Here is a 57671-nt window from a genome sequence, read left to right on the forward strand (position 1 = left end):
AAAAGCCCCGACTGTAATCACTACAGCCGAGGCCTAACCTTATTTATATTATAATCACAACGATTGATTCTATTTAAGCGTACTTGAGATTTTTCATACATTACATAAAAAAATCGAAAGCAGAGCAACTTAAGCCAAGATACCATCAAAAGTTATCTTGATTTGTTGCAAGATGCATTTCTGATAGAGAAATCTGTAAGATATGACATCAAAGGCAAAAAGTATATTAGCACACCCTCCAAATATTATTTCTCAGACTTAGGACTGCGAAATGCACGGCTCAATTTTCGACAAACAGAATTTACGCACCTATTGGAGAACGCCATCTACAATGAGTTAAGACTCAGAGGTCTATCTGTAGATGTTGGTCAAGTTCCAATCAGCAAGACAGATGCAGATGGCAAACGCAAGCAATCTATGCTCGAAGTAGATTTCGTATGCAACCAAGGATTCAAGAGGTACTATATTCAAGTTGCATATGCTTTGCCCACCCAAGACAAAATAGACCAAGAAATGAACTCTCTTCTGAAAATTAAAGATGGATTTACTAAATATGTCATTGTTGGAACTCCAACACCAACATATCAAAATGACGACGGAATCATTATTATGAACGTCTATGATTTCTTGATGAATTCAAATAGTCTCAATATATTATAATTGCTGTGACAGAGCAAAGAAAAAGCCCCGACTGTAGAACGACAGCCGAGGCTTTACCTTATAGTTGTTCACCAAGTCTGGATAATAATACTCATCATCTATTACTATTCGCTTTTGACGAGACTCAAAACAGAAGCCTTTACCTAGCTCCAAGATAAATTCTTGCAAATGAGTAATCAAAGCATCCTCTATATCCTGTTCTGTAACGACCTCTTGAGCCCTCAATCCCAAGAATTCAAACGTAAAAGGCTCTCGAATCTGCAATTCATTAGAATCATGCCCTTTCATACCAGGAAGAGACAACATCTTTTCGGGATTAGTACTAATACCAGCTCGAACATAGAGATTGGTACTTATCTGTCGACGCAACTCACGAACAGACCAAGTACACTTGATGCACTCCTGTTCGTAGAAGTAACGAGCAAGGGGATCGTCTATCGCCATAATCTCACGTATATGACTATAGGATAGCCTTGAAATCAAAATAGCTCCCGGGGTCATAAAATTATGAGACGCTGTCGCACTTTTTCTAGCTATAAACTTGATTCCCTCAGATTTATGCGACGCTGTCGCACAAATTCCTTTATCCTTAATAAAATTCATAGGAGCTAGATTATCTGCCATCTGAGGATAAAGATTATAAAACTTTCGTGCCCATTGGAACAAAGTCACATTTAGACCTTTACGTTCCACCTTTTCCTCCAACTTCTTAAGAAGACGCGAACCATACTCAGCACGGTCTTTACCATGCTGTTCAAACTCCACGATATAATAGCCAATGAGCCAATTGCGCATCGTTTGCATACGATTGATAGCTTTGACGGCACAAGTTTGTGCTGCATCATGAGTACTTTGAATCACATGCGTCAACTCCACGAAAGAGTGTTCTCCATGCTTCCAATCATCAACAGGAAGTTCCATCCCATCATGATTATAAATAATAGAATCTTTTGCCATAGCAGCCAACATTTAAACCATTCCGCAAATGTACGACAAATAATTGAATATACCAAACATTTCGGATAAAATTTCAGCATAGGGCAAAAAGAAAAGCCCCGACTGTAATCACTACAGCCGAGGCCTAACCTTATTTATATTATAATCACAACGATTATTTCACATACCTATTTTGCCTTTTTCTTGAAGACATAGTACCATCCGGTACTACCATCAGATTGACAAGCTGCTAAAACAAGCTCGTCATTAGATGCTACCAAGACATAATACTTTTGGAAAGCAGCATCACCTTCATTCACATTTACACCCATAGGAATAACAAACTTATCATTTGTTACTGTTGGGAATGAGATAGTACCCTTATCCCAAGAAGCATCCTTGTGCTCAAGCACATTCACCTTGATAGGAAGTGTTGTACCATCACCATTAGTTGCTGTCTTGGAATTGGTATCAATGGTAAAGTAAGCATGAGTACCGCTACGCTTTACACCGCCAGCTTTGCTACTGCCTTGACCCTCGATGTCTGTGTATGATACAGTCCACCACTGAGGACCGGTACCGCTTCCGAATTGACCATTGCCCCAAACACCAGAAGCCTTTTCGTTCCACTCCCATGTGGTTGTACCATCACCATCTTTACCACCTGCGAGATACTCAAGAAGCTCTGGCTTGGTAGTCAAAGACTCAACATCGAAAGAACCAGCATTGTAAGTCTCCTGAGTGCCATCTGCCTTGGTATAAGTCAAGGTTATATCATATTTACCTTCCTCAACAACCATCAGCTGATCGCCATTCAGAGTAGCCGTACCAGCAGCCTCATCAGTGCCTTCCTTGGTAATAGCCCAATCAGAAAGCACGCCGTTACCATTCTCAACTTTGAAGACATTACCCTTCTTGCCTTCCTTGATTTCCTGAATCACCTTTACCTTGCCTGCATCAAAAGCAGTACCGAACTGTACAGACTGACCAGCGAACTCGCCTACAGTAGAAGTATAATTACCCTCAGAACCAGTTACGCAGAGACGCTTCTGAAGTTCTGCAGAGAGATAAGTAATCTCATCCACGTTCACCGTGAAGTCCTTGGTAAAGTCAACAGCCACGTTCTTGCAGTGCATAGTAACGGTATTGGCACCTACCTTGGTAACATAGATGGTATCGTATGCCTTGGAAGAAGTTACCGTACCTTCAGCCAACTGGTCAGCAGTCCACTGGCTTGTGATAGGAGAATGATTCTCAATGATGATACGGTTGCTATTCTTACCATTCACCTGAACAGGTGTTACCTTCGCCTCTACGCTCTCAGCTGTTACATTCTCAGAGAATCCTGTGCTGCCTGAATCGGTAGAAGGATCACAAGAAGTATAAAGCAATGTCAGCATAGACAATGCAAAAAATATCTTTTTCATATACTTATTCATTTAAAAGATTAAAGAATTGATTACTTCCAGCCCTGATATTCAGAATCAGCACCAGTCCAACCTTCATTCTGCTTTACGGTACCCAAAGCTACCTGAGTCTCAGGCATCTTCTGGAAACCGGCTGTAGCATTGTAACGGGCAGTATAACCTCCATTGTGTGGAGTATTCTTATCAGGCTGTCCGCAATAATAAACAGCAACACCATTCTGCTTCTCAAGAGCAGCTGCGGCAATATGCCAACGACGGAGGTCGTTCCAGCGGGTACCCTCGCAAGCCAACTCCCAACGGCGCTCGTTTCTCAAAGCTTCCTCAGAATAAGCTGCAATAGGGTTCAAACCTGCACGCTTACGCACCTCATTGATACCAGCCACATCCTTCTTCAACTCACTCTGCATCAACAATACGTCAGCGAAACGGATGAGTACCAGATCGTGGATGTTATTCAACTGCATATTCTCCTTTCCAGCTACATCCCAGTTGCCAGGATACATCACATTCTCGAATGTACAAGAATAGCCATCCTTCAACTGATCATTCTTACAAGAGATAGGAGCCCACTTCTTGGCATAGTAATCAGTTTCCTGAACGAAGTCTGCCCAACCACCTTTCTTATATGTCTCAACCTTAGACCAGTCCTGGACAGAAGCATCACGACGTGCATCATTAGGCTCGGCAGCAGCCCAATCCTTTACCAGGTTTGGAGCTACAGGACCAGCACCCCAACCCTGTCCGAATGGGAAGGTGTTGCCATAATTCTGACCACCACGAACACCAAAGTGAAGAGCGTAACCATTGGCATAACCGATAGTTGTATCCCAGGAAGCGAACTTATTGAACTTGATAGAGAACAAAGTCTCAGGATTCTGAGAAGCATCATCCTCAACCCACTTGAAGCCCTGACCCTTGGTATAATCATAATCTTCTACAGTGCATCTGTTGGTATAAGCCCAGAGATTCTGATACTTATCCACCAACTTGCGACCAGAGTTAGCCACACAGTCATCGATGGCTGTAATGACATTCTCCTTAGACAGAGTAGTTCCATCAGGAAGCTCAACAGAAGTCAGAGGATTGTAAGTAGTGCTGGTCAGATCAGCCAATGTAGAACCATTGCCAAAGAAGCCTGAGTAGAACAACCAGGCACGACCCAGCAGAGCTTCAGCAGCATACTTATCCACGTGGCCATCAGTGCTCTTAGTAGCAGGCAAGAGATCGACAGCATCACGAAGATCCATCAGAATCTGCTTCCAAGGGTCTTCAATATTACCTTGGGTGATAGCCTCAGAACCTGGCTTCAAACGCATAGGTACATTTCCGTACATAGAAGCCAACTCATAATAGTAGAAGGCACGCAGGAATTTAGTCTGACCCATCAATGACTTCTTGGTATCCTCATCCATAGAGGTGTTAGGAAGAGCCTCAATCAGGGTGTTGGCACGGTTGATACCCTTGTAACGAGCCTCATAGAACACATTGGTCATATCGGCATTGTAGTTACAGAGCAGATCATCTGCCTGCATCAACTTATCATTGACACCACCACCACCGAGCATATCATCACTAGCCAACTGGGCATAGTAAAGGAAGCTCATCTGAGGGTCTGCACAAACCTGGTTCAAATTCTGGTAAACACCAGCCAATACAGCCTCACCATCCTCCTTGGAAACAGGGAAGGTACTGGAAGATAACTCGCCAACATTCTGCACATCATTGATGTCGCAGGATGCCAAGCTAAGTACCGCCATGGCTGAAGCCAAAAATATATTTAACTTTTTCATTGTGAATTCAATTTTAGATTAGAACTTTACATTTACACCAACCATATAGGTACGAGGCTGAGGGTAGTTACCTACATCAACACCTGTTACCCATGAGTCTGAGCCGATAGCAGTACCATTCTCTGGATCCATACCCTTATAACCGGTAATGGTAAAGAGGTTCTGGGCAGCGAAATAGAGACGGAGCTGCTGGAATGGGCTGTTCTTCCAAATCTTGGTGAAATCGTAACCCACGGTCAGATTCTGAAGGCGGAAGTAGCTGGCATCCTCAATGTAAATATCAGAAATGGTCTGCCAGTTTGGACCTGCATTCATGTGGGCGAGCAAAGGATACTTGTTGGAAGTTCCCTCACCATGCCAGTAGTCATACACCTCTGTAGTGAAGTTCTCGTACTCACCATCGGTGAACTTGCGGAATGAACGAGCCACCTGCTGACCGAATGCTCCAAAGCCTGTTACAGAAAGGTCGAAGCCCTTGTAAGATGCACCGAGAGTAATACCCATGGTTACATCTGGATGTGGGTCACCAAGCTCTGTCTTATCATCATCATTGATAACGCCATCGCCAGTTACATCCACAAACTTCAAGTCGCCTGGCTTGATACCGGTACCCTGCTTAGAGTTAGCGGCATTACCCTTACAGTTCTTATCAAGATAAGCCTGAACATCTGCATCATTCTGCATCACACCTTCTGTCTTGTAGCCCCAGAAGTAACCGATAGGATGACCTTCCTCGAAACGAGCCATATAACCGGTATTCTGAGCCAAGAGGTCCTTACCACCATTGTTGTACTTCTGGTTAGACTTCACCTCTGTTACCTCATTGTGATTGTAAGCCATGTTCCAACCTACGTTGTACTGGAAGTCCTTGCCAATCTTATCGTTCCAAGAGAGAGAAAGCTCAATACCCTTGTTCTCAACAGTACCAGCATTCTTCATCTGGGTAGAGAAACCAGTTGTTGGATCTACAGGAACTGCAACCAGCAAGTCCTTGGTCTTCTTGTTATACCAATCCAAGGTGAAGCCCAGGCGTCCACTCAGGAAACGGGCATCCAAACCGATGTTCAACTGCTCTGAAGTCTCCCAAGTCAAATCCTCGTTAGACAGACGGGAAGGAGCTGCACCGGCAACATACTGATCAGGATTACCATTGAAGGTATAAAAGCTACTGGTATCGAATGCAAAAGCACTCTGCCACTGGAAGTTGTTAATGGTCTGTGCATTACCATTCTGACCCCAACCTGCACGAAGCTTCAAGAAATCAAGCCAGGAAGCTGTTTTAGCCATGAACTTCTCGTTAGAGATAACCCAACCTGCGGATACTGATGGGAAATAGCCCCAACGCTTACTACCTGGAGCAAACTTAGAATTACCATCGGCACGCATGATGGCTGAAAGCATATACTTCTCATTGAAGTTGTAGTTGACACGACCGAAGTAAGACATACTGCGAGAATCATCACAAGGAGTACCAGTAACGGCAGCAACATTATTATTCTTCATATAGGTCATGTAAGCATGAGTCATATCGCCAAACACCGAATTAGAAGATGTAGCATTCAAGGAGAAACCGAAGTCAGGACGGCTCTCACCATACTCTGTACCTACCAGGATGTCGAAGTTGTGCTTCTTCTGCAAGTCAAACTTATAACTCAAGGTATTTGTTGTACTCCATCCCCAACTTGTTCCAATCTGGTTTGTTGCCTTATCCTCTGTTCGGAAATAATCCGCATTGGTTCTGTTGGCATCGAATATAGGGAGGAATGTACGCCATGTCCAAGTATTCTGATTGTAATTCAACTGTCCACGGTAAACCAGATTCTTGATTGGCTGGATCTCCAAATAACCTGTAGCATGCAGATTCTGGTTGATACTCTTATTGTGACCAGACTGCTGGTTCAACATCTTATAGACTGGGTTTACTGAATATGAGTTGTAATTATCAATCCAGTTCTTCAAGTCCTCAGCCTTGGTATAGCTTCCATCTGCATTATACATAGGGATAGTAGGATTGGAACGAAGCATATTGGAAAGCTCATTGCTATACTGGTTACCAATCTGGATACCCTGGTTCTGCTTGTGCTGATAGTAGATATTCTCACCAATCTTCACTACATCCATACCCTTGTCATTGCGATAGATGACATGCTCTGAATTGATGCGGAAGGTGAAACGGCGGTAGTCAGACTTAACAACATTGCCAAACACACCATCCTGATACTGATAACCGGCACCCATAGAGAAGGTAGAACGGTCGGAACCACCAGTAACGTTCAGAGAATGACTCGTTGTAACGGCATTCTTGTTGCGGATTGCCTCTACCCAGTTGGTTCCTTCGTTAGAACCATCCATATAAGAGTTGTAGAGGTCTTCGCCCATAATGCTCTTCCAATCGTAGCCACTTTCACCACTATTGAAACGCACCTGATCCATTACCTCCATATACTGCTTGGCATTCAGCATCTTTGGCATGCGATATACGTTAGCCCAACCTACGTTGGCATCGTAAGATACCTGGATCTTACCCTGTTTACCCTGCTTGGTTGTTACCAAGATAACACCATTGGCAGCGGCAGAACCATAGATGGCACAAGATGCGGCATCCTTCAATACGTCGATACGCTCGATGTCGGCAGGGTTCAAGTTGTTGATATCACCTGCTACACCATCAATAATATAAAGAGGAGCTGTGTTGCCGTTGGTACCGGCACCACGGATAGAAATCTTAAAGCCATCACCAGGCTGACCGGAAGCCGCCTGAATGTTAACACCAGGAGTCTGGCTCTGCAAAGCACCAAGCACCTGTGTGGTATTCATCTTCTGAATATCATCACCCTTTACCTCGATGGTAGCACCGGTAACGAGCTTCTTCTTCTGAACACCATAACCTACGACAACAACTTCATCGAGAGTCTTGTCGTCTGTCTTCATTGTGATTTTAAGACTAGACTGGTTACCTACAGCAATTTCCTGTTTCTGGTAACCGATATAGGTAATTACAATAGTAGCGCCCGGCTTTACGTTCAAGGTAAAGTTACCATCAAGATCTGTAACGGTACCATTACCAGGGTTGCCCTTTTCTACTACACTTGCACCGATAATAGGACCTTCTGCATCGCTCACATTACCGGTTACTTTCTTTGCCTGCTGTACAGCATTTACGCTCTGACTAGGAGATGCCGCCCATGCTTCAGTTGTATAACTCAAGCCTAACGATGCTAACGCTCCCACAAGCAGCATTGATTTTTTTAAGTTCAAATTCATACTTTAGTACTTTCTAGGTTGAATAGAATTAAACGTTTGTTGACTCTGACTATCAAAAATAGTCATTCTTTTAGTTCCCGACATATCTATCAGATACGAAGGAAACAAACAGGTTAAGTTGAATTCAATTTCATAATGGTTATTGTTTATGTTGTTTATTATTGTTTCATTTCATCACCAATCTGAAGTCATTTTTTATGGAAGTATAAGTGGCAAACAGATTTTCGATTGCAAAGTTACATTTCTTTTACGAAAAAAGCTGATACTATTTTGCTGATTTTAAGTATTATTTTGATTTTAGTTATTTTTTTTAATAAATCCCGACAAACACTAAAGATTTATTAAAATTCTGTGTTTTCCTTACACTTATTATATATGTATGTTTTGTTAACTCGGAGCAAAAAAGTATTACCTTGCCGCTATTGAGCAGCAAGGTAATTACGTACTGGATTGGCATACATCTCGAGAATTCTCTCTCTCAAGTAAGCTTCATCCTTATTTGGAAGGTCTATTTTCGCAAGTTGACCAGCCATATATTTTTCAAACTTTGCCTTATCTTCGGCAGTATATTCTGCCTGATGAGCAGTTGAGTTTTCAAGCAAATCAAGAGCCACATAGTTGCCAGGATAGAGACGATAGTTCTTGAATATCTGCTCATCCATGTAGGCGGCTACCTTATTATATATATCCTGCTTAGGCATATCAGGATCCAGACTGTCCAGATAATCATCAAGACATGGGGCTGCATGATAATGAACATGCCCCTTATAACCGAAGATACCGGTCTGCATGCTTACCAGATCATCCATTGGGCCCTTCTTCCAATCGGCATTATCGCGCTTCTGCTGAAACTCCTTTGCCTTCAGGAAATCGCATGGATCATATTCGTAACTGATAGAGAGCGGTACGAGATGAAGCTGTTTCAGGCGGTCGATAATGCTACCCTCGCCTCCCATCGACATCATTTGGAGGATACTCTTTTGGGTGCGGTCATTACTGTCCTTGGCTCTACCCTCGCGCTGGGCTATCCAGATATTCTCGTTCTTCTCCTTGATGGCAAAATGCATATAGTCGGAAAGACGCTTGCTCGACATCAGCATCTGGCGCATGCTCAGGGCACGCTCTACGATAAACGCCTTGTTGACACGTACCAGGTCCTTGACCCAAGGAAGAGAAAGGAGATTATCACCGATGGCTATCTCGCAAGTGGTCTTAAACCCATTATCGATAAGAAAGACATCGAGAATGGCTGAATCGAGCACGATATCACGATGATTACTGACGAAAGTATAATTACGGGTATTATCGAGCGATGTGCAATCCATCTCGCAGCCTGTTGCTGCCTTCTTCAGAATGCCATGAACAAAATCGTAAGCAAAAGCCAGCTGGAAATCCAGATTGGTCTTACATGCCTTCAACTTCTGGGCAATCATCTCGAAAGGTACTTGTGGATAGAGATAGGCAAGCACTTGTTTAAACTGATCGTTTGAAAGCAAACGGTCGAATACCTCTGGGAGATCTTCAGGCTCCCAAGGACGGATGGTATCAAATTCTTGAGGGATATTCATAATATATACCTATTAATATATATGGCTCTGCGAAAAAATCGCAGAACCATATATGAGTTTGTTATTCTAGAACTGATTCTCTACGATTTCGCTGAGCACATCCTTGATATCAAGACCTGCTGCACGAACCTGCTGAGGAATGAAACTGGTAACGGTCATACCTGGAGTGGTATTGATCTCCAGCATGTTCACCTTGTCTTTACCATCCTTATCCTTAGAGATGATATAGTCGATACGGATGATACCGTTGGCATGAAGAATGTCGTAGATGCGTGATGTGGTCTTGGCAACCTCTTCTGCGGTCTCAGGAGAGAGACGGGCTGGAGTGATTTCCTGTACCTGACCATTATACTTGGCATCGTAATCGAAGAACTCGTTGGTGGTAACCACCTCTGTAGCTGGCAGTACAACAGTCTTCTCGGCTGTCTTGTAGATACCCTGTGAAATCTCTGTTCCATCAAGGAATCCCTCAATCATTACCTCATTGCTCTCCATGAAAGCCACACGGAGGGCTGGAGCCAGCTGGTCAGCATTCTTCACCTTGCTCACACCAAAGCTACTGCCGTCAGCAGCAGGCTTTACGAAACAAGGCATACCGATACGCTTGGCAATCTCTTCTTCATCATAAGCTTCACCGCGACGGAGCAAGATACTGTCTGCTACGTTTATACCGAAACCGCGCAGATAATTATTGAGCACATACTTATCAAAAGTCATTGCCTCTACCAGAACACCGCTTGTAGAGTATGGCAGATGGATGAGGTCGAAGTAGCCCTGCATCACACCATTCTCACCAGGCTGTCCGTGGATGGTGATATAAGCATAATCGAAATAGACATGCTTGCCGTTCATAACGAAAGAAAAATCGTTCTTGTCAATCTCGATAGTCTCACCATTATCCAAAGCAACATGCCAGTCGGTGCCCTTCACATCGACGAGATAAATATTGTAGCGCTCTTTATCAAAGAAAGAGTACAAACCCTGTCCTGAGCGCAATGATACGTCGTGCTCAGAAGAATCACCACCACATACGATGGCTATCGTTCTCTTGCTATTTTCCATAATTACTAAATATTTTTGAATGTATCTTGTGTGGTGCCAGCGATGAAGCCGCGCCACTTTTCTATTAATTGTCTAAAATCTTCCGGCCACTCACTGTCAAAATCCATCTGCTGCTTGGTTGTAGGATGCACGAAGCCAAGTGTCTTGGCATGGAGAGCCTGACGCGGACAGAGTTTGAAGCAGTTCTGGATAAATGCCTTGTAGCTGCTACTGCGCTGACCTCTCAGAATCTCTGTTCCGCCATACGTTTCGTCCATAAAGAGCGGATGACCGATATGCTTCATGTGGGCACGAATCTGATGGGTACGGCCCGTTTCCAGCACACACTGCACCAAGGTGGTATAACCGAAACGTTCCAACACCTTGTAATGAGTAACCGCCGTCTTGCCTATTCCGCTGTCCGGATCGAAGACCTTCATACGGAGGCGGTTCTTCGGATCACGGCCAATATTGCCTTCTATGCGACCTTCATCTTCTACCATGTTGCCCCAAACGAGCGCATTGTAACTGCGATGGGTAGTCTTGTTGAAGAACTGCTTACCCAGTGCGGTCTTTGCCGTAGGAGTTTTTGCCACAACGAGCAGTCCGCTGGTATCTTTATCGATGCGATGCACCAAGCCCACTTCCGGATCATTGGCATCAAACTCAGGCATATCCCTTAAATGCCAGGCTACTGCCTGAATCAAGGTTCCATGAAAGTTGCTCGCACCCGGATGCACCACCATACCTGCTTCCTTGTTGACCACCATCAGCTGGTCGTCTTCATAAACCACATTGATAGCGATTTCTTCAGGTTTGATACTCGTTTCATGACGAGGACGGTCGAGCATCAGAGTAACCAGATCATTAGGGCGCACCTTATAGTTGCTCTTTACCGGTTTACCATTGACATGGATGAATCCGGCATCAGCAGCCTGCTGAATACGGTTACGGCTCTGATAGGCCATCTTATCAGCCAGGTACTTATCGATGCGGACCGGATCCTGGTTGGCATCCACCTGCACCTTCCAGTGCTCATAGAGTTCGTCTCCTCCTTCACCAGAAGCAGCGTTTCCTTCCTCCATCTGGAGTTCATCATCCAGTTCGTCCATATCTCCTGCATCATCAAACCCGAAGTCATCCTCTACAGGAGCATATACCTTATTATATATATAATCTAAAAATATCATTCGTATTACTATTGAATTCTTCACTCTTCACTTTTCATTTCTCCTACTCCACCACTTCCTTCTGGTGGTGCTCATGCGAAGGAGCAGGCTCTGTGATTTCCGTTCCAGGAACCACCTCGAAGTTGTCTTCATGAGTTTCTCCGCTCATGTCACCTTCGCCTTCCATCACATCTTCTTCGCCGTGATAAACCGGATCTACCACATCGATGGAATCATCAACACTCCGTTTACCATTGCCAACCTGTATGACAAGCACATCATCGATAGAAACTTTATCACCAGCCACAACATGCTTACCCTTTACGAGGATACCATAAACCCAATCCTCTTCGCCAGGAATATATTCAGGTGTACCCAGTTTGAATCCCATAGCAGTAAGTTTAGCCATTGCCTCTCGCAACGAACTGTTGTCAATGACATCAGGAATGGTGATACGTGGAGAATGATCAGAATTGATGGTAACATAGATAACATGTCCCGACTTTACCACTTCTCCGAAAACCGGAGTCTGCTCCAGAATGACATCAGGCGGCAAAGAGCGGACATATCCCGTATCCGTTACAACAATTTCCAATCCCGCATCGTCGAGTATATGTGTAGCATCATCGATATTCTTATATCGAATATCCGGCACACGGATGGCCTCACCATGATGGGTATAGATATCGATGCCGTACTTGACACCGACACAGAGCAACACCAGTACCAGAATCATGGCACCGATATTCCCCCAAAGGTACTTACTCTTAAACTTATTTATAAACTCTGATGAAGTCATATATTATTTTTTGGTGCAAAGATACAAGTATTTGGGGGAAGAACAAAATAAAAAGGAAAGTTTTTGCACTCTTACCACCTATTTTATGATATAAAAACAAAACATCTTTGTTCCCAAAAGAGCAATCTCTGAAAAGAAAGGGGCGTTATAAACAACAAAAAGCAGCAAAGAATACATCCTTGCTGCTTTCAATGTCATCGTCAACAGACGAATCTTTCCTCGGAATTACTTTCCGTGGTGCTCGTCAGATACAGTTAACTTCTTACGGCCATGAGCACGGCGAGAAGCCAATACGCGACGACCATTCTTAGTTGCCATACGCTCACGGAAACCATGCTTGTTTACGCGACGACGATTGTGAGGCTGAAATGTTCTTTTCATTTTTCTTATTTATTTTTTAATTAATATTCTTCACAAAAGTGCAAAATACGCCCTTTTTGGGCTGCAAAATTACGCATATTTTCTGAAATAACCAAGAAAACTACCAAATTTAGCTTAAATATTTATGTTTTTTTCGATATTTCCTTTGATTTTTCATGTTTTTGCCGTAACTTTGCACTCGATTTTGAGATTATTGTAATAACATTCAAGATAAACAAGAAATGATTAATTCACAGGAAATTAAGATTGGTACTTGCATCCGCATGGATGGCAAAGTATGGGTTTGCATCGACTTTCAGCACAGAAAGCCAGGTAAAGGTAACACCGTAATGAACACAAAATTGAAGAATGTTGCCGACGGTCGTGTGTTGGAGCGTACATTTCAGGTAGGTTTCAAATTGGAGGATGTTCGCGTTGAGCGCCGTCCTTACCAGTACCTCTACGAGGACGCTACTGGTTGCATCTTCATGAACCAGGAGACTTTCGAGCAGGTGCCTATCGCTAAGGAGAACGTTACTGGTGGCCAGTACATGAAGGAGGGTGACGTTGTTGAGGTTGTTACTGATACAACTGATGGTACTATCCTCTTGGCTGAAATGCCAGTGAAGACTACTTTGAAGATTACTCACTCTGAGCCAGGTGTAAAGGGTAATACTGCTACCAACGCAACAAAGCCTGCTACATTGGAGACTGGTGCTGAGGTTCGTGTTCCTTTGTTCGTCAACGAAGGCGAGACTATCCAGATCGACACCCGTGACGGTAGCTACCTCGGTCGTGTAAGCGAGTAATACATCCTCCAACAGGAAGATTGTGCTCTTATTGAGTAAAACTAACCCTTAATAGTAAGAAGAATGAAATATTCCATCATAGTACCTGTATTTAATCGTCCTGACGAAGTGGACGAACTTTTAGAGAGTCTGACTCATCAATCAGAGAAAGACTTCGAAGTTGTCATCGTAGAGGATGGCTCACAGACTCCCTGCGAGGATGTGTGCAAACGATATGAGCACATGATGGATATACATTATTACTATAAGGAGAACTCTGGTCCGGGCCAGAGTCGCAACTATGGTGCCGAGCGCGCCAAGGGTGAGTATCTTCTGATACTCGATAGCGACGTGGTCTTGCCAGAAGGTTATCTGAAGGCTGTAAGTGATGAGTTGAGCCGTGAGCCAGCCGATGCTTTCGGCGGTCCCGACAAGGCGCACTCATCATTTACAGATACTCAGAAAGCCATTTCTTATTCCATGACTTCTTTCTTTACCACCGGTGGTATCCGTGGCGGAAAGAAGAAGATGGATAAGTTCTATCCCCGTTCATTCAACATGGGCATCCGCAGGGATGTTTATCTCAGGTTGAATGGCTTTTCCAATATGCGTTTTGGTGAGGACATAGATTTCTCTATCCGTATCTTCAAGACAGGCTGCCGTTGCCGTCTGTTCCCTGAAGCATGGGTATGGCATAAGCGCCGCACTGACTTCCGCAAGTTCTGGCGACAGGTCTACAACAGTGGCATCGCCCGCATCAATCTCTACAAGAAATATCCAGAGAGTCTCAAACTCGTGCATCTCCTTCCTATGGTCTTCACCGTGGGCGTAATAGGCACGCTGCTTCTGCTCTTCTTCGGCTTCCTGCCATACATGCTTGGCACCGTTCACGTATTCCCAACCTTGGGCAATGCGATGGCAGCATTGGGCAGCATCGGTCTCGCCGGCATCATTCTCTATACCATCGCACTGTTTATCGACAGCAGCAGAGAGAATCACAGCGTGAAGATAGGCTTGCTGAGCATTCGCGCTGCCTTCACACAGCTGATGGGTTACGGATGCGGATTCCTTTCTGCATGGTGGAAGAGATGCGTACTGGGACAGAGCGAATTCAGCGCATACAACAAGACTTTCTACAAATAAGACTTCCCCGCCAAAAGAGAAGCCAATAATAATCTACTAATCAGTTATTATTATGGCAGAGAAACTAACCATTGCCAATTGGGCAGAAGAAGACAAGCCTCGCGAGAAACTGGAGCGCTTGGGTGCCTCAGCATTATCCAATGCCGAGCTCTTAGGTATTCTGATTGGTTCGGGATCTACTGACGAAAGTGCTGTAGACCTGATGAAACGCATTCTGAAGGATTGCGACAACAACCTGAACCAGCTAGGAAAGAAGTCCATCAGAGAACTGACGCAATATAAAGGAATGGGGCCCGCCAAAGCCATCACCATTCTTGCAGCCTGCGAACTGGGCAAGCGCCGTGCTCTCGATAAGATTGGCACACGTCCCGACTTAGGCTCATCCCTTGCCATCTACAACTATATGCTTCCGAAGATGCAGGATTTGGATACAGAGGAAGCATGGCTCCTGATGATGAACCAGAACTTCAAGCTCATCAAAGCGAGCTGCATCTCAAAAGGCGGCATTACAGAAACGGCAACCGACATCCGGCTCATCATCAAAGAAGCGGTGCTCAACAACGCTACCATTATCGCCTTCTGCCACAATCATCCCAGCAACAATCCTCTGCCAAGCAAAGCCGATGATGTACTTACCCAGAAGATTGCCAAAGCCTGCGAAATCATGCGTCTCTTCTTTATGGACCATGTCATCATAACCGATGGTGCCTTTTATTCATATCACGATAAAGGTAAATTGTAGTCTATTTGGGGTATATTAGACCTTCTGCAAGAAAAAAACAGCTTTTCTTTTTGTTTTGTCTGCAATAATTATTATCTTTGTAGGCAAAAACAAAGATTATTATGACACAAGAAGAAAAGACAAAGATAGAAGAAAAGATCGTAGATGTGCTTAAGACCGTTTACGACCCAGAGATTCCTGTCAACATCTGGGACCTCGGTATGATTTATAAAATAGATGTGAAGGACGATGCCACCGTAGATCTCGACATGACCTTCACAGCCCCTTCATGCCCTGCTGCCGACTTCATCCTGGAGGATGTAAGAAGCAAGGTAGACAGCGTGGAAGGCGTAAAATCTGCCAATGTGAACCTTGTATTCGAACCGGCTTGGGATCAGAGTATGATGAGCGAGGAAGCTCGCGTAGAACTCGGTTTTGAATAAAGACAAAGCCGTTGAATTCTTCACTCTTCATTCTTTACTCTTCATTTAAAAAGAATCGCTTATGAAAAATGTATATTTCCTCTCAGATGCGCACCTTGGCTCATTAGCCATTCCGCATGCCCGCATGCAAGAACGCCGCCTGGTCCGTTTCCTGGACAGTATCAAGACGAAGGCTGCGGCAATTTATCTCCTGGGTGACATGTTTGACTTCTGGAACGAATATAAATATGTCGTACCAAAAGGCTATACACGCTTCTTAGGTAAGCTCTCGGAGTTGACCGATATGGGAGTGGAAGTACATTTCTTTACGGGTAACCACGATCTCTGGACCTATGGCTACCTGGAGGAAGAGTGTGGCGTTACCGTACATTACAAGCCTCAGACCATAGAGATATACGATAAAGTATTCTATCTGGCACATGGAGACGGACTGGGGGACCCAGACAAGAAATTCAAGTTTCTGAAAAGAATGTTCCAGAACCAGACCTGCCAACGCCTCCTTAATGCGATTCATCCTCGCTGGGGAATGGCATTGGGCTTGAACTGGGCTAAGCATAGCCGACTGAAACGTGCTGACGGAAAGGAAGAGCCTTATATGGGCGAAAAGAAGGAGTTCCTGGTGCGCTTTGCCAAACAGTATATGCAAGGTCACAAGGATATAGATTACTTCATGTTCGGCCATCGCCACATCGAACTGGATTTGATGTTGAGCAAAAAGACCCGACTGATGATTCTGGGCGACTGGATATGGCAGTTCACCTATGCCGTGTTTGATGGCGAGCACATGTTTATGGAAGAATATGTGGAAGGCGAAAGCCAACCATAACAATAAAGGGCAGCTTTATGAGCTGCCCTTTATTGTTATCGCTGTATGCGACCTCCTGAAGAAGTCATGTTATTGATGATTTCTTCTTCTGTAACCAGATTCTGATCACCCGGAACCGTATTCTTTATCGCGCTTGCTGACAGTGAGAAATCCAGGCAATACTGGTTCTTGTCGCCCCACTTCTGATGGGCATGAATATAGGCAGCAATAAAGGCATCACCTACCCCCATCGGGTCAACAATCGGCTCAATATCATAGATTCTTGTAGTATAGAGCTGATCTTCTACAGCATCATAGAGCAAGCCGCTCAAGGTATGATGACTGCTGGCAATCTGATTTCTTACCGCCATCAACATCTTCTTACACTTAGGGAAGAGCTGATGCATCTTGCGGAAATACTCCAGATAAGCCTCCTTGTCAATCTCATAATCTGCATCCAAAGCCTCGAAAGGAATATGAGGCACACCGCTGGCTATCTCCCACTCATTCTGGTCACCAAAGATGATGTCGCTATACTGCATCATCTGGAACAGCACGTCATGAGGCTCCAGTCCATATCCCCAGAGATTCTTACGGTAATTGATGTCGCAGGCTATGGTCAAGCCATCAGAAACAGCAAGTTTGATGGCATCCATAGTTGACTCCATCGCATCGCGGCTGATAGCACAGGTAATGCCGGAGCAATGGAATACAGCAGCATCAGCCAGCACCTTTTCCCATTTCACCATTCCGCGCTTCAGCGTATAGAAAGAAGAATTCTTGCGGTCGTAAACCACACGGGAATTGCGCATAGCTACAGCTTCCTCGAAATAATAAGTTCCGAGACGTTCACCGCCACGCACAACATGAGAAACATTCAGACCGTACTCTCTGAGATGCATCAACGCCGCCTCACCCATCTCACCGTATGGCACACGGGTTACATACTCTACATTATCGCCTAAATAAGCCAAAGAGATGGCTGCATTAGCCTCACTGCCACCATAATTGCCAAACATATGATGTCCCTGAAATAAACGTTGATAACCAGGCTTAGAAATCCTAAGCAATATTTCTCCGAAAGTTACAATCTTTGTTTTCATAATTCTAAAAATTTAAAAAGGTGAAGACCATTCACTTATGTTTCTAGTCTTCACCTTATTATATATAGCGTATGATTACTTATTAGCAACCAAGTCCATTGTATCGCGAGCGATAACAATCTCCTCGTCGGTAGGAACTACAACTACCTTCACCTTACTGTCGTCAGTAGAGATGATAGCTTCCTCGCCACGAACCTTGTCATTTACTTCCTTATTAATCTTGATGCCAAGATACTCCAGGTTCTTGCAAGAATCCTCACGGAGGTCAGTCTGGTTCTCACCAACACCTGCTGTGAATACGATAGCGTCAACGCCACCCATAGCAGCTGTGTAAGCACCGATGTACTTCTTGATGCGATACTCATACATGCGGAGAGCGAGCTTAGCCTTCTCGTTACCCTCGTTGGCTGCGTTCTCAATGTCGCGCATATCAGAAGAAATACCTGTAATACCGAGCACACCACTCTTCTTGTTCAGGAAGTCAGCCATCTCCTGTGGCTTCATGTTCAACTTCTCCATCAAGTAGGTAACGGCAGAAGCATCGATATCACCACAACGTGAACCCATCATCAAACCAGCCAATGGAGTCAAGCCCATTGAGGTATCCAATACCTTACCGTTCAATACTGCAGCTACAGAACCACCGTTACCGATGTGGCAAGTGATAATCTTAGAGTTGTTCTGGTCGAGACCGAGAATCTCGCAAACACGCTTAGAAACATAACGGTGAGATGTTCCGTGGAAGCCATAACGGCGTACGTGATACTTCTCGTACAACTCGTAAGGAATTGCATAGAGGTAAGCGTAGTCTGGCATTGTGCTGTGGAATGCGTTGTCGAATACGCAAACCTGAGGAGTGCCAGGCATCAATGAGTCAACGGCACGGATACCCTTCAGGTGACCTGCGTTGTGAACAGGAGCGAGGTCGCAAAGTTCCTCGATACCATCCTCTACGCTCTTGTCAACGATAACGCTCTCCTTGAACTTGTCACCACCCTGTACGACACGGTGTCCTACAGCGTCGATTTCCTTCAAATCCTTGATAGCGCCGATTTCTGGGTCGAGCAAGCACTTGAATACGAAGTTCACACCTTCCTTGTGGTCAGGCATGTCGTGCATAATTTGCTTCTTCTCGCCGTTAGGCAATTTTACCTTGATGAAAGCGTTATCAAGACCGATACGCTCTACACCACCCTGTGCCAATACAGACTCATCGTCCATATTATATAATTTGTACTTGATAGATGAACTACCGCAGTTCAGAACCAATACTTTCATAATCTAATTTTTGTAATGTTATTGATTGAATAAAGTTAGTCTCAATTAAGCCTTCTTAGCATCCTGTGCCTGGCAAGCTGTGATAGCTACCATGTAGTAGATGTCATCTACAGAGCAACCACGAGAGAGGTCGTTTACAGGACGGGCGATACCCTGGAGGATAGGACCGATAGCGATGGCACCACCCAGGCGCTGAACGAGCTTGTAGCCGATGTTACCAACCTCGAGGTTTGGAACTACCAATACGTTAGCCTTACCAGCTACCTCTGACTTTGGAGCCTTCTTGGCAGCTACCTCAGGAACGAGGGCTGCATCAGCCTGAAGCTCACCATCGAGATGAAGCTCTGGGAACTTCTCCTTAGCAATAGCTACGGCATCCTTTACCTTGTCAATGATATAAACGCTCTTACCAGTCTCCTTGTTGATAGCATCCTTTGCGCTACCCATTGTTGAGAAGCTCAACATGGCAATCTGTGGATCAGCAATACCTGCCACTGACTGAGCTGTATGAGCTGTAGTATAGGCAATCTGAGCAAGCTGGTCTGCTGTAGGGTTTGGAGTTACAGCAACGTCACCCATTACTACAATGCCATCCTGACCATACTGCTTCTGGTCTGTGATGAGCAACATAGCACCACTTACGCAAGTGATACCTGGAGTGCACTTGATAATCTGAAGAGCTGGACGGAGAGTATCGCCAGTAGTGCTCAATGCACCAGAAATCTGACCGTCAGCGCCCTCAGTCTTGATAATCATACAACCGAGATAGAGGTTGTTCTTAGTTACGAGTTCACGAGCCTGCTCAACAGTCATGCCCTTCTTCTTACGAAGTTCAGCGAGCTTCTCAGCATACTCCTCAGTCTTAGGGTTGTTTTGTGGATCAACGATAGTAGCCTTGTCGATGTTGTTAAGACCCCACTGAGCAGCGAGATTCTTAATATTGGCAGGGTTACCGATGAGGATGATGTCTGCGAGATCATCAGCCAAAACTTTATCGGCTGCTTTCAATGTACGCTCCTCTTCTGCTTCAGGGAGCACGATGCGCTGCTTGTCAGCTTTAGCGCGAGCTACGATTTGCTGTAATAAATCCATTTTACTTTTTAATATTTTATATATTTTGTTGTTTCCTAAGTAGATCTGTCAAAGTGTAAGGCGCTGTTATCTTGTTTTTCGCCTTTTTGCCACATCGACTTTGCAAAAGTACACATTTTCTTTGAAATAGCAGCGATTAAAATGTGTAAAAAAAGCTAAATCGGGAGATTATTCATGTCGTAAAGGTTTACGTAGCAGGAAAAGTGATGAATTCTTCACTCTTCACTTTACTTATATCATCTCCAGAGTAAGGATGCTTTCCAGTTCCTCGGCCGAGAGTCGGAGTTTGAACTCGCCCTTGATGGCCACGCTGATTCGTCCGGTCTCCTCAGATACGATGACGGCGATGGCATCACTGCTCTGTGATATTCCGAGAGCGGCACGATGGCGGAGTCCCAGTTCTTTCGGAATATCGAGGTTATGGCTCACAGGCAGAATACATCCGGCTGCCATGATGCGCTTATTGCTCACCACCATGGCTCCATCATGAAGCGGCGAGTTCTTGAAGAAGATGTTCTCTATCAGCCGCTGGTTTATCTTGGCGTCAATCTCCTCACCCGTATCCATGATGTCCTTCAGTGGAACGCCTCGCTCGATAACGATAAGAGCACCTACGTATTTCTTCGCCATACTCATACACGCCATCACAATCGGCATGATGGTCTCCTTGTTAGCCTCCTTCTGGCTCTCCTTGCTGGAGTGGAAGAACCGAACCAGCCGGCGCATACCTTTCTGCGAACCGATTTCATAGAGGAATCTACGGATATCCTCCTGAAAGATGACGATGAGGGCGATAACTCCCACGCTCACCAGTTTATCCAGGATAGAACCCAGCAGGCGCATTTCCAGTATCTGACTCACAAAGAGCCAGATAAGCACGAAGAGCATGATGCCCACGAAGATGTTCAGTGAGCGCGATTCCTTCATCAGACGATAAACATAGAACAGCAGCGAGGCTACCAGGAGAATATCGAGAAAGTCTTTGATACCAAATTCTATCATGTGCGTCCCTCCTTCATTGCTTCTATTATCTTCACAGCCTCAGCAGCTTCTTTTACATCGTGCACTCTGAGGATGCTGGCGCCCTTCATCAGAGCGATGGTATCGAGCACGGAAGTTCCATTGAGCGATGTCGTAGCATCTCCACCCAACAGCTTGTATATCATACTCTTACGGGAGATACCTACAAGTACCGGAAGTTCCATCACGTTCAACTTCTCCATCTCATTATAAATCTGATAATTCTGGATGAGATTCTTGCCGAATCCGAAGCCTGGGTCGAGGATGATGTCCTTGGCTCCCAGGTCACGCAACTGCTGTACCTCTCTGGCAAAGCCCTTCATCATCGTTTCGAGCGTAGGCTGCACCGACATTAATATATAAGGTACCTTCAGTTCGCCCACCACCCCGAACATTTCAGGATATTCCTCCTGTCTCTGCTCCAGCGGTACATTGGCGATACCAGTGATTCCACCTTCTGAGACATCGTTGATGATGTCAGCTCCCCACTCCTCGATACACTTGCGTGCCAAGGTAGGGCGATAAGTATCTACGGAGACGGCAGCATCCGGTTGCTCCCTGCGAACGATGTCGAGAGCGAACTTCAGTCGTTTTTCCTCCTCTTCTTCCGATACTTCATCGGCACCGGGACGGGTGGAGAAAGCACCCACATCGATGATGCTTCCACCTTCTTCTATAATCTGATTAGCTCTCTGAGCTATCTCCATTTCTGTCTGTTTTCTACTTCCTGAGTAGAAACTGTCGGGCGTAACGTTCAGGATGCCCATCACCTGAGGGGTACTCAAATCCATCAAGCGCCCCTTGATATTAATTGTATATTCCATCGGATTATAACTCTTTAAGCCATTTCTTACCAGGCTTTGTATAACTCCAAGCTATAAGAGCAATAACAACAATAGAAGTTATCATAAAAAATAACGCTAAATAACTCATACTATAAACTTTTTAGCCATTTCTTCCCTGATTCAGTATATGTCCAAAGCAAAATACCACCACCTATTAAAGTGCCTATTCCAAATATCAAAATCATTGTTTCCATTTTCTTAATATTTTAAAATTCGATTACCTACTATTGCAAACAAAATTGTCATGCACACACCAAATAAAACATACAGAAGATTCATATAATCGAATTCTCCTGTTATCATTGGCGTAAGCCCACCCAAAACCATCGCTCCAAAACTTAGTTTGGAGATATCGAAGAAATAACCAGCTAGCTTGTCTTTCCTCGTTTTTAATTTATCTCTTTCTATGTTTGCGCCCATTCCGACCTCACTTTCCAAAGATTACTTGAATATTTTCTGCAAAAATAGAAAGAATTATCGAGATTACCATCATTTTTTGGGAAAATTGTTTGTTATGTCCATAATTTAGATTACTTTTGCACCCAAAATAACAGTTATAGACTATGGATATTTCAGAACTCTATCAGATTTACCAAGCGCACCCAGTGATTACCACTGACAGCCGCGACTGCCCAGAGGGCAGCATCTTCCTGGCTTTGAAGGGCGCATCGTTTGATGGCAACAAGTTTGCCGACATGGCTTTGGAGAAAGGCTGTGCCTATGTGATTGTTGATGAAAAAGAGTATGCCAAGGAGGGCGACGAGCGCTACATCCTCGTAGAGGATTGCCTCACCACCTTCAAGGAATTAGCCCGTGAGCATCGCCGCCACTTCGATATTCCTGTAGTAGGAATCACCGGAACCAACGGCAAGACGACCACCAAGGAACTCGTCTCTGCCGTTCTCGGCGAGAAGTTCAACGTGATGTTTACCCAGGGCAACTTCAATAATGACGTAGGCGTACCAAAGACGCTCTTCCGTCTCTCACCAGAGAATGAGATTGCCGTTGTAGAGATGGGCGCTTCCCATCCTGGTGACATCCGAAAGCTCGTAGAATACGTAGAACCAACCTGCGGTATGATTACCAACGTAGGCCGTGCCCACCTGCAGGGATTCGGCAGTTTCGAAGGCGTGAAGAAGACCAAGGGAGAGCTCTATGATTACCTCGCAGCCAACGATGCCCTCGTCTTCATCAATGCAGACAACGAGCATCTGATGCAGATGGCTGAGCAACGCAACATCAACCGCCTCATCACCTACGGCAAGGATGAAAACTGCGATGTATGGGGAGAAGTCATCTCCTGCGCTCCATTCCTGAAGTTCCGCTGGCGCACCGAGAGTTTCGACTGGCATGAAGTCCAGACCCATCTCATCGGCTCTTACAACATCGACAACATGCTTGCCGCCATCACCATCGGTCTTCATTTCGACGTGAAGCCTCAGCAGATAGATCATGCCCTGGAGAACTACATCCCAAGCAACAACCGTTCACAGTTGGAAGAGACGGCGCACAATAAGCTGGTGGTAGATGCCTACAATGCAAACCCATCAAGCATGGCTGCCGCCATCGAGAACTTCCGCGTGATGGATGTGCCTCATAAGATGGCGATTCTCGGACAGATGGGCGAGCTCGGCGAAGTGAGCCACGAGGAGCATCAGAAGGTAGTAGACCAGTTGCAGGCAGCAGGTCTGGAGAATGTATGGCTGGTAGGCGAAGAATTCAAGGATATTCCATGCAGCTACCGCAAGTTCCAGAATGTAGAGGAAGTGAAGGAAGCGCTCAAGGCGAACCAGCCTCACGACCATTACATCCTCATCAAAGGCAGCAACAGCGTGAAGCTCTTCCAACTTCCGGAATTGTTGTAAACGGTTATTATCGTACAACTAAAAGGTGTGTGGTTGTACGATTATAGGGTGTTGCCACTAGGCTCGGCAGATGTGCTGACTGCAGTCGGCAGACCTGCTGACTAGGCTCAGCAGAGCTGCTGAGCCTAGTGGAAATCTCTTAGAAACAGCCTCCTTGAACCTGATATTCCGACTTCTTGAACCTGAGCAAACGTATTCTTTCACTTACTCAGTCGTATCCTTGTACTTGTTCAGTCATATCTGTAGGCTTATTCAGATATATCAGTAGGCTCACTCTGCCGCATCATTTCGCTTACTCAGACGTATCTTTTACTTACTCAACCTGCTCGCAGGCTCAGCTCCAAAAACTTGTCACATAATTGGTAAACGCCTTCATCTTGCGTGATAAAGTCTCTGTCCAGTAAGGTCTTGACTGCTCCCTGCACGGTGCTTGCACCAAGATGATACTTCTGCAAGAACTCTTGCGACATCAGGGAAGAAGGCTTACCTTCCTGAGCAATGGCTATGAGAAGCTGTTTCTGCTTGGCTGTAAGCTGATACAGCAAGGCCTGATAGGCAAAACGCTGCTGGGAAAGAATGCTATCTATCGCCATTCTGACATCATCCTCCTGCAACAAAGACCTATCAGATATTGAAGTGTAAAGCATATTGAGTACATACTGAATATACCAGGTAATGCCATCGAAATGATGATATAAATAGGTAAAAGCCGCTGCACTTATCTCTTTATTGTTCCTGGCAAGATGGTGATTGGCAAATTCCAGGTAAGTCTGCTCATTGATTGCCTCCAACCCCATGATACTCGAACTATGATAGAACGGGCGTGACTGGGAAGTAAACATCAATGCCATCATGTGGCGCTTGGAGCCAGAAAAGACAAAGTTTGCATTGTGGCAATTCTGTATTCGCTTACGCAAGGTTGCCTCAACGGTTTTCTCTGGATAGTTTGCAACTGTCTGAAACTCATCTATCGCCACCAGACAAGGTTTATCTGCCTGTTCGAGATAAGCGAAGATCTCATCCAGCGTAATATCCGGAGCCTGAATATCTCCCAAACCAACACTCCACTCCGGATTTCCATTGATGTCAAAAGAGATAGTTGACTTCAAAGACTGGAGCATATTCAGGAAAAATTCCCATACTTTCCTGCCCTTTGGCTTGAGTGCCGTCAGGATTCCCTTGCCCAGCGCATAGACGAATTCGTTCAAATTCTTCGTATCATAAATATCAATATAGATGCAATGATACTGCTCACGAATGTTTTTCTGCTGAAAACAATTATAAATCAGTCCCGACTTACCCAGACGTCTTGGCGCAATCAACGCGACATTGCACCGATTGGTCAAATGGCGGGTAAGAAGAGCTGTTTCCTCTACCCTATCACAGAAATATTCCGGCGAAAGATAGCCTTCAATAATAAAAGGATTTAACTGTACCATAAGCATTTATATCATTATGAGTTTTACGTAACGAAGATTTCATAATGCAAAGATACGATGAATATTTGTAAACGGCAAACATTTATCGGAAAAAAGTATCAGACATTCAATAAAAAAGTATCTTAGGATACTTGCTCATGTATCTTAAGATACTTGGCAATGTATCCTAAGATACTTTGCAATATAGCTTCATGGGCACATGAAGCCTGTTTCATCGGCCAACGAAATAAGTTTCATCTCAGGATGAAGCCTACTTGCTGCACATCCCCAGAAAATACTTATGAATCTCCAAACTTTCGTTCAGTTCAGGATGGAAGGCGGTAACCAGCTGGTTACCCTGGCGGGCAGCCACAATCTTGCCATCTACCTCAGCAAGAACCTCTGCATCTCCCCACACCTCTTTAATATAAGGAGCACGGATGAAAGTCATTGGGATGTTGCCCTCGATGCCCTTCATCGGAGCCTCGATGTAGAAACTGCCCAACTGGCGACCGTAGGCATTTCTCAAAGCCGTGATGTCCATCGAAGCTATGCGCTGACTAGGCTCGCCCTCTATCTTCTTGGCAAGAAGAATCAAACCGGCACAGGTACCATAAACTGGCAAGCCGGCAGCAATCGCCTCCTTCACAGGCTCCATCAATCCCAGTTCATTCAAGAGTTTCGCCTGAGTGGTACTCTCACCGCCCGGAATAATCAAGCCATCCTTAGGCTGGTTCCAATCCTTCAACTGGCGAACCTCAAAACTATCCACGCCCAACTGAGCCAACTTCTGTCTGTGCTCAGCAAAAGCGCCTTGTAAAGCTAATACTGCTATTCTCATAAAACAATTTATCTCATAAGAAGGAGTTAAGGAGTTAAGACAACAGTATTCTTTTACTGAGTTTGTGCCAAAAAGCATTTGTCTTAACTCCTCTAACTTCTTAACTCCTTAACTTCCCAATATCATTACTTACCTCTTTCAGCCATGAGCAAAGCAATCTCCTGCTCATTGATACCTACCATTGCCTCGCCGAGATCCTCGCTCAACTCAGCCAGCATCTTAGGGTCGTTGTAGTTGGTAACAGCCTTCACGATAGCCTGGGCACGCTTAGCAGGGTTACCGCTCTTGAAGATTCCAGAACCTACGAATACACCCTCGGCACCGAGCTGCATCATCAGGGCAGCATCAGCTGGAGTTGCCACACCACCGGCAGCGAAGTTAACCACTGGCAACTTGCCGTTCTCGTGAACATACTTCACCAGGTCGTAAGGAGCCTGCAGCTGCTTGGCAGCCTCATAAAGCTCATCCTCGCTCATAGAAACCAGGCGGCGGATTTCGCTCTGCATCATACGCATGTGGGTAACAGCCTGAACCACATCACCTGTTCCTGGCTCACCCTTGGTACGGATCATCGTAGCACCCTCAGCAATACGGCGGAGCGCCTCGCCCAGGTTCTTGGCACCACAAACGAATGGCACGTCGAACTGAGTCTTGTCGATGTGATAAACATTATCTGCTGGAGAGAGCACCTCGCTCTCGTCAATATAGTCGATTTCTATAGCCTGAAGAATCTGAGCCTCAGCGAAGTGACCGATGCGGCACTTAGCCATTACAGGGATAGAAACAGCCTCCTGGATGCCCTTGATCATCTTAGGGTCGCTCATACGGGAAACACCACCTGCTGCACGGATGTCAGCTGGAATACGTTCCAGCGCCATTACTGCGCATGCACCTGCTGCCTCTGCGATTTTTGCCTGTTCTGGAGTTGTTACGTCCATAATCACACCACCCTTGAGCATCTGAGCCAAGTTGCGGTTCAATTCTTGTCTATTTTCTGCCATAATTCTTATATTTTTATTCAATTACAGCTGCAAAGGAAACATTTTTCAGCGAAATAGCAGAAAAATGTTCCATTTTCTGCAAACATTGAGTCATTTTGTATAAAGAGAGATTCGCAAATATATAAGAGATATTCCTGAATATATAAAGCAGTACACAGATTGTACTGCTAAGAGAAACCGAGAGGAGTTCACCTTCTGAACGTCTACATTTTTTGTATCTTAGCGAAAAATTTCGTAACGAAAAATTTCGATTATGGAATATAGAAGACCCATTCTTCAGGAAATGGATACTCAAGAATATGATTGAGTAAGATTATATATTGAGAAATCGCCAGCAAAGCTGTAAAAAAGCTTCGCTGGCGATTCTGCAAGAGAGAGGTTTATCTATGTGTTAAAAATTCTAACTCGCTCTAATTTGGACTTTGATTGAATATCAAGAACTTGGGCGTTTGCCTATATTATATAGGTAACAATATGGAAACGAGCGGACTTCTGCTCGTTTCTGTATTTTGCAATATACAAAGAACGCCTTAATTCGGAGACAAAGATACGATAATTTTCTAAATATCCAATGAATTACGATGAGAATTTTATGGCAATTAGAACTTTTTGTGTTAAATCCCATGCATGAAATGCAGTTTTCTAAGAAAATATTTGGAGATTCCGACAAAAAAGCGTATTTTTGCAGCAACAAATCCCACCACGCCTCTCAACGATGCGTACCACGGTGGGACTTCGCTTTTTATATGGGTATATGAACTACGACAAACAACCGATAAATATAGATGAACAATTAGCCTTGCTCCAAAACAGAGGACTAATGATAGAGGATGATGCTACAGCCAAATTACAGCTTCGCAATATCAGCTATTTCCGTATCGCTAGTTATCTTCGATACATGGAGCAAGACCGACAACATCATCTTTACAAATCCGGCAGTACATTCGAGCAAGCCATCAACCTTTATCTCTTTGATAAAGAACTACGCCAACTTATATTCAAGGCTATCCAAGATATTGAGATTTCTCTCCGAACCAAGATGATTCAAGTGTTCTCAATGGAACATGGGGCATTTTGGTTTATGGATTCGTCATTGTTCAAGAATGCAGAGTTTTATGAAGGTTGTCTTGACAATATCAAGAAAGAGGTGTCTCGCTCAAATGAAGATTTCATCAAGGAACATTCCGAGAAATATAATTATCCAGCTCTTCCACCTGTGTGGAAGACCTTGGAGGTTGTTTCATTTGGTACTCTTTCCAAGTTGTTTTGCCTGTTTAAGGACAATCGATTAAAGAAGCAAGTGGCAAGAGAGTTTGGACTTCCTCAATACACTTATTTGGAAAGTTGGATAAGGTGCATTACCGTACTTCGTAATTGCTGTGCTCATCATGCACGTATATGGAATAGGCGTTTTGCCTTGAAGCCTCAATTGCCGAACCGACTTCCTCTCAATTGGATTACTCCAAGTCAGAAGCCTATCAAGTTGTACCATCAGCTATGCACCTTATTATATTTGGAACAAACTATCAAACCTTGCATGGACTTGAAAAGTTCTCTACTCAAACTCTTTGCAAAATACTCTAATGTAGATTTGCATGCCATGGGATTTCCGCAAGGATGGGAAAATGAACCTTTATGGAGATAGTAGGCGGTGTTCGGATATAGCTTATCCGAACACCTGCTGCCATAACGTTTTGTTGCTGACGAGGCGAGGAGGAACCTTGCCTATCACGTTCCTCACCTTCTCGCTTCTCAACTCGATATTATCTGTTTATTTTTCTTCCTGTTCCATATCAAAAGCATTTTAGTATCCCAATTCCAACTGATTCTTCACCTGGTTGATGAAGATACTTCCAGCCTCCTGGGTCTGTTGGAGTTTGAGCAAATAGCATACTATCATGCTGAAAACAAACAGGAAATATACTCATTTATTTTTCCATATCTAAATTCTTACTATTATTTAGCTTTGTTGTTTTCCCCTTTCCCAAGCTATACTTTACACTGATTAGGGCAACAAAAGCATTTACTCTATTATCACCATAGATTTGATAAGCAAAATTTGGAAGGCTCACTTTCGTATAAGTCTTCTTGGAAATCATGGACGTCGGTATGCTTACTTCCAAAGATATGGGCAACTTACCTTTTAACAAAGAGTAAGAAGTTCCAACAAACAACTTTTCCTCTTCATCATACTGTTTACCTTGTAATAATGGCAATTTGTCGTGACGAAGGAAATAGCTAGCCATAAAACTCAATTTTGTATTTGGAACATTCCAAAGAAGCTGTGTATCAAGATACCAGGTTCTGCCAAAATGCTTCGTGTCATCTTTCATATACCGATGATACCACTGGTAATTTGCAACAAATGACAGTTCTACGCCATTGCCAAGATTATAATCACCTTCCATTCCCAAGTAATTATGTCTGTAATTACAATTTGCTTGAGTCTGATAAGTTTTATCCTCTTCTTGCTGATAATAGTCTATAATCTCATCCTTGCTCTGCTTGTACATATAGTCAATCTTGACTATATTGACAAAGTTGACCGTAATTTCAGAATAATGCATAATTCTAGGTTTCAACTCAGAATTGCCTCTATGCCAAAGCACATCGTTCACTTGCCATCTTACCGTTGACAACTGATCAAGGTTGGGATACTCCACATCACAAAAATAATTATATTGCAAATACATCCACTTAACAGGTTTCCAATAACCTTTGAACAAAGGCATCCAAGATGTATGTTTCTCAGATACTGCCGTCTGCTGATTTTCATCTTTGACAGTCAACAAATGAGAGCCTAGCAAAGCATTGAAATTTCGAAATGGTTGATATGATATTGCTCCCATCAATTTACTTCGAGTTTCCTTGCTATTATACAACACTATATTTTCATTTCGGTCAGAATTAGAATAGTCTTTCCATATTTGGGTGTAGTCAGCCCACAAAGACACCTTGTTACCCAAATAATAATTGGCAGACAAATAATAACGCCAATAATTCTTATTCCCCTTGTAAGGACTAAGAACAATATTGTCCTTCTCACTATATATTCTATCTTCATGAATATCATACCTATTATATATGAGTTCCGAAGATAAATTCAAGTGATTCGCAAACTTTCCTTTATAAAACAATCCTATGGTATAATCATCTGTCTTAAAATCATCCAGACTATTCAATTCATAAAACTTATCATTATTGAACACAGAGAAGGAATCATTCTGTTTAGTTCCTTTTCTTTCTATCCATGCTTGCGCAGATAGAATCTGATTGTTTGATAATCTATAATCCGCGCCCAAACTAAAGCTCCTCATATTATTCCTGGTACTTATGTTTGGCTTTTTATAATCAGCTGCCTCTGATTTAATCATAAGATCAGACATACTGCTATATTCATAACCAGATACATCATAATTCTGACGATGATTAAAGCTTAAGCTACCATACAAGTTAACCTTGGGTAAGGTATAGGTAAAGCTGGTACCTATAGCTTCCCTATTAGAATGCTTGTTCCTGAAAGAATACAGATTGCGGGTAAAAGTACTTACATCCCATCCTTTATAATCATCAGCCAATTCGATATTAAGTACAACAGGATAATCAGAATATTTACCTGCAGGATAACGCATAATTTCAACTTTCTTGATGCGTTTAGGATTGAGACTGATAGCATATTCCCTTTTTACTTCTTTACCATTGATAACTATTGGCACATTTTTGTCTTTACCGACATTTACCTCATCTGTTCCCCAGTCAGTTGTTATTCCAGGCAACTTTGCCAATAATTGTATAGCACTAACAGTTCCCTTACGAAGGGAATCTGTTATAAATATTGTTTCTTTTGATGCATTTCTACTCACCATATCAGCCACAACCACAACATCCTTCAGTTCTTTTTCTAAGGAAAAATTTGCAGAAGGCGTGCTGGTAGAATCCGATACGGACACAACCTTTCCTTTCACCTGCGCTAAGCAAGTGAAAGGAAACAAAAACAATATCAACACTAGTTTTGAACCAATTCTCATATTATTAAAATTTTGATGTTATTGAATTTCTGCAGCATTATTTTTATCTATTCTACTTTCAGAAGTTTTCTATGTAGTTACGAAGCGAAAAATGCTCATTTTTGATGCCAACCTTATCCTTATACAAGAACAACTTTTCTTCGTTCATACACAACGCTGATGCAACTTAGTTCCCTTACAAGACAAGAAGTAAAATGAACCTTATTTTAATCTTTCAAGCATCCGATAGGAACTACAAAAACACCATCTTTTCTTCGATATTTCCTCAGTTGGCCGTATTTCGTTTCCTCTGTTGGCCGTATTTCGTTTCCTCAGTTGGCTGAATTTCATTTCCTCAGTTGGCCGTATTTTATTTCCTTAATTGGCTGGACTCATTTTAATCAACAGGTTTTGGTTGCCTGAAAGCAGAAGGCGTAACCCCTCTCATCTTCTTGAAGAACTTGGTGAGATGAGCCTGGGATGAGAAACCGAAGGTATTGGCTATTTCCTGCACCGTATGCGTAGTGGTAGAGAGCTCGCGCTCTATCTCCTTCACGATGTATTCATCGATGATTGCCTTCGGGGTCTTGCCGGAGATGCGGCGGGTAACCTGAGCCAGATAACGGCCACTCACATTCAGCTGGTCGGCATAGAAATGAACATCGCTGTAAGTGCGGCAGAAGTTATTGACCTGCGAGATAAACTGGTTGTAGAGTTCGGAACTCCTGCCCTGCAGATTGCTCTGGCGCACGAGTTCTACATTGATGAAATCCTGCGCCTTCGCCAGCGCCTCCCCCATCTTCTTGCCCTGATTCAGATAGACGGCAAGAGCTGAAGAGAAACGGTTGATGAGACCATGAGAATTGGCATTGTCAAGCCTGTAAACCTGCAGTCCCTGCTTCTCGGCAAGGCTCAGCAGCTTGGAATTCTGCAGAATGATGTCGCTCTCCTTCTTGCGTGCCACGACGACAGAACAGAGCGGCAGCAGGCGATATTTAATCTGGCTCACCACATCTTCCGTCATCAGCGCATCGCCCTGGCTCGACCAGATGGCAGGGGCATAGATGATATGGGCAGGACGGTATCTGGTCAGCGCATCGATGACCACATTCAGCGTCTCCACCCTGCGTATCATACCAATCTTCACAATATCGGGCTGCATATCGTTCATGATAGCCTCTATCTGCCCCGAAACTATCTCGGCAGGAATATCAAAGAACTCCTGAATACCGAGCGTATTCTGCACAGTGATGCTGGTTATTGCCGAAACAGCATAACCGCCCAACTCAGAAATCGTCCTGATGTCTGCCTGTACACCAGAGCCTCCGGTGCTGTCTGAACCTGTAATCGTTAATATCATATACTTTGAACTTTAATCTCTGAACTTGAAACATTGAACTTGAAAGCCGATGATAAGTCCGATGGCAAAGATACAAAAAAAACAACGAATATCACTCTCAGACATGGAAAAATGCCTTTTTTTCTATATAAAATGACCGAAAACGATATTTTCATGTAAAATAGTTCTGTATTTCAGCTTATTTTATTTATCTTTGCAAGGACAATAAGGATCTAATAAAGCAAATAAATTAAACAACGACATGAAAATAATCTACTTAACGGTTGTCTTGGTTTTGGCTACATGCTTCACCGCCAAGGCACAGAAGGGGTACAAGAATGTGCTCCGCGAAACCAACATGGCTTTCTACAAAACGGAACAGGCAAAGCAGGTGGGTAACCAGATTCTTGCTTACCAGAGAGTAACCGGCGGATGGCCCAAGAACATCGACATGGTGAAACCGATGAGCCATGAAGAGATGGAGAAAGTATTGGGCGAGAAGAACCGCCAGGACGACTCCACCACCGACAACGATGCCACCAACATACAGATGCTCTATCTGGCACGACTCTACCAGGCTACCAAGACACAGAAATACAAGGAAGCCTTCTGCAAAGGCGTGGAATATCTCCTGAGCGGACAGTATGCCAACGGAGGATGGCCACAGTTCTGGCCTAAGATGCGCGACTACCAGATACACATCACCTTCAACGACAATGCCATGGTGAACACCATGAAACTGCTACGCGACGTCTACCAGCAGAAAGCACCATTTAACAAAGGACTTACAGACAAGAACCTCAGAGAGAAAGCCAGAAAGGCTTTTGACAAGGGAGTAGACTGCATCCTGCGCTGCCAGATAAGAGTGAACGGCAAACCTACCGTATGGTGCCAGCAGCACGACCGTGAAACCTTTGCTCCTGCCCCAGCCCGCGCCTTCGAGCTGGCTTCATTCTGTTCATCAGAAAGTGCCAGTATCGTTAAACTCCTGCTCGAAATTCCTAACCCTTCAGAAGAGATAAAGGAAGCCGTAAGAGGAGCCATGCAATGGTTTGATGACTATAAACTGACCGGACTCAAGGTGGTAAGAACGGGCGAATACGGCTCACCTTACCGCAACACCACATTGGTAAAAGACCCTGCAGGCACACCCCTGTGGGCAAGATTCTACGACCTGAAGAACTGCGAACCATTCGTCTGCGACCGCGATGGTATTCCACGCAAGAGTATGCAGGAGATAGGAACCGAACGCCGAAACGGATACGGCTGGTATCAGGACGCACCAGCCATGCTCTACCCGCTCTATCAGAAATGGGCTGAGAAATATGACAAAGCCCATCTGCTCAACATCAGCCTCAACACAAAAGGCAAGAACGAAACCGGACAGCTGGACCTCACCCACTTCAGCAAGCCAAGCCTGTCAGACTTCAACGCCATCGTAAAAGCCGGTGAAACGATACAGGCTGCCATAGAGAAGGCTCCAGCCAACAGCGTTACACCTTATATTATATATGTACGCAACGGCAAATATCACGAAAAAGTAATCATCGACAAGCCAAACATCGTACTGGTAGGCGAAAACAGAGACAGCGTCATCATAGAATATGCCGAGACTGCCCAGTCGCAAACCATCAAGCAATACAAAGGCAAGGATGTTCACCAGGGAGTCATCGTCCTGACTGAAGACGCCAACGACTGCGTTATCAGCGGAATCACCGTATACAACAACTACGGCTCTACCGTTGAGAAGACTACCACCCATCAGATGGCAATCTTCGGCAGAGGCACACGCACCATCATCACCAACAGCAATATCTATGCAGATGGCAATGATGCCTTGTCGCTCTGGTGCAAGCAGGATGGAATGTACTATCATGCCGACCTCTTTCTGCGCTGTCCGGGAGTAGACTTCATCTGTCCTCGAGGCACCTGCTACGCTACCCGCTGCAAGTTCCTGGGCGACAGCCGTGCCATCATCTGGCACGACGGCAGAGGAGACATCAACAACAAGTTTGTGATTACGAACTCATCGTTTGATGCATTATCGCCTACCAAGTTGGGCAGATATCATCACGACCACCAGTTCTACCTCATCAACTGCAAGATGTCGAAGAACATACTGGACAGCAACATCAGCTATGCCTATACCGACAAGGTGCTCGACCCATGTCCATGGGGACAACGAGTATACTATTACGGCTGTGAGCGTGAGGGTGGCAACAGCGGCTGGCTCAGCGACAACCTGAGCACGGCACCCGGTTCACCGGCATTCCATGCCGTTACAGCCAAATGGACCTTCATGGGCAAATGGGATCCGGAGGCAAGACTCAGAAACCTCTGGCATGTATTGAAATATCAAGTAGAATACTAAGTATAACTAAATTAAAAAATCTTTTATGGATCTACAAATCAAGAAAGGCGCATTAGCCTTATCATTAAGCTTGTGCTGTGTAGGTGCATTCGCACAGAAGACCATCACAGGTACAGTAAAAGATGCAACTGGAGAACCATTAATTGGCGTTACCATCCAAACAGCAAAAGGCGGTGGTACTGTAACCGATTATGACGGAAACTTCAGCCTTAGCAATCTAAAGGTAGGTGAAAAGCTTACGATTTCCTATGTAGGATGTAAGACCAAGATTGTCACCGTTAGCAACCATCCTACGATGAATATTGTTCTAGAGTCATCAGACAAATCGCTCGATGAAGTCGTTGTCATCGGTTACGGTACGATGAAACGCCGCGACCTGACAGGTGCCGTAGCATCAGTAACAGGCGACAAGCTGGCACAGAACCCAGTATCCAATATTGCCGAGGCGCTGCAAGGCCAGCTTCCTGGCGTAACCGTTACTTCTCAGGACGGTCGTCCGGGAGCCAGCATGAGCATCCGTGTACGTGGTGGCGGTTCCATCACCCAGAGCAACGATCCGCTCTTCATCGTAGACGGAGTACAGGTATCAAGCATTGATGACATCCCAGCCGACAATATCGAAAGCATCGACGTGCTCAAGGATGCAGCCTCTACAGCCATCTACGGTGCCCGCGGTGCCAACGGTGTTATCCTTATTACCACCAAGAATGCCAAAGAGGGAAAGGTAAACGTAAAATACAACATGTATTTCAGAGTAAAGGAAAAGCCGGAAACCTACAAACAGGAGAGCGCCTACGATTACGTGCTGCGCAACTGGAGCTACGCTACAGCCTATAATGCAAAAGACGGGCAGGATATTGCCAAATACTTTGGCGTAGGCAGCGAGAACGGCAACCATCTGGAGGAATACAAATCGATGGGAACCCACAATTACCAGGACGATCTTCTGGGCAGTTCACACTCCTGGAACCACGACTTAAGCATAAGCGGCGGTACAGAGCGTACCAAATATTATGCAACCCTGAACTATATCAACGACAAGGGTTCATTGAACAACACCGGTTTCCGCCGCTGGAACGGTAACGTGAAACTGACACAGGACATCAACAAAAAACTGAAATGGAACCTGGATGCACGCTACAGCGAGATGCAGTTCAAGGGAGCCAAGTTTGAATATGCCACCTGTTCATACAACTTCCGCCCAATCGACACTCCACTCGGAGAAGATGACGGCAGCTTGCTCGGTTTGGGAGATTCACACGTATCGCAGTCTTTCAATCCTGTATCAATTTACGACAACTATACCAGCATCCATACCCGCAACAGAATGCGTGCCAACAACTCATTGATCTGGACGCCAATCAAGGGGCTGACAGGAAAGACTGAACTGACCCTGGGTCGCAACTGGAGTGAGCAGAAGACATGGGATGGAGGTTTCGAAGAAGGCTACAGCCATGCCAAGTTAAAGAAGTCTGACGGATATCATGTAAAGTGGACTTCTACCATCAACTACAACGTACAAGGTTTAGGCAAGGACCATAAACTCGACCTGCTCGCCGGTAATGAGGTTTTGGCAAGCAAGAGCAGTTCTACCACCTTCGATGGTTATGGCTATCCGGAAGAATGGGATATGAACACCGCATTCGGTATGCTCGACATGACCAATAAGGACCCAGACCTGAAAATAGATAAGGATACATACGTCAACAACATTGCCATACCAGAGCATTCTTTGTCATGGTTCGGCCGTGCCAACTATTCTTATCAGAGCCGCTACCTGTTTACCGCCACCTTCCGTGCCGACGGCAGTTCCAAGTTTGCACCTAATCATCACTGGGGTTACTTCCCTGCAGCCGCAGCCGCATGGCGTATCTCAGACGAAGCATGGATGAAAGGTACAGAAGACTGGTTGAGTAACCTGAAACTCCGTCTCTCATATGGTACAGCAGGAAATGACAACATCAACTCTTCCCTATGGAAGGATACATGGCAGAAGAGCACCACTACCGTAGATGGAGAAATCGTTGACACCTACGTACCAGGCAGCATGATGGGCAATCCGGACCTGAAATGGGAAACCACTATTTCCCGTAACGCAGGTATTGACTTCGGTTTCTGGAACGGAAAACTCCGCGGTACACTGGACTTCTATTGGAACACTACCAAGAACATCCTGATGATGGTGCCTATCGATACTTCTACAGGTTACACCTATCAGTTCCAGAACGTAGGTAAGACATCCAACAAGGGTGTAGAGCTTGCACTCAGCTACGAGATAGTACGCAACAAGGACTTTAACCTGAGCTTCGGTATGACCTACAACTTCAACCATAACAACATCGACGATCTCTTCGACGGCGTATTGGCAGATACTCATACCGGCTGGGGCTCAACCACCCGTCTTCCATACTACGACTACGTAATCCGCAAGGGAAACCCAGTGGGTCTGATCCAGGGCTACAAGTCACAAGGAATCTATACAGTAGATGACTTCAACGTCAGCGCAGATGGCGTATGGACTCTGAAGCCAGGTATTCCAGACAACGTAGACAACATCGGTAACTTTGCCGGTGCCGAGAACTATAAGCGTCCAGAAGACCAGAAGGCATTCCCAGGTATGGCTAAGTTTGCAGATACAGATGGTGATGGAAAGATTACCTCCAGTGATGTAACCATCATCGGCAAGACAAAGCCTCAGCACACCGGCGGTTTCAACTTCTCCGGTCATTACAAGAACCTGGACTTCACCGCCAACTTCACCTATCAGATAGGCGGCAAGGTTTATAATGCCAATGCCCTTCATGATATGATGGGTGGTAAGGACACCTGGTATGGTGCAGCCAAGCTTAATATCGTAAGCGACTGCTGGAAGATGTACAATGTAGACAGCAAGGGCGATCTTTACGCCGTGACAGACCCAACCGAGCTGAAGGCTCTCAATGCCGGCGCCAAGTATGCTCTGCCATTTGCTGAAGTAGGTCTGGTAACATCCGACTTCATAGAAGATGCCTCTTACCTTCGCCTGCAGAATCTCTCCGTAGGCTACACCTTCCCAAAGAGATGGATGAAACCTCTCGGAATCAGTAATCTCCGTGTGTACGCAACAGCAACCAACCTGTTCTGCATCACCGGTTATAGTGGTATCGACCCAGACGTCAACACCAACTTCGATGCTGGCGGCAACGGATTTCCTACCCCTAATTACGATTACCAGGCATATCCAAAGACACGCTCTTGGACATTCGGTGTAAACTTATCATTCTAATATACAAATAAGGAAACAGATATGAAAAATAAATTTTTATATATCGCTCTATACGCTGCAGGAATGCTGGGTGCTACCTCATGCAGCGACTATTTGGAAACGAAATCACCTTCTACCGTAGATGCAGATTTCGTTTTCTCCAGCACAGCCACAGCCAAGGCAGCACTGGAAGGAGCCAAAGCAGCCATGCATGGTGCCTACAGTTCACACATCTTCGGCGACGGACTCTACTATGCAGCCGACATTGCCGGTTCCGACATCATGCGCCATCCGGAAGGATACGCCAAGCAGCCTGGCCGCCATCCGGCTGAAGCATTCTACCGCAACGGAACCGAGACCGGTGCCTACGCACTTACCTCGTACATGAAAGAAGGAACAGACGGTACATACGGCTACCTCTTCAGCGTAATCGGTAAATGCAACGCCATTACTACAGCTTTCGAACAGAAGGACAACTTCGAGGAGATGATGAGCCAGTCGGAACCTACTGAGCTGAGCCAGCTTTATGGTGAAGCCGTAGCCATCCGCGCAACCTGCTACAGAGAACTCATCAAGTATTTCGGCGACGTTCAGTTCCAGTCAACATTCGGCGTGGCAGCTGGCGGATTGGTAAGCCGCGATTCTATCTATGACGTCTGCATCGAGCAACTCAAGAAGGTAGAGCCTCACATGTACGTTCTGGGCACCTGTCCAACCTATGCCAACAATGCGAAGAACTATTACTCACGCACCTATGTAGACGGTCTCATTGGCCGCATGGCATTGGAGGCCGGTGGTTACCAGACCCGCCGAAACGACATCAAGCGAGTAGATGGCAAGGGCAATCCGCTCACCTTCGAAGCCCTCGGCACTGATAACCAGAACGCCACTTATGGCCGCCGTTCAGACTGGAAGAATCTTTATGCCACAGCCAAGGAATACTTCAAGAAGGCCATCGACAACGCAGGTACTGCCGTTTTCCACGAAACAGACCCTCGCTCAGAAGACAAGAATGGACGTGTCTACAACAATCCATACCAATACTTCTTCCAGCAGTTACATGATGCTGACGCCACCTATGCTGACGAAAGCATCTACGAGGAGCCTTTCACTCAGGGTTCGACAGGCAATGATCCACGCCCATACTCTTTGGGGCGTCCTTCAAATGGTGGTTCCAAGGTAGCATACCCTTGCAAGAACTACGGACAGGGACGTATCAACCCAGCCTTCTATTATGGTGATTTCGATCCTAAGGACCTGCGCCGAGACGTATCATGCACCGTAACAGGAAGTACCGGAAAGGGCATTGAGGCTCTGATTCCATTCACACCGGGTTCCAAGCAAAGTGCAGGCGGTATCAGCTGCAACAAATTTGATGAGAACCGACAGACTACGGTCTGGACTCAGGCACAGCGCCGTTCCGGTATCAATGCTCCATACATGCGATTGTCAGAAATGTATCTTGGCTATGCAGAGGCTTGCGCAGCAACAGGCGACAACGCAGAAGCAAAGACCTATCTTACAAAAGTTCGTAACCGTGCCTTCCGCACAGCTGATGAGGCAAACGTAGAAGGATTCATCAACAAAGAAGGTTCCTTGCTCAAGGCTATCATTGACGAGCGCGGATTCGAGTTTGCCGGCGAAGGCGACCGCCGTTTCACCTTGATACGTACTGGTCTGTTGCCTGAAAAGATCAAGAAGATTAAGGATCTTACCCGCAAGATGCTTGACGGTTTGAAGACAAATGGTTCATACACCTTCGAGAATGGCAATACCATCTCTGCCTACATCTATACCAAGAGCGTAGATGCTGCAGGTATGAAAGATGCCAACGGCAATACAATGTATGGTTACCGCTTGACAACCCAGTGCCCAGAAGACAAAGAGAATGATCCTGTTCTTTATCCATCCTGGCGCGGCCAGAAGGACAATTGGGATGAGTTGGGCCTCGACTATGGTACCAAGACTCCAAAGACCAATCTTGCCATCAAAGGCTTGTTTGCACCGGTTTCTGACCAAGAAGCTGAAGAACTGACAAAGGATGGTTATAAAAAGGTAGATTGGGGAAAGACACTCGTAGACAATGATGATGAGTACTACAAGTATCTCTTCTATGATTACGACTACGTATCAGCACCTATCTATCTGTGGCCATTCACACCGAACATCATCGCAACAGGTGGATTCGTAAACGGATACGGATTCTCTAACAAGTAAATAAAAAAAACAGCGAATTATTTGCATCGGAATGCATCTAATTCGCTGTTTTCTTTTTTATTCTTCTGTAAGATCTTTACAATCCTTGAGTATCTCAGCAGGAACCTCATTGCAACGCTCGTAGCGGCTGATGTCGGTAACATCGTCCTTGGCGGTCCATATCATGGAACCCGATTTCAAGAGACGGGTTACGAGATAACTCTGGTTCCAGTCGCCCTTACCGTTATCATAGCTTCCGCTGATGATGTAGCCCTGGTATGGATCGTTCTTGATAGCGAACGAACCGGTGATATGGCGACCATACATACTGTCAAACTTCTGATACATCTCGAAAGTCTGGTCCTTGCGGTTGAGAACGATGTAGCAGTATGTGCCCTCAGCAAGAGGTTCACCGTTCCACTCAGCCAACTTCCATGTGCCATGAAGATTGGCAGCAGTAACTTCCAGAGAAGGCTCCTCCGGTTCATCATCATCGCTGCTGCAGGCTGCAAAGCCGCAGGCAAACAAAGCAATCACCAGGAGGGTGAAGAGTTTTTTCAAATATTTCATTGTCTTGGTATTTTTTTCTTTTTTACTTTTTTACCCTTTTACCTTTTTACCTTTACAACGACCTGTATCGTTCTGTCAGACGGACGGGCATCCAAGCCCTCCAGAATAACAGGGAAGGTGAAGGATTCGGGCATCGTAGCCGGAATCTTATCGGCTATGATGGTGATGACGAGGTCAGCCTCATCACCCGGTTCTATCACCTCAGGCTCTGTCGTAAGACGGGCATAAGGAGGAAGAAGGAGGCTGGATATACGGAGCGGCTTGTCACCGCTGTTTCCGCAGAGGATACGTGCCGCAGGCTCTGTGCCCGGCTTTACCTCTGTGATACTTGCCTTCGCCTGTTTCAGTCTGAGTGCGCCCATCTTGTGCGGATAGCGTGCCCACTGGTCAGCACCTGGCAGCACCTTGCCCGTTAAGGCAAGCTTAACGGCAGGCTGTCCCTCTACCTCTTTCAGATAGAGATAAGCACCCGTATTGATGGTGCCCGGATAGCGGTTAGGCGTGAAGGTGAGCTGCACCTGACAGGTATCGCCAGGCTTCATCACATCGCCCCTGACATAAGAACTGGTACATCCACAGGTGGTTCTCACCTGTGTGATGTGCAGTATCTTCTTGCTCACATTCTTACCTACGAAGGTGAAGGTGCGAGGCGCATCGTCCTCGGTCATCGAACCTGCATCGATAAGCGGATGCTCAAACTTCAGCAGTTCCTTCTGCGCATTCACCGTGACAGGCAAAGCCAGGAAGAAAAGCGATAGGAAAGCAAATATCTTCATATTACATCCAATTACATCCAACCATTGTTACCGGCACTCTTTCTAACGGTCACAACTACGGTCTGGCTGGTACCATTGGCAGCTGTTACGGTGAGCGATGTACTTCCGGCAGCGAGTCCCTTCACGATGAGCGTCTTGCCATCTACCGAAGCAGAAGCTACGCCATTATTCGCTACTGAGCAAGAGAATCCCTCTGTCTGACCTGCAAAATATGCAGCGAGGTTGAGAGAAACAGTCTTCTCGATGCCCACATACACGTTAGGCAACTTCATATCAGAACTGAATTCCTTGTTCTTGATGTTATTCAAGAGCTGAGCTGCATCAATCAGACCAGCACCCATCTTGCCGATGTACTTAGAGAGCTGTACAATCTCAGGCGAAGCACCTACGGTAGTATGGTTCATGTAGTAGGTCTTGGTTGCACCATTCTGATAATGACTGTCCAGTTCCTTCACAGACTTCTTCATCAGGGCTACGAAATCGGCAGCACGATAATGACGGTTCGTCTTGGCAGCATAAGCGAGACCCAAGGCAGCCACACCCGAAACGTGAGGACAAGCCATAGAGGTTCCCTCCATGTAGCCGTAGGCAGGCTGACCGTTCTTGATCATCGTAGAGAGCACAGCACCTTTCTGCTCGGTTGTCTCTGCCCAGTATTCATCTTCCTGCTCGCCAATCTTGCTGTAATATTCCAAGTCGCCACCAGGAGCGCTCAGGGTTACGAGCGAACCGAAATCGGTGTAGCAGGCTGGAGTAAAGTCGGCAGCTAATGAAGATACGCAGACGCACTTAGAGTAAGCACCTGGGAAAGCAGGATTGCCAGCATACTCGTTACCGGCTGCGAAGACTGGAATACCACCGTCGATGACACCATTAGGCGAACCGGCATTGTTGATGAAGTAATCCAGCGCTTCCTTCTCCAGCGGATAGGTCTCAGCCCATTCCTTCTCGGTAGCAGGGCCCGGAGTATAACCGTTGATGATACTAGACTCTGAAGAGTTGTAACCCCAACTGCACTGCAGGATGACTGCACCATTATCGGCAGCATACTTGATGGCTCTCGCCTCGCCTGCCAAGGTTACACTGTTCTGACCGGAGAATACCTGGCAAGACATGATCTTGACACCAGAATTAGGAGAACCGTCACCACCAGCTACACCACAAACACCTCTACCATTATTATTTACGGCTGCAATGGTACCAGCTACGTGAGTACCATGACCGGTGTCATTGGCATCAGTCCAGGTAATATCGCCGCTCTCAGTAACGAAGTTGTAGCCATGAAGGTCGCCCTCATAACCGTTTCCGTCGCCGTCAGTCTGGGCACCCTGAACACTTTCGCCCGGATTGCACCACATGTTGGCTGCCAAATCAGGGTGAGTATACATCACACCCTCATCAAGAATAGCCACGATGATAGAAGGATCACCTGTGCAGGTCTTCCATGCCTCAAGTGCATTCACATCACATCCTGCCTTAGCACCCACGTGATTATTGTTGAGGTTCTCAAAGTCATAGTTGCCCTCACCCAGGTTACGGTAATGCCACTGGCTGGCAAAGCCTGGGTCGTTTGGCTCGCCCTCGGCTGCTGCGCGGGTAGACTTCTGCTGAAGTGCCTTATCGCTGAGATAGATGCGCTTGCTGTCGGTATTGTAAGCACGCTTGATGCGGCCGTTGGTCTGAACCTTTGAGATTTCGCCCAACTGCTTCAGTCGCTCGGCAGCCGCCTTCAGGTCGGTTCCCTTATTAAACTTCACCGTATACCAGAGGTGGAGTCCCGCCTCGCGGGTTCTTGCCTCAGTATTTGCATCTACTGGGAACACACGCTCGAAGCTGTAGCTTCCCAGGATGTCGAGCACCTCGTCGGTAGAAGGAATACCCGAACGGGTAGCCTTTCCGGAGCGAGTCTTGCTCAGTTGTGCCTGGTCGAGGATATCGCTCATTTCCGGGCTGAACTTAATCAGCAGTTCACCCGCCTCAGCATCTGCAGGGATGGTGATTTCTGAATTGCCGTCAGAAGAGCCGATGGTTGACAGGCTGTCAGAACAGCCCGTCAATGCCAATGCGACCATTGCTATATAGAAAAACTTTTTCTTCATTGTTTGCTTCTATATTGTTTTTATGTTTATCTTACTTTTTCTTAGTTCTCCTGTACTTAGCCATCAGCGCAGCTTCATTAATATCGCCTGCTGCCACGTATTTGCGGTAGTAGAGCGGATAAGCTACACCTGGAACCTCCCACTTGCTGCCTGGGTCACTGGTTCCGTAATAGTAGTCGTAGCTGTAGCTGTCTTCTGTCATATTAGAGAAACCAACGGCAGCGCCATCGCTGTTCTTACCCTTAGGCTGCTGGTTGAAGATCATCGTTGGTGCATTCCATTCTACCAGGTGTGGATGGAAGAGAATCCAGTTTGGCACCTTTCCTGTAAAGAAGTTCAGGTTGAGTGACAACTGACGGCAGTTTGGCAATACACGTGGCACCTGGAGAGGATAAACATCCTCACTAACTACAGAACCATCCTTGTGCTTGCAGGTTACAGGATTATCCCAGCCTGAGAGCAACCACTTGCAGGTATCGCCTACCAGCTTGTCGAGATAATCTTTCTTGTTGGTAGAGAAGTCAGACTTGCTGTATCGGGTAGCCTTGCCGGCAGCCTCCAATGCCTCAGTCATCTCATCATCGGTAGGAAGTTCACCCTCCAGGAAGCAGTAAGACAACTCGAGTGTATTCAACTTATCCCATGTCAGGAGCTTGAGAAGCGCCTGGCGGTCTGCGGTTCCGGCATTTACCTTACCATACAGTCCGATAGGATAGTTATTATAAACATAGACGCCTGATGCATTCATTTCGCCCAGCGAAGCGATGTTGATGACAACATCCGTACGGCGCTGTGCATAGAGAACGAGGTTACGCAACTTAGGGAAGTTCTTCTCGTTGACGATATTGGTGATATCCGACAACTTGTTGAAGTTGTTACTTACCAGGTTGAGCGATTCAAGACTCTTGCCCAGATGAACAAAGCTAGCAGGCAACTGAGTCAGACCGTAAGCCTGAACGGTAAGATTCTTCAGATACTTCAGCGAGCAGATTTCATCACCGAGCTTCACCTCACGAATCTGGTTGTTCTCGTTAGCTGCAACAGAGAATGACTCCAGGAACTTGAGATTACCCACTTCCTTAGGAAGAGTTTCGCCACTCTTGAGGTTGAACATGCTGAACTTGACAGAACGTACACGTCCTAAAGCCTCAGGATGAGTTTTCACGAAATCATCAGTAGCTTCCCAGAGCGTTACGCCGCTCCAGTTGCGCATGTTATCGCTGGAATCGAAGGTAGCCATGCTACCCAGTTTCTGGTTGATCATGATGACAGAGAGAGAGTCACCGGCACGGTTGTCCTCAATCTTTGGTGCTGCCTTCTGACGAACGGTCAGGATGACATCATCTGTAGGTTTGCCATCTGCATCTACCAGCTGGTCTTCAGCCTTGACTGGCACGAGATGAACCTTAGCCACACGAACGGCAGGAACCACGTTCATCGCCCAGCGGAACTTGAAGTTCACGGTGCGAGGACGATACTTTCTGTCCAGCACGATACCCAGGTTAGTACCAGTCAGCTTATCTTCATCCTTGCTGTTCAGGAGCCAGCCCTCACGCTCGCTCTCGTTCTCTGCCTTCTCGGCATCGGTCAGATCACCCTCGAAAGAATACTCTATCTTACCGATCTTGCATTCCACGTTGGCAGAAATGAGACTCTCGAAAGCACGGTTATCGTAAGAATCGGAGTTTTCGATTTCTACAACAGGATCCTTCAGGAAGATCTGCTTGCCATAACCGAACTGGGTGATGGTAAGCTTGCGGCTCTGTCCGTTGGCACCCTGGAAACTGAGTTCTGTGCTGCGGAGCGTGTTGGAAAGAGTAGAATCCACCTTGATGGTACCCTCAACAGAACCCACGCCGTTGGCAGGCGAAAGCATCAGCCAAGGCTCAGAGGTATTTGCTACCCAATCCTGTGAGGCAGCGATGGCAATCTGCTCTGTTCCACCCTGAGGGCCTATGGCTATCTCCTCTTTATCGAGCGCCAGTCCTCCTGGGATATCGACATCATCCTTATCGCTGCAGGCTGTGAAAAGCCCGGCAGCGAGAACGATACCTAATGTCAGTTTATTCATATATTTCATATTACTACTTTCTTATAGGGTTTAATTTTCGAGATCCAAAGCATCGCAACCGCGGATGTCCTGATTCTTGTCGTAGAACAGCTTATACATACCTGCCTTGATGTATGGGCAGACGCTGGTTACATCGATAGAGATGTTAGGGTTGTCTGCGATATTCAGGATATAAAGGTGAGAGGTCAGTGTCTCTTCTACCTTACGGATATCGTTGGAACCAATCTGGAACTGGATCAGGCTCGGACAGGTTGTGATTCCTGTAGGCCATGTACGCAGGCAACGCTGGTCGGTCTTCTCATCACGCTGGTGGTTGATGGCAAAGGCACGGAGCACGGCACTGTTCAATGGCTGGGTTGGCACCTCGGTGAAGCAGTTGTAGCTCAAGTCCATATTGGTAATGTATGGCAATGTGGTTGAGCGGAAGTCATCAGAGAGGGATGTCAACTTATTGAATCGGAGGTCGATGACCTGCAGCAGATAAGCCTTCTTGCCCTTGATGGAACCCTTAGGGATGGTGCGCATCTGGTTGCCGCTCAAATCGATGGTTGTGATTGGCGAACCGGCAGTAAACAGCTCTGTAGGGAACTTCTCAATCTTGTTGTTCGAGAGAGTAACGGTTGCTGCATTGATACCCTTGTAGGTACCATGACTATTATCTACACCTGTAATCTCGTTGTAAGAGAAGTCTACAGAACCCATCTCGCGAACCGAACTTGCATCGAAGATATTCGGAATCTTCTTCAGTTTGTTGTGGGCGAAGGTCAGACTCTCTACATCATCTGTAAAGGCACAGAGATTAGCAGGAACCTCCTCAATCTGGTTGTTGTTCAGATAGAGTGAAGAAAGCGCTACCTCAGAACCGAACGGATGCAACTTCTTGATATTGTTGTAAGCCAGGTCGAGCAGACCGAGATTCACCATCTTGCTCAAGGCAGATGACTCTGGGAACTCCTCCAGGTTGTTGTAACTCATATAGAGAATCTGGAGTGTCTTACCGGTCTTCTCGTTAGCCAGACGGGTCCAGTCGTTTCTCAACTGGTTAGCTGAGATACCCTTGCATCGTGCCAGGTTCATCGCCTGCAATTTAGGGAGATTATAGTAGAAGTCTGGAATGCGACTGATCTTCGGACAGTTGTAAAGTTCGATATCGGTCAGGTTTTCCATCTTGTCCCAATCCTCATCCTTAAACTCCTGCGCAAACTTACCATAAACAGGATCGTCAGCATTGTAGAACTTCGCACAAACCTCATCGGCTGTGATAGAAGAGTTACCGATGTAGAACTGCTGCAACTTGGTCAGACGGTAGATAGCCTTTGAAATACCGCTGATGCGGTTGGTCAATGTACCGATCTGCGCATCCTTCAGGTTGATGCGGCTGTCCTTCTTGATTCTGTTCTTCGGTGCCACCTTAGGATCAGAGTTGTAGCTTTTTACTATCATCTCCGACATGTTGGCACGTGGGTCATACTTCAGGAACTTATTCTCATAGTCGTGACGCATGCTGCTCTTCTTTGCAGCAGTCAGACTGTTTGCATCATAATTATTGAAGATGTTGGCACCAATCTTCTCATCGTGAGAACCGAGGTTGAGCACCTGGAGTTCTGTCAGCTGTCCGATGGCATCAGGTACGATTCCCTTTGCACCGAAACCGGCGATAACGAGACCGATAACACGGCCGTTGCTGTTGAGCGTTACGCCCGGCTGTTCGCCCCACATATCGAGTTCCTTGTTGAAGTTCCAGTTAGCTCCCTTGAAGGTAGCATCGCCATAGAAGCTCCACTCCTTACCCTGGAGAGATTCCCAGATAGCCTTCAAAGCCTCATAGTCCTTGATATACTCCTTTGTCTTGGAAAGGAGGATAGGCACCTGAGCTTTATCATTGAGTTGATTGTCCTCTATAATGAAAGCCTCACCCTTTACAGGCTGGGTCTCGTACTTGGTCTTTACCGCACCTGTCTTTCCGTAGGTGGTATATGAGGTAACCTGATAAGTACCGGCAGGCAGCCATACGGTAGAATCGCAGTAAGCTGTACCTGTGTCCATATACTTATCGTTCTCATTGTCTGGATTCTGATGCTCTACGCTAGACTCCTTATATTTCACCTTCAATTCAGGGAAGGTATAGGTCTCACGGGTAAAGAGGTTGGTTACGCTGACATCAACGAGACGGATGTTAGAGAAGAGATACTCTGTACCACCGGCACGGGTCTTCTCCCACTCCTTCACGAGATTGAACTTCACCTTACCACGCTCCACAGTCTCCACCATGAGGTTCTGTACTTCCAGACCGCCACCTACTACAGTGAATGTTTCGCCGGCAGAAGAAGCCAGCAACTCCTCGTCTACCGCATCATAGAGATAGAAACCGATGACGGTGTAAGTACCCGAAGCGAGTTGCAGTTTTTCACTTCTCAGACCATACTCAGCATTCTCTGAATTATAAGAATTGAGCACCAGTGTCTGAGACACAGTTGTACCGTTGTGCTCCATGACCACCTTGATTTTCTTGGCATCATCCAGTTTCTCAAGTTTGTCAAGGGCAGCAGCACGGGTAGCTCTAGAAGAAACCTTCTTGCTGAGCTTGAACTGCACATATCCGTATGTGCCGTCCCAACCCTCGGTTTCATCATCAGAGCAACTTGTTGCTGCAAAGGTCAGGAGAGAGACCAAGAGCAACAAGAGTGCCTTTGAAAATATTTTCATTCTGTTCATTACTTTCTAATTTTTCTGATAGAAGTATGTTTCTTACTCATTCCCTCACCAGGAGATTCAACAACAAGAACCTTTACAGGAGTTCCGTTGTCCTTGAATACCATAAACATCGGAGTAGCTTCTGGTACTTGTACAAAGAATATCCAATTCTCCTTTTCGTCTTGTGAAGGCTCTGCGTTAACATCATTTCCGTTGAAATCCTTAACTGTAAGATAGCCTGTCTCCATCATAGTGGTAGGGTCCCAATCCTTGATATTAGGATTAACTGTAAGAGAGCTTCCTGCTTCTGACTGAGCGACATATATTTCGTCACCATTGTAGCCAAATGCTTCTGATATGATAGAACCATACATTGATTTATCCTTCTTGCACTCTACTGGCAAGTAGTTCATCTTCAAGATTGTAGGCGCTGCAGACTGATCACCAGCAGAAGAGTTGGCCTCCTTCTGTACAACATCCATCAGGAAGTAGCGGTCGTAATCGCTCTTCACGCTTGTGTAGTCGTTCTCAAGCATCTCATCGAGACCGTTATCGAAAGTTGCGTAAACGCTCTGTGGCAATGCATAAACCAGGAACTCACGGCTTCCGCTGCTCAAGGCATCAATAGTGAGCTTAACGTCACCCTTCTCACCCTGCAACTTCACAGCGCCGGATGTTTCCTCGCGCAGACCATCTTCCTTTTTCTCGAAGACTACCAGCTGGTAAGCATCACCCAAGGTCTTGAGGGTGAAAGGAACGAAGTTGTAGAAGGTGAAAGCGTTGGTATCACCGCCATTCAGGCTAGAACCATTCTGAGTGAACACCTTACCATCGAGAGATACATTCCATACTGCCCACCGTGAAGAGGTTGGATAAGTAACATCCATGGTGCTGGTGGTCATACCATTATAGATAACAGGTATGGTTACAGCAGCCTTGCCATCCTCAGAAGTGAAGGTGATGGTGTAGTTGCCGTCCTTAGCGATGGCATACTTAGCACTTACGCCCTGATTCTCCTTGAAGGAAACACCGCCTACAACTTCCTTGTTAGGTGTACCTACCAGGAAGCCGCCTTCCAAGTCTACCCAAGCAGGAGTATTGGTAACAGCAAAACGGAAGTTTGACTTTACAGTAAACTTGTTGTATACATTGTAACCTACGGTGATACCTGTCTCGGTAATATCTTCGCCAGTCGCATCGTAAACCTTCAGGTCATAGCCGGCAGCCGAACGCTTAACCTCAGCGATGGCAACCTTCTGACCACCCATATTCAGGAAGAGCTGAGCCACGCTCATATCATCGCTGGCATCATCATCAGTAATCTTAACCTTGATGGTCTGCTTGCCTGCAGTACCATTGAGTACGAAGGCGTCTGTTTTCTCGCCCTGCACCAGTTTACACCAGATTTTGTCTGAAGAAAGGCTCCAGCTCTCGTTGGCATCGAAGGTGAAGTCCAACTCAGCGCCAGCAGCACCGGCGATAGTCTGTACCTGTGGGAACACAGGAGTTACTGCATCGTCGTCATCGCTGGAACAAGCTGTGAACAGAGTCACTGATACCAGCGCCATCAATACGAGCCAATATTTTGAAATCAATGTTTTCATTTTCTTTTTATTCTACGATTAATATCCTTGTTCTTTCAATTTCTCTGCCTCTGCATCGCTGATCCATTCATACATGGTGATGAAGGTTCCTACGTTGCCGAAGCTTGAACCATCCTTGTTGTCTACACTCATGGTGACATACTGCAATACATAGTTCTGGCAGGTGTTATAATAAGAGGTATAGAGAGAAGGCTGGCTGATGCGCAACTTGCCGTCTCCATAGATGGTACCGAACGCCTCGCCGGTTTCACCAGCTATCTGGTCGTCCATCTCTACCTTTGGCTCAAGAATGTTCTTGGTGCTGAACTTCAACTTCAGGTTGTAGCCCTTATAGTAAACATCCTTCAGCAGAACGGTATTCTCCTCGCCTTCCACTACCTCAGTCTTGATCAGACGGTTGGTTACGTTGTTCAGATACTGACTGTAGAAGGTAGATGTTACCATACACCAGCCTGAGAAGTTGTGGATATCGAAAGGACAAGACTTCTGCATTACCACGTGGGCATAGTCCTTATAGAGATCTGTCCAGTTATACTTCTCCGGAATCACCAGTTTCAGGGTGAAGCCGAGCGAGTCGGTCTTGCCGATGTTATCATAGATACCCTGAACCTTCACATTTCCTACCATCTCGCCCGCCTTGATTGTAACGGTGTTGTTGAGGATGCGGTAATGCTTACCCTCGATGGCATTGCTCTGCTTGTCTACTACCTCCACGCCGAAGGTGCGGTCGTAGTCAGCTTTTTCGGTTGCAGATACAGGCACATTGAATACCTCATTGCTTTCCTGTACAGCATACTGATAGAGCGTATCAGAGAACATGATATGACTCGGACCAGCATAAGTGGTATAATCCTGTGAACAACTCACAAGAGCGATGAGTGCAGCTACGGCTGCCAAACATCCCATCATTATTTTCTTCATGATCGTCTCCTTATTTTATTTGTTACTTTCATTAGGCTGAATCTCAGAACCTGGAGCCTCAAGCTCATGCTGAGGAATTGGCCAGACAAAGAGAGGGTCGTCCTTTTCAACCTTCAGACTGCTCTGCACGAAGTTGGCAGCAGGCTGGTCTGCAGCCTTACGCTCAAATCCCTTGTGCCAGCGCTTGAGGTCATTCAGACGGAAGCCTTCCATATAGAGTTCCTTCACGCGCTCTGCCTCGATTATCTTCATGGCGTTGCTCTCGCTCATCGAGGTGTTACCACCATAAGATGAGTAGCGGGCTGTACGCAAGGTAGAGATGTCCTTACCTGCCTTAGCGTAGTCCTTCTTCATGGCGTAAGCCTCAGCACGTATCAGATACTGCTCTGAGAGACGGAATACCATTGGCTGGTGAACATGCAGGATATTGTTGTTCAGGAATTCTGCATCGCCGAAATACTTGCTCAGCAAAGGCCACTGCAAACCGTGCTCATAACCGGTGGTACGGGTTGTGAAGATGGCTGCAGCACGGAGGTCATTGGCGTCGAATGAGTTGATGACCCATGTCTCAGGCACATAGTCAGGACGATAAGTTACATAGTTGTAGTTATCGAAGATGGTACCCAGTGCACCGCCATAGCTGTTCACGGTAAAGCCTACCTTCCAGATAGCCTCACGCGAATCACCATAGGTCCAGATATACTTGTAATCGTTCACCTGGCTTGAATAGGTGTTGGAAGAAGCCTTCTCCAATGTATAATACTTACTGCCGATTACCTTAGATGCATACTTGATGGCATCATCATACTTGTGCATATATAAGGATACGCGCGCACGCAAGGCATGACAGGTATACTCGTTGAAGTAAATCTCGTTGTAGAGATTTCCGGTGAAGTCTTCATCTACCTTCAGATATTCAGCAGCCTTGTCAAGGTCTCTCAATACGAAATCGTATGAGTCCTTCAGACTGGCTCTCTTCTGTGGCTCATTGCCGTAATAGTGCTCTGTGAGTACAACGCCGAGTTCCTTCGCAGCCTGCTCATCGCTGTCATAAGCCTTGCAGAAACACTTGATCAACTCTGAATAAGCCAATGCACGTGCGAAGTAAGCCTCGCCCTGATACTGTTCCAGCTTGTCGAGCTCCTTATCACTGTTGGTGTTTGCCTTTACCTTATCTACGTTGTCGAGCAGGAAGTTGGCAGTGTTGATAACACCATAAAGATCGGCATATACCGCCTCGATGTCGGTGTTGGTAGCCTTGATATCTTTCCAACGGTAGATATCGCCATAGGCATTAGAGTAGCCCTTCACGCAGTACACGAAGTCTGCCTGCAGATCTGGCAGGATTGTCAGATTGCCCGAATAGAGGGCGCTGCTCTTGAAACTGTCGTAAATACCGTACACCAGCTTGTCCATGTCGTCCACCGTGTTGATAGCCTGGTCCATGCGGATAGAATCCTCAGGATACTTATCAAGACAGGAAGACATCGAGAGGGCTAGGATTCCCGACAGGATGTATGTCTTTATATTTTTGATATTCATTTTTTTCTCCTTTCTTGGTTAGAATTGCAATTCAACACCCAGAGTAAACTGGCGTGATGCCGGATACTGTGCCTGGTAAATATTGGATGAAACCTCAGGATCCAGACCGTTGAAACCGGTTACGGTGAAGAGGTTCTGTGCCTGACCGTAGATTCTGACCATAGAGAAGAAGTTGGTCTTGCGCAACAGACTCTGTGGCAATGAATAGGACAGACTGAGATTCTTCAGACGGAGGAACGATGCATTCTCCAAGAAGCGGTCGTCGAGCTGGGTTACCTCGCCCCAACGTGGGATGTCGGTAATATCGCCAGGCTGCTTCCAACGGTCGTACAACAGACGGTTTGACTGGTTGTAAGCAGTACCGAAGGTTACACCGCTCTCCTCGAAGTAACGGTCGTTGTTAATCACGTAGCGTGTACCGATCCAGCTGAACTGGGCAGAAAGCTGCAAACCTTTCCAACGGAAGCTTGTACCGAAACCGCCCATCCAAGGTGCATCATAGGTCTTGCCTGTCATCACCTTGTCGCTCTCACGGAACTCGTTGGTTACGTTGCCGTTCTTGTCATACCAGAGCTGCTCACCATTCGCTGGATTCACACCGGCATAACGGTTCAGGAAGAACTCGCTTACTGAGTGACCTACCACATACTTCAAACCGGTGGTTGAGTTTACATACTCGGTTACACCGTTATAGAGTTCCTTCAAACGGTTCTGGTTGTAAGATACGTTGGCACTTACATTCCAGGTGAAGTCGCGTGTGCGGATTACATCACCGTCAGCACTCAGCTCGATACCCTTGTTAGCCATCACACCTACGTTCTTCCAGCGATAGCCCTCGCCGGTAACGGTGTAAGACTCAGGAACGCGCATCAGCATATTAGAGGTACGCTTGTAGTAAGCCTCGAAGCTGAAGTTGATTCTATCGAGGAAGCCCAAACGGAGGGCGAAGTTGTTTGCCCATGTTGACTCCCAACCCAATTCCTCGTTACCACTCTGTGATGGAGAGAAACCGGCAGTATTATCGTAGTTGGCACCACCCGATACCAGAGCCAGATGATAATAGTTAGGAATCTCAGAGTTACCCGATGTACCGGTACTTACGGCAATCTGGGCTGTGCTGAGCCACTTCATATCCTTCAGCCAGTCGGTAGACTTCACGTTGTACATGAAACCGAGCGACCAGAATGTACCCCAGCGATGATCCTTACCGAAACGTGAAGAAGCATCGGTACGCAGAGAGAAGTCGGCATAGTAGAGCTCCTTATAGTTATACTCGCCACGCATGAAGAATGACAGGTAAGAGTAGTCAGAAGATGAATCTGCCCAGCGGCTGGCACGTGTACCTGATGATACGTTGGTCAGAAGATCGCTGGTCTGACCTTTGGAATATACCTGGAAACCCTCTGAGTGGAAATTGACAGCCTCCTGACCCAGCATCACGTTGAACGAATGGATATCGTTCAGGGTGAAACGGTAGTTAGCCGTAGTGGTCTCTGTCAGGTTGATGGCATCGCTGCTCTGGCGTGCCGCAGTACCCTGTCCGTTATTTGAAGAGAGACTTGGGAACGACTGGAGGAACGCTGTAGAATGGGTGAAATCGGCACCGAACTGAGTACGGATAGTCAGATTCTCTATCGGATAGATTTCAGCATACATGGTAGAGAGTACCTTATATTTCTTGTTCTTGATAGGATTCAAGCCCATGTAAACGATAGGGTTCTCGCTGGTTCCAGCCCAGTTGCCTGCAGCAAGTGAAGCCAGACTTCCATCCTTGGCATAAGGATTCCAGTAAGGCAGCATGAATCGGCATGCTGAGATAGGAGTAACGGTAGTATAGCTACCGTCGTCAGCCTGCTGAGCCTCCTCATAGGCAGCCATGGTGTTAGTACCTACCTTCAACCACTTGCCTGCCTTTACATCAGCATTGGTGCGGATGTTGTAACGGCGGAAGGTTGAATTCTGTGCGATACCGTCCTGATCGTAGAAACCACCAGAAACATAGTAGTTCAAGCGGTCGGTAGCACGGTTGATAGAGAGTTCGTAGCTCTGCAGCGGAGCGCGGTCGTTGAACACCTCGTCCAGCCAGTTTACGTTTACTCTTGAAAGAAGATTGTAATCCTTACCTGTATCCAGACCTACTTCTTTCTCAAACTGTATACGCTCGTCGGTATTCATCATTTTCCAGTTGGTCTGTGCCAACTCAGAGAAACCATACTGTGCACGGAGCGTAATCTTCGCCTTGTCCATTGACAAGCCTCGCTTGGAAGTGATGACAACCACACCATTGGCAGCACGTGCACCATAGATAGAGGTAGAAGAGGCATCTTTCAATACAGAGATACTTTCGATGTCGTTAGGACTCAAGGTATTGAAATCAGAGCTTGAGATTGGCACGCCGTCGAGGATAAAGAGTGGCGACTTGCCGGAGTTGATAGAGTTGGTACCACGAATCTGGAAGGTAGCCGCCTTGCTAGGTTCACCCGAAGAAGAGATGACCTGCAAACCAGTACTCTGTCCCTGCAAAGCTTGGTCGAAGCTTGCCGCCGGCACATTTTCTATCTTTTCAGACTTTACGGCAGACACGGAACCCGCAATGGTTCCCTTCTTTCTCACGCCATACGCCACCACAACCACTTCGTCCATCATCTTGGAATCCGAAGCAAGGGTGATGTTGAGCGTATTTGTCTGCGCTTTCACAACGTGCTTCTGCGTAACGCAACCCACATACGAGTAGGCAAGCGTAGCCTTCGAAGCACCCTTAATTTCGATGGTATAGTTACCGTCAATATCGGTCACTACGCCATTTGATGTTCCCTCTTGCATAATGGTCACACCAATCATCGGTTCGTTGTCTTCAGCAGACACGACTGTACCCTTGACGCTGAAACTCTGCGCCAAGACCGATTGGATAGACAACAATACAAGTGAGACAAGTAAAAGAGTTAATCTTCTCATCCTTGTTTGTTTCAAGTTTATTAATTAATAATTATTATTTTTTTCTCATTTTTTTCTCGTTTGGTAAAAGCCGAAAGCACTCAGGGCGACACTTCGCCCCTCCATTTACACATTCTTTCACTAAAATGCACGCATGGAAATACCTATTTAACTTAAATCGGTGCAAAATTACGAATATTTTCTTATTTGCCCAAGATAATCGCTTAAAATTTAAATAATTAACACGAAATATCTATGTTTTTTAGCATATTTGCTCATAAATTTAGTTAATTGTCGATTTTTTGTCACTTTCAGTTGCAGTTTTCAAAAATAATCACTACCTTTGCGGCAACAAGAGAGAAGATGGGTAGCTTTTAGATTTAACCTAACAACTGCCACTCTTCAGATTATTAACAATTTAATATATATAAAGTATGAGAAAAACTTTACTCATTGCAGCCGCTTTGTGCCTGTCGGCTTCTGCTATGGCACAGACTTTCGAAAAACCGCTGTCTGTATCACAAGGCAACAACCTTTACAATGCAGCCCAAGCAGGTGATGTTTACTGGAAATTCACAGCCGACCAGGACTACATCGCAACAGTTGGCAACTATGACGGAGGAGAGCATCCTTCAGTAGCACTCCTCAAGGACGGAGCTGCCAAGCCAACAAACATCAGTGGCACATTCACACCCGATTATGATGGCAAAATCTATGCCTTTGAAAAGGGTAAGACCTACTACTTCATCCTGAATGCAGCAGGCGCCGCAGAGGTAGGATTCACTCTGAAGCTGGAAGCCACCAAGAATGTAGGTAAAGGACTTACAGAAGCTGATCCGCTGGAAATCAAGCTGGGCGAAACTCAGGTTATCGGCAACCCGGCATACGAAGGTGCTGGTTCTATCAACGCTTATGCCACCTATAAGGCAGAGAAAGACGGACAGCTACAGATCAAGACAGAACAGAACGCTTACAAGGCAACTGTAAATGGTACCGTCATTTCTGCTGTAACAGAAAACGGAAAGAAGATATTCAAATTCAAGACCGAAAAGGGTCAGGTTTACAACATCAACTTCCAACTCTCTATCCCAGTTGTCATCATCACATCAGAAGTGGTAGATGTAAAGGAAGGCTCTTTTGACATGCCATACATACTGAAGGAAGGCGAGAACACCATTCCTGCCGAAGCTGGCAAATATTACTTCAGCTATGCACTTTCCAAAAAGGGCTATCTCAAAATTACCAGCGACGAAAAGATTGAGGGAGGCAAGTTGAGCGTTTACAGAAACCAGTTTAACGCTAAATCTGAAACAAACGCTGTGGTAGAGTCTGCTACAGGAACTTTCGATGTACGCACAGAGATTGCATCTACTTATGGTACTTATTATATCGTAGTAAACAAGACTACAAAAACCGAGACTCCAAGCACCTTCAAGATGCAGATGGAAGACTACCAGCCAGGCGAGACTGCTGATACAGCCATCCCTGTTGCCGTAAGCGAAACAGCTAAAGCCATCACATTGCCAGGAGCTAAAGGTAAGTATTTCTATACCTTCACTGTTCCTGCCAACACCAAGAAGCTCCTCACCGTTGAGTCTCCTGCAGCTTTGAGCGAGGGTACTTCTGCCTACGTTAACACCTCTGAAGGAACATATGGTGCAACCAATATGGAGAACCAGATCATCAAGAGAGATGTAAACAGCACAAAAGAACAGAAATACTATCTGGTTGTCACATCCAATGAGTCTGCTCCGCTGACCCTCAACATCAGGTATGCAGATGTAGAAAAGGGTTCGCTGATTACAGAACCTAAGGATGCTGTACTCGGTAGCAACACCATCGATTTCAATGGTACTGAATATTATACCTACAAGGCAACAAGCAATTGTAAGCTTGCTGTTACCGTAGAAGATGGCGTAACGGTTA

The 57671-nt window shown here is 45.9% G+C and carries 41 protein-coding genes (1 of these 41 running past the window's edge); 12 read left to right on the forward strand and 29 right to left on the reverse strand.

Translation table 11 applies throughout. The features are described from left to right. Window positions 1–162: 162 nt before the first annotated feature. Window positions 163–660: a DUF4143 domain-containing protein gene (locus KSW37_RS02225; protein ID WP_437183105.1), complete on the forward strand. Its 498-nt coding sequence runs from the start codon at window positions 163–165 to the stop codon at window positions 658–660. Here KSW37_RS02225 and KSW37_RS02230 read toward each other — a convergent pair. The 9 genes from KSW37_RS02230 to rpmH form a co-directional block, all read right to left on the reverse strand. Next, complete coding sequence (locus tag KSW37_RS02230) at window positions 655–1617, reverse strand: PDDEXK nuclease domain-containing protein (RefSeq protein ID WP_217313160.1); 963 nt, start codon at window positions 1615–1617, stop codon at window positions 655–657. The two genes, KSW37_RS02225 and KSW37_RS02230, sit on opposite strands and share 6 nt — an antisense overlap. Before the next feature lie 167 nt (window positions 1618–1784). After that, window positions 1785–3023, reverse strand: a complete 1239-nt coding sequence (locus KSW37_RS02235; protein WP_217313161.1) for a hypothetical protein — start codon at window positions 3021–3023, stop codon at window positions 1785–1787. 32 nt (window positions 3024–3055) lie between these two features. Beyond that, a complete protein-coding gene (locus KSW37_RS02240) occupies window positions 3056–4813 on the reverse strand; it encodes a RagB/SusD family nutrient uptake outer membrane protein (protein ID WP_217313162.1) in 1758 nt (585 codons plus the stop codon). Between the two features lie 18 nt (window positions 4814–4831). Further along, window positions 4832–8077 carry a SusC/RagA family TonB-linked outer membrane protein gene (locus tag KSW37_RS02245; protein WP_217313163.1) on the reverse strand — a complete coding sequence of 1082 codons (3246 nt, stop codon included), beginning with the start codon at window positions 8075–8077 and terminating at the stop codon, window positions 4832–4834. Between the two features lie 419 nt (window positions 8078–8496). Beyond that, on the reverse strand, window positions 8497–9645 hold the full coding sequence (locus tag KSW37_RS02250; RefSeq protein WP_153118998.1) for a 1-acyl-sn-glycerol-3-phosphate acyltransferase: 1149 nt from the start codon (window positions 9643–9645) through the stop codon (window positions 8497–8499). Window positions 9646–9711: 66 nt separating this feature from the next. Next, window positions 9712–10707: a D-alanine--D-alanine ligase gene (locus tag KSW37_RS02255; protein WP_006847565.1), complete on the reverse strand. Its 996-nt coding sequence runs from the start codon at window positions 10705–10707 to the stop codon at window positions 9712–9714. Window positions 10708–10712: 5 nt separating this feature from the next. Beyond that, a complete protein-coding gene (locus KSW37_RS02260) occupies window positions 10713–11771 on the reverse strand; it encodes an RluA family pseudouridine synthase (RefSeq protein ID WP_217313215.1) in 1059 nt (352 codons plus the stop codon). 148 nt (window positions 11772–11919) lie between these two features. Further along, complete coding sequence (locus tag KSW37_RS02265; protein WP_217313164.1) at window positions 11920–12654, reverse strand: PASTA domain-containing protein; 735 nt, start codon at window positions 12652–12654, stop codon at window positions 11920–11922. Between the two features lie 225 nt (window positions 12655–12879). Further along, a complete protein-coding gene (gene rpmH / locus KSW37_RS02270) occupies window positions 12880–13035 on the reverse strand; it encodes a 50S ribosomal protein L34 (protein WP_004351099.1) in 156 nt (51 codons plus the stop codon). A gap of 221 nt (window positions 13036–13256) precedes the next feature. Here rpmH and efp point away from each other — a divergent pair, with 221 nt between their 5' ends. From efp to KSW37_RS02295, 5 genes are all read left to right on the forward strand, one after another. Next, on the forward strand, window positions 13257–13823 hold the full coding sequence (gene efp, locus KSW37_RS02275; protein WP_022121096.1) for an elongation factor P: 567 nt from the start codon (window positions 13257–13259) through the stop codon (window positions 13821–13823). A 63-nt stretch (window positions 13824–13886) separates the two neighbouring features. Continuing rightward, window positions 13887–14945 carry a glycosyltransferase gene (locus KSW37_RS02280; protein WP_217313165.1) on the forward strand — a complete coding sequence of 353 codons (1059 nt, stop codon included), beginning with the start codon at window positions 13887–13889 and terminating at the stop codon, window positions 14943–14945. Between the two features lie 52 nt (window positions 14946–14997). Next, a complete protein-coding gene (radC, locus tag KSW37_RS02285; RefSeq protein ID WP_153118999.1) occupies window positions 14998–15687 on the forward strand; it encodes a RadC family protein in 690 nt (229 codons plus the stop codon). Window positions 15688–15788: 101 nt separating this feature from the next. After that, window positions 15789–16109, forward strand: coding sequence for a metal-sulfur cluster assembly factor (locus tag KSW37_RS02290; protein WP_006847572.1), 321 nt, complete (start codon window positions 15789–15791; stop codon window positions 16107–16109). A gap of 61 nt (window positions 16110–16170) precedes the next feature. Continuing rightward, window positions 16171–16935: a UDP-2,3-diacylglucosamine diphosphatase gene (locus tag KSW37_RS02295; protein ID WP_217313166.1), complete on the forward strand. Its 765-nt coding sequence runs from the start codon at window positions 16171–16173 to the stop codon at window positions 16933–16935. A gap of 35 nt (window positions 16936–16970) precedes the next feature. Here KSW37_RS02295 and KSW37_RS02300 read toward each other — a convergent pair whose 3' ends face one another. The 6 genes from KSW37_RS02300 to KSW37_RS02325 form a co-directional block, all read right to left on the reverse strand. Beyond that, window positions 16971–18017, reverse strand: a complete 1047-nt coding sequence (locus tag KSW37_RS02300; protein ID WP_217313167.1) for a sugar kinase — start codon at window positions 18015–18017, stop codon at window positions 16971–16973. A gap of 75 nt (window positions 18018–18092) precedes the next feature. Then, window positions 18093–19295: an acetate kinase gene (locus KSW37_RS02305; RefSeq protein WP_217313168.1), complete on the reverse strand. Its 1203-nt coding sequence runs from the start codon at window positions 19293–19295 to the stop codon at window positions 18093–18095. A gap of 45 nt (window positions 19296–19340) precedes the next feature. After that, on the reverse strand, window positions 19341–20387 hold the full coding sequence (gene pta, locus KSW37_RS02310) for a phosphate acetyltransferase (protein WP_119229654.1): 1047 nt from the start codon (window positions 20385–20387) through the stop codon (window positions 19341–19343). A gap of 231 nt (window positions 20388–20618) precedes the next feature. Further along, window positions 20619–21389: a diadenylate cyclase CdaA gene (gene cdaA / locus KSW37_RS02315; protein WP_006847577.1), complete on the reverse strand. Its 771-nt coding sequence runs from the start codon at window positions 21387–21389 to the stop codon at window positions 20619–20621. Then, on the reverse strand, window positions 21386–22231 hold the full coding sequence (folP, locus tag KSW37_RS02320; RefSeq protein WP_217313169.1) for a dihydropteroate synthase: 846 nt from the start codon (window positions 22229–22231) through the stop codon (window positions 21386–21388). The genes cdaA and folP overlap by 4 nt, the downstream gene beginning before the upstream one ends. A gap of 219 nt (window positions 22232–22450) precedes the next feature. Further along, window positions 22451–22672, reverse strand: a complete 222-nt coding sequence (locus KSW37_RS02325) for a hypothetical protein (protein WP_118190927.1) — start codon at window positions 22670–22672, stop codon at window positions 22451–22453. A 143-nt stretch (window positions 22673–22815) separates the two neighbouring features. Between KSW37_RS02325 and KSW37_RS02330 the strand changes: the two genes are divergently transcribed. Beyond that, a complete protein-coding gene (locus KSW37_RS02330) occupies window positions 22816–24117 on the forward strand; it encodes a UDP-N-acetylmuramoyl-tripeptide--D-alanyl-D-alanine ligase (RefSeq protein WP_217313170.1) in 1302 nt (433 codons plus the stop codon). Between the two features lie 317 nt (window positions 24118–24434). Here KSW37_RS02330 and KSW37_RS02335 read toward each other — a convergent pair whose 3' ends face one another. From KSW37_RS02335 to pdxS, 3 genes are all read right to left on the reverse strand, one after another. Then, window positions 24435–25556, reverse strand: a complete 1122-nt coding sequence (locus tag KSW37_RS02335) for an AAA family ATPase (protein WP_217313171.1) — start codon at window positions 25554–25556, stop codon at window positions 24435–24437. Window positions 25557–25806: 250 nt separating this feature from the next. Next, a complete protein-coding gene (pdxT, locus tag KSW37_RS02340) occupies window positions 25807–26376 on the reverse strand; it encodes a pyridoxal 5'-phosphate synthase glutaminase subunit PdxT (protein ID WP_119229652.1) in 570 nt (189 codons plus the stop codon). Window positions 26377–26501: 125 nt separating this feature from the next. After that, window positions 26502–27377, reverse strand: coding sequence for a pyridoxal 5'-phosphate synthase lyase subunit PdxS (pdxS, locus tag KSW37_RS02345; RefSeq protein ID WP_006847583.1), 876 nt, complete (start codon window positions 27375–27377; stop codon window positions 26502–26504). A gap of 754 nt (window positions 27378–28131) precedes the next feature. On the opposite strand from pdxS, the gene KSW37_RS02350 reads away from it, so the two are divergent. Then, on the forward strand, window positions 28132–29022 hold the full coding sequence (locus KSW37_RS02350; protein WP_228115222.1) for an Abi family protein: 891 nt from the start codon (window positions 28132–28134) through the stop codon (window positions 29020–29022). A gap of 283 nt (window positions 29023–29305) precedes the next feature. Here KSW37_RS02350 and KSW37_RS02355 read toward each other — a convergent pair whose 3' ends face one another. Beyond that, a complete protein-coding gene (locus tag KSW37_RS02355; RefSeq protein WP_217313172.1) occupies window positions 29306–31405 on the reverse strand; it encodes an outer membrane beta-barrel protein in 2100 nt (699 codons plus the stop codon). Between the two features lie 376 nt (window positions 31406–31781). Continuing rightward, window positions 31782–32744 carry a hydroxymethylpyrimidine/phosphomethylpyrimidine kinase gene (locus tag KSW37_RS02360; RefSeq protein ID WP_217313173.1) on the reverse strand — a complete coding sequence of 321 codons (963 nt, stop codon included), beginning with the start codon at window positions 32742–32744 and terminating at the stop codon, window positions 31782–31784. A gap of 241 nt (window positions 32745–32985) precedes the next feature. On the opposite strand from KSW37_RS02360, the gene pelA reads away from it, so the two are divergent. The 3 genes from pelA to KSW37_RS02375 are packed head-to-tail and all read left to right on the forward strand — an operon-like array spanning window position 32986 to window position 40555. Next, window positions 32986–35094 (forward strand): pectate lyase, encoded by a 2109-nt coding sequence (gene pelA, locus KSW37_RS02365; RefSeq protein WP_217313174.1) that lies wholly within the window; start codon window positions 32986–32988, stop codon window positions 35092–35094. 25 nt (window positions 35095–35119) lie between these two features. After that, window positions 35120–38359, forward strand: coding sequence for a SusC/RagA family TonB-linked outer membrane protein (locus KSW37_RS02370; protein WP_217313175.1), 3240 nt, complete (start codon window positions 35120–35122; stop codon window positions 38357–38359). A 21-nt stretch (window positions 38360–38380) separates the two neighbouring features. Next, window positions 38381–40555 (forward strand): RagB/SusD family nutrient uptake outer membrane protein, encoded by a 2175-nt coding sequence (locus tag KSW37_RS02375; protein WP_217313176.1) that lies wholly within the window; start codon window positions 38381–38383, stop codon window positions 40553–40555. Window positions 40556–40612: 57 nt separating this feature from the next. On the opposite strand, the gene KSW37_RS02380 is transcribed toward KSW37_RS02375, so the two are convergent. The 9 genes from KSW37_RS02380 to KSW37_RS02420 are packed head-to-tail and all read right to left on the reverse strand — an operon-like array spanning window position 40613 to window position 55766. Continuing rightward, complete coding sequence (locus KSW37_RS02380; RefSeq protein WP_217313216.1) at window positions 40613–41095, reverse strand: lipocalin family protein; 483 nt, start codon at window positions 41093–41095, stop codon at window positions 40613–40615. Between the two features lie 47 nt (window positions 41096–41142). Then, window positions 41143–41880 carry a DUF1573 domain-containing protein gene (locus KSW37_RS02385; protein ID WP_217313177.1) on the reverse strand — a complete coding sequence of 246 codons (738 nt, stop codon included), beginning with the start codon at window positions 41878–41880 and terminating at the stop codon, window positions 41143–41145. A gap of 11 nt (window positions 41881–41891) precedes the next feature. Further along, complete coding sequence (locus KSW37_RS02390) at window positions 41892–43979, reverse strand: subtilase family N-terminal domain-containing protein (RefSeq protein WP_217313178.1); 2088 nt, start codon at window positions 43977–43979, stop codon at window positions 41892–41894. A gap of 31 nt (window positions 43980–44010) precedes the next feature. Continuing rightward, window positions 44011–46059, reverse strand: a complete 2049-nt coding sequence (locus KSW37_RS02395) for a BACON domain-containing protein (RefSeq protein ID WP_217313179.1) — start codon at window positions 46057–46059, stop codon at window positions 44011–44013. A gap of 21 nt (window positions 46060–46080) precedes the next feature. Continuing rightward, on the reverse strand, window positions 46081–48765 hold the full coding sequence (locus KSW37_RS02400; RefSeq protein WP_217313180.1) for a DUF4458 domain-containing protein: 2685 nt from the start codon (window positions 48763–48765) through the stop codon (window positions 46081–46083). After that, entirely contained in the window at window positions 48765–50348 is a 1584-nt protein-coding gene (locus KSW37_RS02405; protein WP_217313181.1) for a DUF5003 domain-containing protein, read from the reverse strand. Before KSW37_RS02405 ends, KSW37_RS02400 begins: the two co-directional genes overlap by 1 nt. Window positions 50349–50366: 18 nt before the next feature. Then, window positions 50367–51269 carry a DUF4984 domain-containing protein gene (locus tag KSW37_RS02410; RefSeq protein ID WP_217313182.1) on the reverse strand — a complete coding sequence of 301 codons (903 nt, stop codon included), beginning with the start codon at window positions 51267–51269 and terminating at the stop codon, window positions 50367–50369. 15 nt (window positions 51270–51284) lie between these two features. Then, complete coding sequence (locus KSW37_RS02415; RefSeq protein WP_217313183.1) at window positions 51285–52811, reverse strand: RagB/SusD family nutrient uptake outer membrane protein; 1527 nt, start codon at window positions 52809–52811, stop codon at window positions 51285–51287. Window positions 52812–52829: 18 nt separating this feature from the next. Continuing rightward, complete coding sequence (locus tag KSW37_RS02420; protein ID WP_217313184.1) at window positions 52830–55766, reverse strand: SusC/RagA family TonB-linked outer membrane protein; 2937 nt, start codon at window positions 55764–55766, stop codon at window positions 52830–52832. Window positions 55767–56179: 413 nt separating this feature from the next. On the opposite strand from KSW37_RS02420, the gene KSW37_RS02425 reads away from it, so the two are divergent. Continuing rightward, window positions 56180–57671: the 5' portion of a hypothetical protein gene (locus tag KSW37_RS02425; protein WP_217313185.1), read on the forward strand. 980 nt of this gene lie beyond the right edge of the window; 1492 of the gene's 2472 nt are visible here — the first part of the coding sequence; it begins with the start codon at window positions 56180–56182; the stop codon falls past the right edge of the window.

Origin of the sequence: Segatella copri, assembly GCF_019127135.1 — a bacterium.
In the GTDB taxonomy this organism is placed as follows: Bacteria; Bacteroidota; Bacteroidia; order Bacteroidales; family Bacteroidaceae; genus Prevotella.

Bases quoted from the DNA above. Each gene is read 5' to 3' on its own strand.
- KSW37_RS02230 (WP_217313160.1), bottom strand. From the start codon at position 1,617: ATGGCAAAAGATTCTATTATTTATAATCATGATGGGATGGAACTTCCT.
- KSW37_RS02235 (WP_217313161.1), bottom strand. From the start codon at position 3,023: ATGAAAAAGATATTTTTTGCATTGTCTATGCTGACATTGCTTTATACT.
- KSW37_RS02240 (WP_217313162.1), bottom strand. From the start codon at position 4,813: ATGAAAAAGTTAAATATATTTTTGGCTTCAGCCATGGCGGTACTTAGC.
- KSW37_RS02245 (WP_217313163.1), bottom strand. From the start codon at position 8,077: ATGAATTTGAACTTAAAAAAATCAATGCTGCTTGTGGGAGCGTTAGCA.
- KSW37_RS02250 (WP_153118998.1), bottom strand. From the start codon at position 9,645: ATGAATATCCCTCAAGAATTTGATACCATCCGTCCTTGGGAGCCTGAA.
- KSW37_RS02255 (WP_006847565.1), bottom strand. From the start codon at position 10,707: ATGGAAAATAGCAAGAGAACGATAGCCATCGTATGTGGTGGTGATTCT.
- KSW37_RS02260 (WP_217313215.1), bottom strand. From the start codon at position 11,771: ATGGAGGAAGGAAACGCTGCTTCTGGTGAAGGAGGAGACGAACTCTAT.
- KSW37_RS02265 (WP_217313164.1), bottom strand. From the start codon at position 12,654: ATGACTTCATCAGAGTTTATAAATAAGTTTAAGAGTAAGTACCTTTGG.
- rpmH (WP_004351099.1), bottom strand. From the start codon at position 13,035: ATGAAAAGAACATTTCAGCCTCACAATCGTCGTCGCGTAAACAAGCAT.
- efp (WP_022121096.1), top strand. From the start codon at position 13,257: ATGATTAATTCACAGGAAATTAAGATTGGTACTTGCATCCGCATGGAT.
- KSW37_RS02280 (WP_217313165.1), top strand. From the start codon at position 13,887: ATGAAATATTCCATCATAGTACCTGTATTTAATCGTCCTGACGAAGTG.
- radC (WP_153118999.1), top strand. From the start codon at position 14,998: ATGGCAGAGAAACTAACCATTGCCAATTGGGCAGAAGAAGACAAGCCT.
- KSW37_RS02290 (WP_006847572.1), top strand. From the start codon at position 15,789: ATGACACAAGAAGAAAAGACAAAGATAGAAGAAAAGATCGTAGATGTG.
- KSW37_RS02295 (WP_217313166.1), top strand. From the start codon at position 16,171: ATGAAAAATGTATATTTCCTCTCAGATGCGCACCTTGGCTCATTAGCC.
- KSW37_RS02300 (WP_217313167.1), bottom strand. From the start codon at position 18,017: ATGAAAACAAAGATTGTAACTTTCGGAGAAATATTGCTTAGGATTTCT.
- KSW37_RS02305 (WP_217313168.1), bottom strand. From the start codon at position 19,295: ATGAAAGTATTGGTTCTGAACTGCGGTAGTTCATCTATCAAGTACAAA.
- pta (WP_119229654.1), bottom strand. From the start codon at position 20,387: ATGGATTTATTACAGCAAATCGTAGCTCGCGCTAAAGCTGACAAGCAG.
- cdaA (WP_006847577.1), bottom strand. From the start codon at position 21,389: ATGATAGAATTTGGTATCAAAGACTTTCTCGATATTCTCCTGGTAGCC.
- folP (WP_217313169.1), bottom strand. From the start codon at position 22,231: ATGGAATATACAATTAATATCAAGGGGCGCTTGATGGATTTGAGTACC.
- KSW37_RS02325 (WP_118190927.1), bottom strand. From the start codon at position 22,672: ATGGGCGCAAACATAGAAAGAGATAAATTAAAAACGAGGAAAGACAAG.
- KSW37_RS02330 (WP_217313170.1), top strand. From the start codon at position 22,816: ATGGATATTTCAGAACTCTATCAGATTTACCAAGCGCACCCAGTGATT.
- KSW37_RS02335 (WP_217313171.1), bottom strand. From the start codon at position 25,556: ATGGTACAGTTAAATCCTTTTATTATTGAAGGCTATCTTTCGCCGGAA.
- pdxT (WP_119229652.1), bottom strand. From the start codon at position 26,376: ATGAGAATAGCAGTATTAGCTTTACAAGGCGCTTTTGCTGAGCACAGA.
- pdxS (WP_006847583.1), bottom strand. From the start codon at position 27,377: ATGGCAGAAAATAGACAAGAATTGAACCGCAACTTGGCTCAGATGCTC.
- KSW37_RS02350 (WP_228115222.1), top strand. From the start codon at position 28,132: ATGAACTACGACAAACAACCGATAAATATAGATGAACAATTAGCCTTG.
- KSW37_RS02355 (WP_217313172.1), bottom strand. From the start codon at position 31,405: ATGAGAATTGGTTCAAAACTAGTGTTGATATTGTTTTTGTTTCCTTTC.
- KSW37_RS02360 (WP_217313173.1), bottom strand. From the start codon at position 32,744: ATGATATTAACGATTACAGGTTCAGACAGCACCGGAGGCTCTGGTGTA.
- pelA (WP_217313174.1), top strand. From the start codon at position 32,986: ATGAAAATAATCTACTTAACGGTTGTCTTGGTTTTGGCTACATGCTTC.
- KSW37_RS02370 (WP_217313175.1), top strand. From the start codon at position 35,120: ATGGATCTACAAATCAAGAAAGGCGCATTAGCCTTATCATTAAGCTTG.
- KSW37_RS02375 (WP_217313176.1), top strand. From the start codon at position 38,381: ATGAAAAATAAATTTTTATATATCGCTCTATACGCTGCAGGAATGCTG.
- KSW37_RS02385 (WP_217313177.1), bottom strand. From the start codon at position 41,880: ATGAAGATATTTGCTTTCCTATCGCTTTTCTTCCTGGCTTTGCCTGTC.
- KSW37_RS02390 (WP_217313178.1), bottom strand. From the start codon at position 43,979: ATGAAGAAAAAGTTTTTCTATATAGCAATGGTCGCATTGGCATTGACG.
- KSW37_RS02395 (WP_217313179.1), bottom strand. From the start codon at position 46,059: ATGAAATATATGAATAAACTGACATTAGGTATCGTTCTCGCTGCCGGG.
- KSW37_RS02400 (WP_217313180.1), bottom strand. From the start codon at position 48,765: ATGAACAGAATGAAAATATTTTCAAAGGCACTCTTGTTGCTCTTGGTC.
- KSW37_RS02405 (WP_217313181.1), bottom strand. From the start codon at position 50,348: ATGAAAACATTGATTTCAAAATATTGGCTCGTATTGATGGCGCTGGTA.
- KSW37_RS02410 (WP_217313182.1), bottom strand. From the start codon at position 51,269: ATGAAGAAAATAATGATGGGATGTTTGGCAGCCGTAGCTGCACTCATC.
- KSW37_RS02415 (WP_217313183.1), bottom strand. From the start codon at position 52,811: ATGAATATCAAAAATATAAAGACATACATCCTGTCGGGAATCCTAGCC.
- KSW37_RS02420 (WP_217313184.1), bottom strand. From the start codon at position 55,766: ATGAGAAGATTAACTCTTTTACTTGTCTCACTTGTATTGTTGTCTATC.